39 protein-coding genes and 1 tRNA gene are annotated in these 40,702 nt (G+C 44.0%); 20 read left to right on the forward strand and 20 right to left on the reverse strand.

Going from position 1 to position 40,702, the window contains the following annotated elements; all coding sequences use genetic code 11:
- The 5 genes from B5D40_RS15655 to B5D40_RS08430 all read left to right on the forward strand — a co-directional run.
- A partial coding sequence (locus B5D40_RS15655) for a hypothetical protein (RefSeq protein ID WP_159446924.1) occupies nt 1–520 on the forward strand: 520 nt, incomplete at its 5' end.
- 51 nt (nt 521–571) lie between these two features.
- Nucleotides 572–1,285: an FISUMP domain-containing protein gene (locus B5D40_RS08415; RefSeq protein WP_158222170.1), complete on the forward strand. Its 714-nt coding sequence runs from the start codon at nt 572–574 to the stop codon at nt 1,283–1,285.
- Nucleotides 1,286–1,299: 14 nt separating this feature from the next.
- Nucleotides 1,300–1,935 carry a hypothetical protein gene (locus tag B5D40_RS08420; protein ID WP_078776570.1) on the forward strand — a complete coding sequence of 212 codons (636 nt, stop codon included), beginning with the start codon at nt 1,300–1,302 and terminating at the stop codon, nt 1,933–1,935.
- A 163-nt stretch (nt 1,936–2,098) separates the two neighbouring features.
- Nucleotides 2,099–4,456, forward strand: a complete 2,358-nt coding sequence (locus B5D40_RS08425; protein ID WP_233134311.1) for a ribonuclease R family protein — start codon at nt 2,099–2,101, stop codon at nt 4,454–4,456.
- 3 nt (nt 4,457–4,459) lie between these two features.
- Nucleotides 4,460–5,362: a rhamnan synthesis F family protein gene (locus B5D40_RS08430; RefSeq protein ID WP_078776572.1), complete on the forward strand. Its 903-nt coding sequence runs from the start codon at nt 4,460–4,462 to the stop codon at nt 5,360–5,362.
- On the opposite strand, the gene B5D40_RS08435 is transcribed toward B5D40_RS08430, so the two are convergent.
- The 3 genes from B5D40_RS08435 to B5D40_RS08445 form a co-directional block, all read right to left on the reverse strand.
- Nucleotides 5,359–6,300, reverse strand: coding sequence for a hypothetical protein (locus B5D40_RS08435; RefSeq protein ID WP_143394484.1), 942 nt, complete (start codon nt 6,298–6,300; stop codon nt 5,359–5,361). The two genes, B5D40_RS08430 and B5D40_RS08435, sit on opposite strands and share 4 nt — an antisense overlap.
- 138 nt (nt 6,301–6,438) lie before the next feature.
- Nucleotides 6,439–7,563 (reverse strand): glycoside hydrolase family 9 protein, encoded by a 1,125-nt coding sequence (locus tag B5D40_RS08440; RefSeq protein ID WP_233134310.1) that lies wholly within the window; start codon nt 7,561–7,563, stop codon nt 6,439–6,441.
- Nucleotides 7,544–8,554, reverse strand: a complete 1,011-nt coding sequence (locus B5D40_RS08445; protein WP_078776575.1) for a glycoside hydrolase family 9 protein — start codon at nt 8,552–8,554, stop codon at nt 7,544–7,546. The genes B5D40_RS08440 and B5D40_RS08445 overlap by 20 nt, the downstream gene beginning before the upstream one ends.
- Before the next feature lie 336 nt (nt 8,555–8,890).
- Here B5D40_RS08445 and B5D40_RS08450 point away from each other — a divergent pair, with 336 nt between their 5' ends.
- Entirely contained in the window at nt 8,891–9,958 is a 1,068-nt protein-coding gene (locus B5D40_RS08450) for a glucokinase (RefSeq protein WP_073304714.1), read from the forward strand.
- A gap of 185 nt (nt 9,959–10,143) precedes the next feature.
- On the opposite strand, the gene B5D40_RS08455 is transcribed toward B5D40_RS08450, so the two are convergent.
- Together B5D40_RS08455 and B5D40_RS08460 are read right to left on the reverse strand one after the other, a co-directional pair.
- Nucleotides 10,144–10,896 (reverse strand): hypothetical protein, encoded by a 753-nt coding sequence (locus tag B5D40_RS08455; RefSeq protein ID WP_073304712.1) that lies wholly within the window; start codon nt 10,894–10,896, stop codon nt 10,144–10,146.
- Nucleotides 10,897–11,034: 138 nt separating this feature from the next.
- Nucleotides 11,035–11,985, reverse strand: coding sequence for an aldolase catalytic domain-containing protein (locus B5D40_RS08460; protein WP_078776601.1), 951 nt, complete (start codon nt 11,983–11,985; stop codon nt 11,035–11,037).
- A gap of 396 nt (nt 11,986–12,381) precedes the next feature.
- Between B5D40_RS08460 and B5D40_RS08465 the strand changes: the two genes are divergently transcribed.
- From B5D40_RS08465 to B5D40_RS08475, 3 genes are all read left to right on the forward strand, one after another.
- Nucleotides 12,382–13,971, forward strand: coding sequence for a hypothetical protein (locus B5D40_RS08465; RefSeq protein ID WP_078776576.1), 1,590 nt, complete (start codon nt 12,382–12,384; stop codon nt 13,969–13,971).
- A gap of 18 nt (nt 13,972–13,989) precedes the next feature.
- The gene (locus tag B5D40_RS08470; protein ID WP_078776577.1) at nt 13,990–14,982 is read left to right on the forward strand and encodes a Fic family protein; all 993 of its coding nucleotides are present in this window, start codon (nt 13,990–13,992) and stop codon (nt 14,980–14,982) included.
- A gap of 140 nt (nt 14,983–15,122) precedes the next feature.
- The gene (locus tag B5D40_RS08475) at nt 15,123–16,403 is read left to right on the forward strand and encodes an O-acetylhomoserine aminocarboxypropyltransferase/cysteine synthase family protein (RefSeq protein WP_078776578.1); all 1,281 of its coding nucleotides are present in this window, start codon (nt 15,123–15,125) and stop codon (nt 16,401–16,403) included.
- 96 nt (nt 16,404–16,499) lie between these two features.
- Here the strand turns inward: B5D40_RS08475 and B5D40_RS08480 are convergent, their stop codons facing one another.
- From B5D40_RS08480 to rsmG, 10 genes are all read right to left on the reverse strand, one after another.
- A complete protein-coding gene (locus tag B5D40_RS08480; RefSeq protein ID WP_078776579.1) occupies nt 16,500–17,411 on the reverse strand; it encodes a DUF4859 domain-containing protein in 912 nt (303 codons plus the stop codon).
- Nucleotides 17,412–17,648: 237 nt separating this feature from the next.
- The gene (locus B5D40_RS08485) at nt 17,649–18,077 is read right to left on the reverse strand and encodes a hypothetical protein (protein ID WP_144319684.1); all 429 of its coding nucleotides are present in this window, start codon (nt 18,075–18,077) and stop codon (nt 17,649–17,651) included.
- Between the two features lie 335 nt (nt 18,078–18,412).
- Nucleotides 18,413–18,835, reverse strand: coding sequence for a hypothetical protein (locus tag B5D40_RS08495; protein ID WP_078776582.1), 423 nt, complete (start codon nt 18,833–18,835; stop codon nt 18,413–18,415).
- Between the two features lie 34 nt (nt 18,836–18,869).
- Nucleotides 18,870–18,942 (reverse strand) — tRNA-Met (locus B5D40_RS08500).
- A gap of 57 nt (nt 18,943–18,999) precedes the next feature.
- On the reverse strand, nt 19,000–19,734 hold the full coding sequence (locus tag B5D40_RS08505) for a metallophosphoesterase family protein (RefSeq protein WP_078776583.1): 735 nt from the start codon (nt 19,732–19,734) through the stop codon (nt 19,000–19,002).
- A 430-nt stretch (nt 19,735–20,164) separates the two neighbouring features.
- Complete coding sequence (locus B5D40_RS08510; RefSeq protein WP_078776584.1) at nt 20,165–20,524, reverse strand: bactofilin family protein; 360 nt, start codon at nt 20,522–20,524, stop codon at nt 20,165–20,167.
- 4 nt (nt 20,525–20,528) lie between these two features.
- Complete coding sequence (locus tag B5D40_RS08515) at nt 20,529–21,326, reverse strand: M23 family metallopeptidase (protein WP_073304692.1); 798 nt, start codon at nt 21,324–21,326, stop codon at nt 20,529–20,531.
- Nucleotides 21,323–22,228 (reverse strand): ParB/RepB/Spo0J family partition protein, encoded by a 906-nt coding sequence (locus B5D40_RS08520; RefSeq protein WP_078776585.1) that lies wholly within the window; start codon nt 22,226–22,228, stop codon nt 21,323–21,325. Before B5D40_RS08520 ends, B5D40_RS08515 begins: the two co-directional genes overlap by 4 nt.
- Before the next feature lies 1 nt (nt 22,229).
- Nucleotides 22,230–23,015: a ParA family protein gene (locus B5D40_RS08525; RefSeq protein WP_078776586.1), complete on the reverse strand. Its 786-nt coding sequence runs from the start codon at nt 23,013–23,015 to the stop codon at nt 22,230–22,232.
- Nucleotides 23,008–23,658, reverse strand: coding sequence for a 16S rRNA (guanine(527)-N(7))-methyltransferase RsmG (gene rsmG, locus B5D40_RS08530; RefSeq protein ID WP_158222169.1), 651 nt, complete (start codon nt 23,656–23,658; stop codon nt 23,008–23,010). The genes B5D40_RS08525 and rsmG overlap by 8 nt, the downstream gene beginning before the upstream one ends.
- A 933-nt stretch (nt 23,659–24,591) precedes the next feature.
- On the opposite strand from rsmG, the gene B5D40_RS16325 reads away from it, so the two are divergent.
- Nucleotides 24,592–24,723, forward strand: coding sequence for a hypothetical protein (locus tag B5D40_RS16325; protein ID WP_255404485.1), 132 nt, complete (start codon nt 24,592–24,594; stop codon nt 24,721–24,723).
- A 651-nt stretch (nt 24,724–25,374) separates the two neighbouring features.
- Here the strand turns inward: B5D40_RS16325 and B5D40_RS08540 are convergent.
- On the reverse strand, nt 25,375–25,857 hold the full coding sequence (locus B5D40_RS08540) for a GNAT family N-acetyltransferase (RefSeq protein WP_078776589.1): 483 nt from the start codon (nt 25,855–25,857) through the stop codon (nt 25,375–25,377).
- 454 nt (nt 25,858–26,311) lie between these two features.
- Entirely contained in the window at nt 26,312–27,118 is an 807-nt protein-coding gene (locus B5D40_RS08545) for a lysophospholipid acyltransferase family protein (RefSeq protein ID WP_143394482.1), read from the reverse strand.
- Nucleotides 27,119–27,809: 691 nt separating this feature from the next.
- Here B5D40_RS08545 and B5D40_RS08555 point away from each other — a divergent pair.
- Nucleotides 27,810–28,241 carry a hypothetical protein gene (locus B5D40_RS08555; RefSeq protein ID WP_143394481.1) on the forward strand — a complete coding sequence of 144 codons (432 nt, stop codon included), beginning with the start codon at nt 27,810–27,812 and terminating at the stop codon, nt 28,239–28,241.
- A 101-nt stretch (nt 28,242–28,342) separates the two neighbouring features.
- On the opposite strand, the gene B5D40_RS08560 is transcribed toward B5D40_RS08555, so the two are convergent.
- Together B5D40_RS08560 and B5D40_RS08565 are read right to left on the reverse strand one after the other, a co-directional pair.
- Complete coding sequence (locus B5D40_RS08560; RefSeq protein ID WP_078776593.1) at nt 28,343–29,017, reverse strand: SDR family NAD(P)-dependent oxidoreductase; 675 nt, start codon at nt 29,015–29,017, stop codon at nt 28,343–28,345.
- Nucleotides 29,014–29,778, reverse strand: a complete 765-nt coding sequence (locus tag B5D40_RS08565) for a VUT family protein (RefSeq protein ID WP_078776602.1) — start codon at nt 29,776–29,778, stop codon at nt 29,014–29,016. The genes B5D40_RS08560 and B5D40_RS08565 overlap by 4 nt, the downstream gene beginning before the upstream one ends.
- A gap of 715 nt (nt 29,779–30,493) precedes the next feature.
- Between B5D40_RS08565 and B5D40_RS08575 the strand changes: the two genes are divergently transcribed.
- Nucleotides 30,494–31,300 (forward strand): restriction endonuclease, encoded by an 807-nt coding sequence (locus B5D40_RS08575; RefSeq protein WP_078776595.1) that lies wholly within the window; start codon nt 30,494–30,496, stop codon nt 31,298–31,300.
- Nucleotides 31,297–32,373, forward strand: coding sequence for a site-specific DNA-methyltransferase (locus B5D40_RS08580; protein ID WP_078776596.1), 1,077 nt, complete (start codon nt 31,297–31,299; stop codon nt 32,371–32,373). Before B5D40_RS08575 ends, B5D40_RS08580 begins: the two co-directional genes overlap by 4 nt.
- 93 nt (nt 32,374–32,466) lie before the next feature.
- Here B5D40_RS08580 and rsmA read toward each other — a convergent pair whose 3' ends face one another.
- The gene (rsmA, locus tag B5D40_RS08585; protein WP_078776597.1) at nt 32,467–33,249 is read right to left on the reverse strand and encodes a 16S rRNA (adenine(1518)-N(6)/adenine(1519)-N(6))-dimethyltransferase RsmA; all 783 of its coding nucleotides are present in this window, start codon (nt 33,247–33,249) and stop codon (nt 32,467–32,469) included.
- Nucleotides 33,250–33,428: 179 nt separating this feature from the next.
- Here rsmA and lptC point away from each other — a divergent pair, with 179 nt between their 5' ends.
- The 7 genes from lptC (at nt 33,429) to B5D40_RS15930 (ending at nt 40,673) form a co-directional block, all read left to right on the forward strand.
- A complete protein-coding gene (gene lptC / locus B5D40_RS08590; protein WP_073303468.1) occupies nt 33,429–34,088 on the forward strand; it encodes an LPS export ABC transporter periplasmic protein LptC in 660 nt (219 codons plus the stop codon).
- The gene (locus tag B5D40_RS08595; RefSeq protein ID WP_078776598.1) at nt 34,085–35,362 is read left to right on the forward strand and encodes a hypothetical protein; all 1,278 of its coding nucleotides are present in this window, start codon (nt 34,085–34,087) and stop codon (nt 35,360–35,362) included. Before lptC ends, B5D40_RS08595 begins: the two co-directional genes overlap by 4 nt.
- Complete coding sequence (gene lptB, locus B5D40_RS08600; RefSeq protein WP_073303464.1) at nt 35,359–36,096, forward strand: LPS export ABC transporter ATP-binding protein; 738 nt, start codon at nt 35,359–35,361, stop codon at nt 36,094–36,096. Before B5D40_RS08595 ends, lptB begins: the two co-directional genes overlap by 4 nt.
- A gap of 12 nt (nt 36,097–36,108) precedes the next feature.
- On the forward strand, nt 36,109–37,626 hold the full coding sequence (rpoN, locus tag B5D40_RS08605; protein WP_078776599.1) for an RNA polymerase factor sigma-54: 1,518 nt from the start codon (nt 36,109–36,111) through the stop codon (nt 37,624–37,626).
- A gap of 235 nt (nt 37,627–37,861) precedes the next feature.
- Nucleotides 37,862–39,139: an ATP-binding protein gene (locus tag B5D40_RS08610; protein ID WP_078776600.1), complete on the forward strand. Its 1,278-nt coding sequence runs from the start codon at nt 37,862–37,864 to the stop codon at nt 39,137–39,139.
- A gap of 200 nt (nt 39,140–39,339) precedes the next feature.
- Nucleotides 39,340–39,909: a transposase gene (locus B5D40_RS15925; protein ID WP_198951059.1), complete on the forward strand. Its 570-nt coding sequence runs from the start codon at nt 39,340–39,342 to the stop codon at nt 39,907–39,909.
- Nucleotides 39,906–40,673 (forward strand): IS3 family transposase, encoded by a 768-nt coding sequence (locus tag B5D40_RS15930; RefSeq protein ID WP_233134367.1) that lies wholly within the window; start codon nt 39,906–39,908, stop codon nt 40,671–40,673. Before B5D40_RS15925 ends, B5D40_RS15930 begins: the two co-directional genes overlap by 4 nt.
- Nucleotides 40,674–40,702: the final 29 nt, after the last annotated feature.

Below are 40,702 nucleotides of genomic sequence, written 5' to 3' on the forward strand. Positions count from 1 at the left end.
TCATATTTTAGAAATCCTTGCAATATTTTCACAGGGTAGAAATCAGTTTTTCCCAATAGTTATGCGGGCTGGACGAGATTTTAAGGGAGGACTATACTATGTGTCCGTCCTTTATCCTAATACTATCCTTAATCCAGGAGAAAAAACTGTTTACGGCAACGGGGCAAAGTTTGAAATTTATCATACGGATTATTCTCAAACTTTTGATGTTGCGGATGACCCCTCGTACCATGGAATTACCGGATATGAACAGGTTAAGACCGACTCGGTCGTAATTCTAGATTTGTCAGGCAATTTGCTTTGGGGGCATGCCCCAAGTCCGATATTTGATGTTGATTATCCTATTGCTGAGAATACAGGAGAATATATTTATCGTGATGGAGAAATAATTTATGTGAATGTATCTTCTAGGGACTCCTATGTTTTACAGGTTGTAAATGCAGCAGGATTACCTATGGCGACCTTGTTCAACGGAACTTGGAATGAAGGGGAGCATGCTGTAAATATAATCCAATTTTAGTCTTTCGGCAGGATGCTATCTCATTCTTCGTCAAGGGACTCGTATTTTAACATGGCAACTATTAAAATAGAGGTAATCAAAATGAAGGTAAAACAAACTCTTTTATCAATCTCTCTTGCAGTTTTTCTAGCATCGTGTTCCGACGATAGCAACAGTTGGAGCGCGAAGGATGTTTGTCCCGAAGATGGCGTGAATGCCTACGGCATGGCGAATCGCGGAACGTTCATAGATGAACGTGATGGACAAGAATATAGATACACGACCATAGGTGATCAGGTGTGGATGGCTCAGAACTTGAACTATGTTGCAGAATATAGTGCTTGCTATGACAACAATGAATTAAATTGTGACCTTTGGGGCCGTCTTTATTCGTTGTTGGAAGATGGCCGGACATCCGGTCCGATGAATTATGCAATGGTTGATTCTATTTGCCCGACTGGATGGCATGTTCCGAGTGAACAAGAATGGACTAGAATGATTGCCGCTATAGGGAAATATAATGACAAAGAAACTGCCAAAAGATTAAAAAGTACGGAACTTTGGACTCACGAATATAGTGGCGGTAACGGAATTGATGAATGTGGTTTTCGGACTTTACCTGGGGGTGTACAGCAACCCAGTGGAAGTATACATATGTATCAAAATGCCCTATTTTTGACATCAACAATGCGAACATCAGGATTGGCGTATGCGATATTTATTGGAACGGATGTTGACGAGGTTTCCTCGTCGCATAAAAATTCAATTCGCTGTATAAAAGACTAAAAATCGAGTTGAAAATGTATAAGATCATCATATTTACGCTTGTTCTTGCAATTTCTTCATTCGCGCTTACCCTTGACCAAGTAAGAAACGACCTGAAAAAAAGTTCCTTTGCCAAGGATTCCATTGAAATGGAAATTCGAACAACCGTGAATGTAATGGGAACCTCTCAAAGCGTCTCCATTTACATTGTACAAAAAGGCTCTTCCAAAATTTACACGGAGATTAACGCCTCTTTCATGAACCAGCGAAGTATTGTGAATGGTTCTAAAATAAAAGTGATTGATCTCAAGACCAACAAGTCTCAGGTTCTTCCCTATAACGGCGAGGCCCTTGAAGCGATGAGCTACGCTCAGTTTAATCCGCTTGATGCGGGCGAATGGGGAACTCCGAAATTTGTCAGTGAAAATCTTTACTCAATAAAAGGCGGCAAGGGTTCTCTTTTCTACAACTCTAAAAAGAAACGCATTGAAAAATATGCGTCTGAAGAAGACGGCAAATCCATGCTGACTACATTTGAATATGATGTTGAAAATAACCTTAGCAGGATGATCATTGACGTTGATGCCGATGGCGTCAAAACAAGTGTTGTCACGAAAATAATAAGAATGAGAAGTTCTAAGGATTTTCCTGATGTATTGTTTGAATTTTAACGACGTATAGGATTATTGATTGCCACACCAGTTGGAAATCTGAAATTTCAACTAAAAATGGAATCCATTCTGCAAAAATCTTCCATTCTCCGTTTCTTTCTCCAAGAAAAGCTTTGCCTTTGCCCAAGCATTAACCTATTTTCTGAATGTAAGGAGATTCATTATGGAAAATTTGCCCTCTAAAGAACAGATTATCGCCGTCGTGCGCGATGAACCGATGATAGGCAGCCAACTACGCAGAGCGATGGGCATTACCAAGCACAAAAAATTGGCATTCAAACAGCTCCTCGCCGAAATGGTCAGCGAAGGTTCGCTCGCCCGAACAAGCAGCAAAGAATACACGCCGGGAACAGGAATCCCGAAAGACAAGAACGAAGCGGAAGAATTTGAAAGCCAAAGACCCGCAGCCGCCAGCCGACGAAAAGCCTCCAAAGCCGAAGAAATCCGAGTTCGCCGCGGCGTTTTAAGCCCCGACGGAAAAGACTGGTGGCAAGTCACGGAATTAGAAACCGGAAAAATCTACGAAATGGCGCACCGCAGCAAAGCGCCCGGAAAAGACGGAGAAACGATTGCGTTTACACTCTATCCGCACCCGAAATTAAAACATTCGATGCTCGCCAAAGTCGATCGTTCCGCTTCCGAAAGCGAACTTTCCTGGAAAGATGTCACCGCCCAATTTATGAAGGACGCTTCGCTTCCGTCCAAATTTTCCGATTCCATCATGGACTTCGTGAACAAGCAGAAAGAACCGACCGAAGCGGATTTAAAAAATGGGCGACTCGATTTGCGGAACCTGTACATCCTCTGCATCGACCCGGACGGTGCCATGGACCACGACGATGCCATTTCCGTGGAAAAAAGAGCTGATGGCGGATTCCATCTGGGCGTGCACATTGCGGATGTCAGCCATTATGTTCCCGAAGGCAGCGAGCTCGACGACGAAGCGATTACGCGCAGCTTTACGCAATATTTGCCGTGGACAGCCGTGCCCATGCTTCCCGATCGCCTTTCCAGCGACCTCTGCTCTTTGCATCAGGGCGTGGATCGTCTGGCATTCAGCTGCCTGATAGAACTCGACAAAGACGCCAACGTACAATCTTTTGAATTCAAAAAGAGCCTGGTGAACATTACGGCAGGCATCACTTACGGCGAAGCGGTGAAACGTCTAGAAGCCGGAGACGAACACGTCAAAGCTCTTCAGGAAGTCGCCGATCTTTTGCGAGCAAACCGGCAAGCCTCTGGAATTTTGGAACTGGGCAGCACCGAACTTGGCTGTAAATTCGACGAGAACGGCGAACCCGAAAAAATCGTTCCGAGAGAGGGCAACGAATCCGACCATTGGATTGAAGAATGTATGCTGATTGCAAACCGTTGTTGCGCACAGGAATTGCAACGCCGCCATTTGCAAGGAGTCTATCGGATTCACGAAGCACCCGATACCAAAGACATTATGGAGCTGTATTACCAGCTGCCGGACTTGTTCAAAGACAGCCCGATTTCTTTGCGGGAACTCGGCAAGCCCCGGCGTGGGGACACCAACCTGAATCCGGACGTATTTAAACTATACCAGCATCTGGTCGAACGCGCCAAAGGTGACGAAGAACTGACCGTGCGCATTCTTCGCAGTATGCAAAAAGCCCATTACGACAGCAACTGCTTTGGACACTTCGCTCTTAACTGGCAAGACTATGCGCACTTCACCAGCCCGATTCGCCGTTACGCCGATCTCTGGTGCCACCGTGAATTGTCCCGGAAGTCCCCCGCAGAAACCGACGCGAAGCGCGCTTGGGACGTGGTCGCCGTCTGCTCCGAAATTTCGGCAAACGAAGTCAAAAATCAAAAGACAGAAAGAATGTCCCTCAAAGTCTGCGCGACATGGCTCCTTCGCAAACACTTGGGCGAAGACTTCGACGCGACCGTGACAGGCATTCAGGAATGGGGCGTTTACGTTGGCGTCGATGACCCGCGCGCCGAAGGCCTTGTGCGATTCCGCGACATCGCCGGTTCCGACTATTACGTTTTCAACCCGGACAAAGGAATCGTCTATGGCAAACGCAGCGGCAAAACTTTTGCCCGTGGAGACAAAGTCAAAGTTCGACTGCTTCGGGCCAATCCTGTCCGCGGCGAAGCGGATTTTGCCATCCTTGAAAAAATTTCGGACGGTCGCCTCTCCAAAATTCCCACAAAAGACCGCGCAGAAGCTGCCGAAGAATTGGGACTGGTTTCGCAGCCCGACGAAAACGAACTCGAAAGCATCCGTCCCCGAGAACGCAAAAAAATCCGTGAAGCCTACGGCAAAGATCGGAAAGCGAACAAACGCAAATCCGACCGCGCGCCGAGTTCCCGAAATTCGGAAAAAGGCTCTCGGAAATCCCGAAATAAAAACAGCGGGTTCGACGAACGGGAAAACGCTTTTTCGGAGCGCAAAAATTCGCGGCGGAAAAAATTCACCCGAAAGAAAAATTCTACTTTCGGAAACTCCCGCCGGGATTCCGGAAAAATCCACATGAAGAAACGCTAATCCATGCCCCAGCCCTCCCCTTTGCGCAAAATCCTGTACGCCTCCTACCAAACAGGCGAATCCCTTCCGGGATATATCCGCTACGCGCTAGAAGGACTTTGCCAAACGGGATTTTCCGTGGCGTATCTGACCAATTCCCGCGACTTGGATGCTTCGGCGCACGCCTTCTTCAAATCGCATCAAATCGAATTGTTCTTTACAGAAAACCGCGGCTATGATTTTGGAATGTGGCGGCGCTACATCGCTTACACGGCCAAATTCCGCAGGGAAGAATGGGAACGCCTGGTTCTCATCAACGATTCCATTGTCTATTTTCAAAACCGCTTTGTACAGATATTCCACGCTGCCGAAAAAAATGCCGCCGACATCGTTTCCCTCACAGAAAACGACGAAATGGCTCCCCATTTGCAATCGTTTTTCCTGTATTTAAAAGCTTCGGCAATCGGCGCTTTTTGCGAACGCCTACTGAACGAACCCGACAGCGAAAGCTTTTACGAAGCAGTCGCCCAAAAAGAAGTGGGATTCAGCGTGGCCATGCGAAAGCTGGGATTTTCCTTGGAAGCGTTAATCCACACGGAACGTCCCGTGCTATTTTCTTACCCGGAGCTCATCGCCGACAAGCGCGGCTTTGTCAAACGGAAACTTCTGCAAAAAAGATGGACACGCGGCGAAGCCTATTTCTTTTGGGATGGCAACGCCGAAACCGCCCTCTTGACGGATTATGAAAAGTGGATTCGAGAAAAAGGTTCTCCCGACAGCGATTTTGACCTCCGCTGGCTCAATGAATCCAAACATCCGCTTCGCCAAAAAATAGCGGACAAATTTCGATTCGCCTATTACAAATTCCGTTGGCGGCTCCATTGCCTAAAACGAAAACGGCAGGAGCGTCAAAACGCCAGACTTTAACTGATGCGGATTTTTTCTGCGTCGGCTTTCACCTTGACGCGAACGGTAAGGCAATCGGCAAGATGCATTTCCGTTAAAAAGGCTTTTAAGATTTCATATTCGCCAGCCGCTTCCAAGACCGCAAAATCTCTTTCAAAGATGCGGAACATTTTTTCGGCTTCGGCGACGCGCTCTTCAGAAACAGCAAACAGTTCAACCATATTGATGGCGTACAGCTTTTTAAAAAGGAATGCTGGCAGAACGAAAAGCGTCCGGAACCAATCCGAAACGGTCTGCGATTTTTGGGGCTTGGCATTTTGCTGCGCCACCACATTGATATAAGTCCGAATTTCCTTTCCCATAGCGTGAATTTGCAACGGGCGAAATCTCTTCGACTTGTAAATTTTCGCATCGGCTATCATATCCAACGAACCGCGTACAAAAAAATCAAAAAAATCGGAATAGAGCGAGTAGCCGATGGAATTTAAAACTTCCTGCTGGGATTCGGGAACTATCTGCTTCAGCTCTTCCCGAAATTTGCCCACAGCCCGGGAAAAATTTTCTTCGGTAGAACAAATTTCATATTCTTTCCCGCAAAGAATCGCTTGATGCCGCATTTCAAAACGAACAAGTTCCCGCAATCTTTTATACGCATCCCCATTTTCTTCGGGTTCGGGAAATTTTTCCCCGAATTTCTTTTCTGCGTCATCGATCATTTGATCTATTGAAGAATCATAATCCGTCGATGCACAAATTTTTTGCGAAGAGGCGAATAAAAATTTCAACAGACGATTGTAGCATTCTTCGGAATGCGTATCGGTATGCTTAAAATGCAGCAAACCGTCCAATGCGGAATCAAAGGAATTTTCAAAATCGCCCTTTTCGGCAAAAGTCTCCGCCGCTTGGCAACTCGCCTCTAAATCCCATTCTTTTTCGGCACACTCAAAGTTTTCCATCATCCTCTTCGCCATTTTAAAACGCCGATTCCATACCGGCGAATGTTCCGAAAATATAGGATAATTTTTGAGCGGAATCGGTTTTGAAGCCGATTCCCAAAGCGTTCCGTTTCCAAGCAAAAGCGCGATTTCATCCGCGGATTACGGAATGCGCATCCCTTTCAAATCAAAACGCTTGCCATTCTTTTCCACAAAGACTTTTTCTCCGTTAAAGTAGAGACGAACAGGCTGCTTGTTTACTTTTGAATTCGCCAAAACGGTCTTCAGCGCGGTGCTTCCTTCGGCAAAATCCGGCTTATGCCCGCTATTCAAAGCTTCGATAGCGCCAGCCAAATAAGCAAAGGGCGCATTCCAATTGATGGCCACTTCATTCGAAGCATAGCTGCAGCGGTTATCTACATAAGACGTCGCCGGAAATCCCGTCCGATAATCGGAACATTCCCAACTTTCCGACCCGATATCTTCGCCACCCGGCTGAGGGCCGCCCACCAGCATTCCCGGCACAGGGGCCGCAATTTTATCGGCGGTGCTCGGACGGTGATGCGGATACTTCGGCGATACGGTTCCAAATCCCGTCAAGAACGACAGATTCAAAGGATTCTTGCCCAACAGATAATCCAAAACCTTTCGAGCCGCATCGTAATATTTCTTCTCGCCCGTCAAATAGTAAGCATACAAAAGCCAGACGCCCTGATTTGCCGCCACCGCATTGGAACCCCACACAAAATCCCGCTCGTCCATGACAACGCCAAAACCGGAATTCGCCCTATCCACAAAGGCATCGCTTTTTTCCAAAAGGACTTGCCTTGCCGAAAGCGCCGTATTCCCCATTTCCGCTTCATGAGTCGCCGCGCCATAAATCGCAAGTCCAGACACGTCGCCCCAATTCGGCACGTTGCCTTCATTTACATTTTGCTTGTAAGAAGCGTCACCCGTCGAAATAAAAATCTCCGTTCCGGCAAAAAGTTTTTCATCATCAAAATTGCCGTCACCATATTCCCCCGTCGAAACGTCCGAAGGATTATGGAAAGCGGCATCCGAATTTTGCACTCCCCAAGCATACGCCTTTTTTGCCGCCTCCAGACATTGAACAACAAAAGCCTCATCCAATTTTTTATAAACCCGATAAGCCGCCGCCATCACTCCCGCAAAATCAAAAGATGCCGCAGTTCCCTTTCCAATCACATAAAGGGCCGACTTGTCGCTGCTGGGCATCACATCGCCAGGAAAACTTAAAGAAGTCAATTTATAAAAGTTTTTCATCATCAAAATTGCCGTCACCATATTCCCCCGTCGAAACGTCCGAAGGATTATGGAAAGCGGCATCCGAATTTTGCACTCCCCAAGCATACGCCTTTTTTGCCGCCTCCAGACATTGAACAACAAAAGCCTCATCCAATTTTTTATAAACCCGATAAGCCGCCGCCATCACTCCCGCAAAATCAAAAGATGCCGCAGTTCCCTTTCCAATCACATAAAGGGCCGACTTGTCGCTGCTGGGCATCACATCGCCAGGAAAACTTAAAGAAGTCAATTTATGATAGACTCCGCCGTCCGCCGCCTGCATCGAAAGCATCCAATCCAAATTGTATTTGATTTCGGCGAGCAAATCGGGCAAAGCGCCATCCGCCGGAATGTTCCATTTCAACGTGCCAAAATAAGTCGGAAAATGTTCATACAAAGAAAGCAGCGTGTAGGTCGTAATGCCGGAATTCACAATGTAGCGACCGTAATCGCCCGCATCATACCAGCCTTTCAAAGATTGGATGGTTCCGGACTCCCCTGTAGAACTGTGTAAAGAAATGCTGCCCGTCGTATGCCCCGCAGACCGCTTCCACTGCCCCGCATAAGTTTCTTCCAAAGCCATAGACGCCCGCTGATAATAATACCACTTGAGCGAAGCTTTCAAAACTTCTTCAAAAGTATCATCGACTATTTTCAAATCGCTACGAACAATCTGGCCGCCAATTTGAATGGAATACGTTCCCGGCTGTTTCAATTCCGAAAAATCCACCCGCTGCACATTTTGCCCACTCGGCGCCCAATAAGAAACTTCCGAAGGCACAGCACTCAACACCACCTGTCCTGACGCATCCAGAATTTTCACTGTGCCAGAAGCATCTGCAATAGTGAACTCCTTAGCATCGTTGGAACGGTAACCGATTTGATTAATAAAAGCGGTCGCTCCAAAAGCCGAAGAAACCGCAAGCAGAGAAGCTACCGAAATCGGCGCACAACGTTTAACAGAAAAAATCATAACAGCCTCCTTTTGAGGGGAACGTTTTTAAAATAATCCCACATCCCCGTATGGAATCCAAGCGAAGCCCAAATTTGTTTACGAACGTGTCCAGCATAACAGATTCCCCTTGTGGCAAGAATCAAAAATCGATTCAAAGCCGGAATCGTTCCCAAAAAGGCAGCGGCGAATTTCAGAAAGTTCCTTCCATTCTAAATTTTAGATATATTACTTTCAGGCGATTTTAAAAACAACTTTGAAAAAATCGAAAGAGACCAAGCGATGCTTCGACAAGCTCTGCGACCGATTTTTTGAAAATGAATTTTTAGAAGCGGCCTTTAACATGATGGAGTTTTTATGGACTTAAAATGGTGCAATCCCGAAGCGGAATTTGAACGACTGGTCTTGGCAATCGATGTGGGCGGAACCAACACAAACATTGGACTTGTCGCCTATAAAGAAGGAAAATTCACTCTGGTTTTAAAAGCGGACTACGCTTCTGGGAATCTTTCCGGTCTAGAAGCCCCGATTACGGAAACCCTTCACATTGCCGCCGAAAAACGCGCGGACTTGAAACCCAGCCATTGTTGCATCAGTGCCGCCGGGCCCGTTTCCGAAAATCGCTGCGTCATGACAAATCTCTCCTGGCGCGTGGACGGAAACGAACTCACCACAAAACTCGGCATTCCCGTTCTGGTCGTCAATGATTTTGTCGCCATCAGCTACGGCATTCCGACTTTGAACGTAAACGATTCGGAACAGATTTACAAAATGCCCCATTTAGACGGCACCACTCCCGATTCCAAGCCTTCCACAAAAGCGGTCATCGGACCGGGAACCGGAATGGGCGTATCCTTTTTGGTTTTCGACGGGAAAAAATACATCCCGGCAAGTTCCGAAGGCGGGCATATCTCATTTGCGCCGTTCGACAAAGATTCCCAGGATTTCAGAGACTACATGCAAAAGCGCATCGGCCAAGTTCCCGGCGTAGAACCGCTCTGCGCAGGGCAAGGGCTTGCGCACCTGTATGAATGGTGGCGCGACACCCGCGGCATTCCGGACAACGACGCCTTCCGGAAAATTGAAGCGACCGATTGGAGCGACCGCCCCAAATACATCAGCCGGGCAAGCGATACCGATCCCGTCGCCGCAGAAATGATGACTCTCTGGGTCAAAATGCTCGCCCGTTACGCCAGCGACGTCTGCGCCATGCTCTTGCCTTTCGGCGGATTCTACCTTGCCGGCGGAGCCATGCAAAAAGATTTGCGCTGGCTCATCAAAGAAAACCTGTTCATGAAATATTTTGAACAAAATTACAACCCGAACATCTTGCCGCTTTTGAAGAAAATGCCGATCTATGTCATCAAGGATTACAGCATCAGTTTATACGGCGCAGCAAACGCCAGCGTAAACCTGCAAAATTAACATTCCCAAAAAGAAAAGCTCGACAATTTTTTGCCGGGCTTTCTTGTTTTTAAACCCATAGCGTTGCCCGCCTGCGGCGTGCCGTGCCCTCGCGTTATCGCCGCACATTCTGCGCGCCGTCCGTTCAGCCAGCCTTCGGCGAGTCCGAACCCGTCCGGGCTTCGGTCACTAACGCCATTTCAAAATCAAAATTCTTTCAACACGCCCAATGCGCGCTCAATGGTCTCCCGCCCAATCCCGAAAATCGCATTCAACTTTTCGATTCGCTCCGACGGAGCAATTTGTTCCAAACGCGAACCGTTCTTATCACGAACAAGCAAGTTTCCTTTTTGATAATAATACTGGATGCCGTTTTTTCTATCGAGTTTGTTCAACACCGGATAAGTCATCATTTCCTTATCAAACGATGCGCTCCAGTGTTTTTGAAATTCCTGTTCGCCAACTCCCCGAATATCAAATTCAAAACGCAATTTCAGCGGTCCCTTGGCAGAACCCGTGAAAAGCCCGAGAACGCCGTTAAAAAGTTCCAAGCGCACCGCATTCGGAACCAGCGGGAAAAATGCCTGCGTCTTTTGCATCGGAATTTCGGCAGGGATTTCCAACGGATCAAAAATCAAATAGCCGGGATCCAACAGATAGCGCTTTTCGGAAAGCGGCAAAAGCAATGCGCAGTGCACATTCTTTTCAATACGCTTGTCGCCCATCAAAAGTTTCGGCTTGTATCCCATGCGAAGAAGTTCCTGATATAAATGCCAGGTCAAACTGAAGCACGTTCCGCCGCCCATCCAGGCGTCCAAATCATTTTCATAACTGTCGTCCAATTTGCGTGCCGCATCAGCGCTTTTCGCTTGAGAATAGCGGATGATTTTTGTCAGATTTTCGTAGGTGACATGAGAAACGCGTTCACAGAGATCGAGAATTTCTTTTTGCATAGCCATTTCGATAAAGTCCAATATCCAAGTCAAATTTATTATTTTCAACGAAATCCATTTTAGCTTTATCGAGAGCGGTCAATAGCCAAAATTCCGTGAATTTAAAAAGCCGCTTTGCAGCGGCTTCGTTTTCCTTTTCAACTGTTAGATGTTCAATTCGTTCATCATCATTTCGTAGAACTTTCGATACATATCCTTTTCCGGTCCCTTGCGGAAATCGATCGCCGAAGACGGATGCAAGTTCAAAGAACCCGTAATCATTTGCGGAATGATATAGCCCCATTCGTATTTCTGGCGAAGCGGCACAAACAATTCCGTAATCGCATCCAATACGGGACGCACATCGTATTTGGGATTCTTTAAGAAACTCAAAAGAAGTTCCGTTGTGCAGTTTCCCGCGCCGCGACCCATTCCCGTTACCGTGCAATCCAGATAATCCACATGATTGATAATCGCCTGAATCGTATTGCCGAAAGCGAGCTGCTGGTTGTTATGCCCGTGGAATCCGAACTTTTTCGTTTTTACGTGTTCCCGGTAGCGTTTCACGGACTGGTCAATGTCTTCCTGATAGAAATGTCCAAAGGAGTCCACCAGATAAAGGACGTCCGCCTTGCACTCGTTTTCCACCTGGTCAAGCGCTTCATCGAGTTCCGGACCGCGATCGCGACTGACAGCCATAATATTCAAGGTCGTTTCATAGCCCATATCATGGAAGGTGTTCACCAAGTCGATGCCCTTGTCGATATTCTTCACGTAGCTCGCCACGCGGAACATCTGGTATGGAGATTCGGAAGCGGGTTTGATCGCTTTCAAATTGACACGGCCGACATCCGCCATCACGGCAAATTTCACAGAGCTTTCAATGCCGTCGCGCACTTTCCAAAGCAAATCGTCATCGCAGAACTTCCACGGACCGTAATCTTTCGGGTCAAAAAGATCGGGAGAATTTTTGTAGCCCATTTCCATGTAGTCCACGCCGGCAACGGTCAAAAGCTGATAAAGGCGACGGACAAATTCCAAACTGAAATCGTGCTTGTTTACAAGGCCACCATCACGGATGGTGCAATCGAGAACTTTAATAGAAGGATAGTACATTTGAATTCCTTTTCCCGCCATGCGGGATTTCTATGACAACGGAAAGATAAATCGCTTTTGGGCAAAATCCAATAGGTGATTCAAAGATTTTCCAAAATTCTTTATTTTATACGCAATTTGTGCGTAGAATGACTAAATATTTCAAATTTTATTAAAATTTAGCCAATCTTGTTTTTTTGCAAAAAAACAATTCAGACATTCAGAAGAGCTTCAACAGCTTTTCCTCTCACTATTTTCAAAAGAAATTTTATTTAGTCAATGTTTTATATTTGTTTTCAACGCAAAATTTGCGTTGAAAATACACAAACAACCGATGCTACTCTAGGTAAATAGTTTTAAATTTAAACGGAAAGTTGACAACAACTTTAGCCATCCCAGCTAGAAAGGAAGCCCTCCATGAAAGCGACAAAATTTTGCAAGCAAGCGGCTATTCTCCTCTCCATTTTCGCCCTGAACGCCTGTTTCGACAGCGGCTCCGCAACAGGAAACGTTCCTGCGGATTCCGATACAGCGATGGAATGTACAGCTAAAAAAATAGAGGGAGGCTCCGATTTTGAATTTATCTGCAACGGAACGGTCGTAGGCTCCATCGGGAATCTTGCGGAAAGCTCCTGCAAGTTCGAGGAACTCGGCGACAGTACAGGCTATGAAATCATCTGCGGAAGCGATACGCTCGGCACTTTCTATGGTTCGCTTGCGGACACGATTCCCACAACCGATTCGACGACGGCGAATCCCGCCAAATGCTCGGAAGGGGATCTTTTCCTACAGGCAACCACCGCAAAAAAATACGTCTGTTTCCATGAAACGTGGAAAGCGGCGGACTCGCTGGATGTCCTCACCATTTGGGCATACGACACCTACGGAATTGCTTGCAACGATTCGAACAAGGGGGAAATTATCCAAGGAAAAATCTCCGGGCTGGACAAGGTTTGCAAATCGAGCGGTTGGGCAAGCCCCAATCAAGCGGATTACGCGATGGAAGGTCAAAAATGCACTGCGGAAAACGAGGGAAAAATAGAGGAGAGTAAAATTTCCGAAGAATATTACAAATGCGAGAACGGTTCCTGGATTCAATCTTACAGACTGGACTACGATACGCAAGATAAAACATGCGACGAATCGAACGAGGGCGAAATAATCGAAGTAAATCACTACAAATCTTGCGTTCACTATATCACTTCGACAAATTACTACAAATGCAGCCAAAACAATTGGCAATATTTGTCTTTGCTAGAAAGGGACATCTACGAGGGAATGATCTGCGATTCTTCGAACATCGGGAAAATGGAAATTGGCCCTTACAGCAACATCGCCTATGTATGCCAGAAAAACGGATGGGAAGAACTCGTTTCCGAAATGTCCTGGTACGGCAACGCCAGTGAATTCCGAGTAAAGACGGAATACAACCAGTACAGTGAAAACGCTGGTGGATGGTTCGTGTACTCGGACAGCTCTCTCGGAGGAAATTCAAGAATCAAATGGCCGGTGGAAACCGGGAACGAATACGATGACAAGGCTCTGGATCCGGTTATCGAGCATTGCAATGGTCTTTGCGGCGAATTCGTTCTGGGCGACTCTTTGCATTTTAACGACAGCAGCTATCAAAAACCTTTCATCGGCGTCGGATTCAACGTCACGGACAGCGATACCGTCGGCGGGGATATTACCGGTTGGGGCGGAATCAGCATCGCCTACAGCGGTCCGGCAGCAATCATTGAATTAGTCCCTGAAAATGAAAAAAACTATCTGGAAAGCGACAACTATTTTGCAAATATCCCCCGTCAGGGCAGCATAAACGCCATAAAAATTTCTTGGAACGATTTTAACTCTTGGGCGAGCCTTGATAGTCAAACAGAAGTTCCCCTGAACGAATTTTTGAAAAAAGTCGTCGCCATCAGAATCTACACACAACTCGAACCGGGATCCATCGAATCTTTCAAAATCATGGCCATCGGCTCCTACAACACACCGGTTTATTATTAGGTATATTGTTCAGCGAAAATGCTCTATATTTACCAATATCCCGATTGGACAAAATTCCGTTACAAGCAAAAGGTAACCACTTCGCTTGGGCGCGTCCGGATGGCACAAGGTTATTTGACGGGAATCGCTTCCCTGGCTCTGGACAAGTGCGACGCAGAGGAATGTTCCCGCAGGGATTTGGCGGCATCCTTCGAAGCGGAATCGGCAGAACTTTCAAAAAAAGCTTTCGATACCTTCATGGGGGCTTCCCGGAATTTTCAAAAAGAAATCTCCGAAGAAAACCTGCTCGAATGGCACGCAGCCTGCATAAAAGGCGGCGGGCATTTTAGGACTTCTGAAAGCGCGGAACCCGGAGTGGAACCGGAGCGCATCGCAAAGGAAATTTCCCTTTTTCTGAAATTTTTCAATGCGGCAGAAATGGACTATGTATTAAAAGCGGCCATCGCGCATTTCTGGTTTCTCACCATCTGCCCTTTTGAAAAAGGGAACAAAGCTATTGCCGGACTTCTTTCCGACATCCAACTTTCCCGTAGCGAAAATTCGCACAATCGGTTTTACTCCCTGTTTTCCGAACTATTGAAAAATCCTGCGGATTATGCCGAAAAACTTTTAAAAGTTCAGCAAGGGGACGGGGAAATTACAGAATGGCTTTTGTGGTTCATCGAAAAATTAAATGCCGCTATAGAGTGCGCCACCAATCATTTTTCGCCACAATTTTCAGAGGCGGCAATGTCGCTATCCATTGAAGGAATTGCTCTTTCCGACCGTAAAATGCGCCTCTTGAAAATTTTGCGCCAAGACAACGGTTTCCTGCAAAACTCTTCTGTGGAAATTTCCTCATCGGAATGGGCAAAACTATCCGGCATTTCGCACGATTCCGCCTTACGCGATTTGATGGACCTCGTTGAAAAAGGAATCCTCAAAAAAACAAAGGCAAAAGGCCGCAGCACCAGATATCGGCTGGTCGGTATTTCTAGCCAAGATGAAAAAAAGGAATTTATATACAAATGAATCCTTGGAGGCCTGGAATTTCCGCTTCTCCAAGTTGCTTCAGTCCCAACATCCCCTAAATTGCCTTGTATATTTCAAATCGGCTTCCTATACAATTTTCAATTTTTTATTTTATTTCGGCATTTACAAAAGGATTCAATATGAAACTGAACAAAGAAACCCTATGCGTTCAATCCGGATGGACTCCGAAAAAAGGAGAATCCCGGATTCTTCCGATTTACCAGAGCACGACTTTTAAATACGATACCAGCGCGCAGATGGCGGACCTTTTTGACTTGAAAGCGGACGGCTATTTTTACACTCGCCTTCAAAATCCGACCAATGATGCCGTCGCTGCCAAAATTGCGGCACTCGAAGGCGGTGTTGCCGCGATGCTCACCAGTTCCGGTCAAGCGGCAAATTTCTACGCTATTTTCAACATCTGCGAAGCCGGCGATCATTTTGTGAGTTCCTCTGCAATTTACGGCGGCACTTACAACCTCTTTTCCGTCACGATGAAGAAATTGGGAATTGAAGTCACCTTTATTGATCCCGATGCTTCCGAAGAAGAAATCGACAAAGCTTTCCGACCGAATACAAAAGCCTTGTTCGGAGAAACCATTTCGAATCCGACCTGCCACGTCACCGACATTCGAAAATTTGCCGACATCGCCCACAAGCACGGTGTTCCTTTTATCATCGACAATACATTTGCCACGCCGGTTCTCTGCCGTCCGTTTGAATTCGGAGCGGACATCGTCACGCATTCCACTACCAAATACATGGATGGGCACGCAATGACTGTAGGCGGTTGCATCGTGGATAGCGGTCGTTTCGATTGGTCTGCGCATGCCGACAAATTTCCCGGCATGACTGAACCCGATCCCTCTTATCACGGACTCGCCTACAGCAAAGCTTTTGGAGAAAAGGGTTATATCGTCAAAGCGACCGCCCAGCTGATGCGCGATTTGGGAAGCATTCAGGCTCCCATGAATTCCTTCCTCTTGAATATCGGTTTGGAAACGCTGGCTCTCCGCATGCCAAAACACTGCGAAAACGCCATCAAAATTGCTCAATTTTTAAGCAGCCATCCCAAAGTGGCGTGGGTCAATTATGCAGGCCTTGAAAAAGACCCTTATCACGCTCTTGCCAAGAAACAATTCGACGGCGGCCTCCCCTGTGGCGTCATGGCGTTCGGAATCAAAGGCGGGCGGGAAGAATCCATAAAATTTATGGACTCACTGAAATTGATAGCCATCGTAACCCACGTGGCCGACGCGCGCTCTTGCGTTCTTCATCCGGCAAGCCATACCCATCGCCAGCTTTCCGACGAGCAGCTTTTGGAAGCCGGCATTCGCCCGGATTTAATCCGGCTTTCCGTGGGCATTGAAAATGCGGACGACTTGATTGCCGACTTGACGCAAGCCTTCGAAAAAATCTAAAATGGAAATCAACTGATGAACAAAAACGCAGGCGTAAAAGTCTGCGTTTTTTCAAATTTAAAATTGCCAATTCCCGATAAAAATCCGCTTTAAAATTCAGCGCAGATAATGCAAAGATTCTGTGATGGCTATTTTCCCATCGATTCGCAAAACCGCCCGATAGACTCCATTTTTTAAAGAGCGCATTTCAGAAGAAACACCCGCAGAATACGGATGGCGAATACCGACTTTCAGATTTCCATTCAAATCGTAAATGTTCAACACCGCGTTTCGTTTCTGCAAAAACATAAAAATATTTTCATGTAAGAACATTCTCTTTGCAAAAATGCGTTTCTGTCCAGAAATTTCAAAAGGCTGTGCCAATGTTTCTGTCGGTTCCGGCAAAACGATGGAAACTTGAAAAGAAAGAATCGCTTTCTTTGCGCCATAGGAAAATCCCTGGCGGAAAGAATAGATATCGCCTGTTTGCACTCGGGACGGATAATGTCCAATTTTAGCTTTCGCTGAAACAAGATCTATTTCCGAAAAAATTCTGGCTTTTTCATTTTCCCATGAAGTGCTGTAGCCCAAAGAATCAAACCAGTTTCCAAGTTCTGTCGCCGTCGAAATAAAATCATTGGTATTGTCCGGATTCAAAACAAAATACGAAAGGCCGTTATCCAATAAATTTGCCATTTCCGAAGAAGCAAATCCCAAAAAATCAAAAATTTCATTTTCCAACGCAACTTCAACCGTTCCATAAGAGGAATCCAACGGCAATGAAACCGCATAGATAAATTCTTTTTGTTCCATTTGGATACTGCTACTCGAAGAGACCTCACTGCTTGATGAAAGCATAGAGCTTGAAGAAGTGACGCTGCTGGACGATAGCGTAGAACTCGAAGAATTTTTTGGCGGACATTCCTCTAAAACAGCATTGCCGACGGTAAAACAGATGTAGCCGTTTTTTTCCGTGATATGGGAAATTTTGTTATAAATTTTATTTCCGCTCCAGTTGTAAAGTTCCATCGCTATTTTTTACATAAGAATCCAATGACGTCAGCTCTCCAGCATTATAGGCAGCATTCAATACGGCTTCCATGACATTCACATCATTTCCGCTAGGCGTCCCGTTATAATCATAAGGTCCAATAACCTGAAACGTGGGTTTAAAAATACCGCCAGATTGCCGAATATAATAATCCCGGACACTTCCAAAATGCGAGTTGTCGTCCAGAATTTCAAGCTATGATTTACCAAAACCATTCAAAAAGTTTGCTCCCCTTTTGTCCAACTTTCTGCCGAAGGTTTCCGGAGCACTCCTTTGTCTGTTTTCAGAAAACTTCCATAAGGCCGCCGCGAACGTTTTTCCATTTTTTCTTGCAGATAAATTTTTCGTACTTCCGTTTTATTTATTCCATTTAAAAATTTTTGTATAGCGGCATCCCGTTTATCAGAAGCTTTTATCCCGGAATTTTCTCCTTGCGAATTGGCAAAGCACAAATCTTTATCGCAAAAAACCAGAATATATCCATCTAAAGTTTCTTTATAATGTTCAAATTCATCGCCACGTTGATAAAATGTCAGCGTATCGCCATTAGATTGTATATGCTGCATGGGAAAAGGGGGCATCGGCTTTGCCAAAGAAAAAGAAACACAGCCGAAGAAAACAGCAAACCAAATCCATTTATGCATAAAAATACTCCTCATCGGAAAAATTATATGCGAAAAAAGGAAAATGATTTTTATTTTCAAATTTTCTGTGTTGAATCCGTGCAAAAAAAATTCACTAATCCAAAAAATGGGAATTTATACAGTCCTCCACTAGATATTCACAATTAAATTTTTTCAAACATGAACTTCTTTTCGCAAGGAAAACTCAATTTTCAGTTCCAACTAACCACTGATCACGCTTCGACAAACTCAGCGACCGCCGATTAGTGAGCTTGTCGAACTAATCGAAGGGCACGGTCTACTAGCTTATTTCAGCAAACGATTTTTTGAAAATAATTTTGAAAAATGACTCGTACTCAATTCAGTACGATTCCCGCTTTAGCAAAAATTTCCATATTGCTGGAATCTTTTACGGCGACTTCTGTAATCCAGTTAAATTCTGCAATTCCGGCAAGCCCCATTCGGCTGCAAACCTGATTTCTAGCCTCTCCGTAATTTTGAAGAATTTTCACTTTTTCTTCACCTTGCGCCTGATCAATTTTAGAAGACCATTCTTCACCCAAAATCACTAGTGCAGCACTTGCATTTGCATATTGCTGGGCTTTTTTTTCGTCAATGGCACTCGACGCAGGCGCAGAAAATGTGGGAACAGAAACGGGAGCGGCTACATTCTGAGAACTTTTGGTAGGAAGAGTCGGCGTCAAATTGGCATTTTCATCTTCCCCGCAGCCAATACAAAAAAAGGAAGAAATCAACAAGAACAAGAAAGCAAAACGCATTTTATTCACATTAAATTCCTTCGCTTAAAAATAATAGCGGTTTGTGGGGTCGAACCACAGACACACGGATTATGATTCCGTTGCTCTACCGACTGAGCTAAACCGCCAGATGCCACCTAATTTAGATAACTATTCTAAAAAATCAAGGGTCTTCTATAAAAAAATCAAAGATAACGCACCTCTGTTCGTATTTTTCCCTCTTTATATTCAATATAACGCCAACCGGGAACCGTACTAAGAATATCGAACGAAGAAACTTCCGGATTTAATTGCATTTGTGTTGAAGGGGTCAAATAAAGCATTTTCCCTTTTCCTAAATCCAAGGTCATTTCGGAATGATAATGCCCCGCAAAAACGGCATGGAGATTTGGAATTTCCAAAATTTCCTTTTTGACTTCTTCCCAATTTTTGAGCGGATACAAAGAATCCATAAAAAGATGTCCGCAAAGGCAAGGTGGATGATGCATAAACAAAAAAATTTCACCCATTTTCTGTTTCGCTTCTTCTTTCAGCCACACCAACTGCTGCTTAGACACGCTTCCCAAGGAAGTATCCAAAAAGAAAAAAGGAACACCTTTCACTTCCCGCTGATCAAAATATTCCCCATTTTGAAGTTTTAAAGGAATGGAGGAATAACGCGCCAAATCCTCGGAACGATCGTGGTTTCCTGCCATCACACACCACGGATGAGAATACGTTTTCATCACTTCAAAGAAAATTTCGTATTCTCGGCGATAACTATGTTCCGTTATATCTCCACTTAAAACCAGAAAATCTAAATCGAACTTTTCGGCATCCCGTAAAGTAACCTGAAATTTTTCCACAGAGACGTTCTCTTTTTCTCCAAAATCCAAATGGAGATCTGATATTTGCCCAATTCTAAAATTTCTCTGATCCATAATTCAAATCTAGTTAAATTTTAATCCCAATTCATCACTTTCAGTAAGTCGTTATAAATCAATGTGATACAGATTAATTCAACAAATTTATCCACAAATCAAATCCAAAATTTTTCAAATTTCATTTTCAACATCCCTTTTTTGAATTAAATAGGGAAAGATGTTGAAAAAATCGACAGATACGGTTTTCAACGTTGAATCCTGTGAATAAAATTCACGGTTTTCACCAAAAAAAATCTATCCACAATTGTTTTATCTTTTTAAAAATCAACCACTTACGTTTACAATAATCCGATTTTTCCACATATTCACATTATCTAAATCATTCTCTTTTATATATATACATAGACTATTTAAAGAAGATGTGAAAATCCCTCTAATAAAAAACAGCTCTGCAAAAGAGCTGTTTACCTTTTGAAAGAACAATTCTTTATTTCTTGGGAGATTCCAATTCTTTTTCTGTAGAAACATAACAATTCCCATTCAATTTAGCACCGCATTCGATGACTAAAAGTTTTGTCTTGATATTGCCTACAAAAAAAGATTTGGACTCCAGAACCAATTTTTCACTGCATTCGATGTCTCCATTGACTTTTCCCGCAATCATGGCGTTTTTAGATTTGATGACTCCTTCCACATAACCGGAATTTTCAATGACGACATCGCCTGTTGTTTCGATATTTCCTTTTATTTTTCCGGCAATGCGAATATCGCTGGAACCGGATATATCGCCAGTCAGATTCATGGATGAACTGATTTGTGTAAACTGGCCGTCGTTTTCTTTTGCCATATTTTTATTCCTCGATAAAAAGTTCTGGATCGATGGGTTCGTTGTTTTTCAAAATTTCGTAATGGATATGCGGCCCTGTCGTTTTTCCGCTGGAACCAACAGTTCCGATGGCTTCGCCTTTTTTTACGCTTTTCCCTTTTTGCACATATTGTTTTTGCAAATGGGAATAACTGGTCACATATTTATTTCCATGATCAATGACGATGTGCAAACCGCGGTCTTTACTTTTGGAAACAGAAAGCACTTTTCCATCGGCAGTAGCAAAAACAGGTTCGTCCAATTTCGCAGAAATGTCGATGCCCAGATGATTGTCTTCCTTTGAAAAATTTTTACTGACAATGCCGATGGTGGGAATGATGCTGGGTATGTTTTCCCAGTTCTGCCTTTTTTCCTCTGTAAAGTAACCTTTCAACTCGGCGGTAAATCTATTTTTGGAACTGGGCTGGAAGTCGAAACGATTTTTTTCAATAACAGCCGCCAATTTTAAAGAATCCGTTTCATAAAAGGTGTGAAGTATATTCCGGATTTGCCTTTCCATGGTGGATATGGAATCCAATTCGGAAAAGAACAATTCATATTCTTGCTGTTTTTTGAGAAGAACTTCGTTTTGCTTTTGGACTTGACGCGAGCTGACGATAATGGAATTGATTAAAGTGAATTTATAAAAAATAAATCCGCCTAATGCTAAAATAACAATCCACAGTATCCAGAATAATTTCCAAAGAATGGAATTGACTTTAATGGAAACTGTCCGTCCCGAATCCGATGGGATGATTTGAATGATATGATAGCGATTTTTCAATTCAGCCCTTCCATTTTTTCCTGAATTCGGGTCAAATCTTCAAAAGAATAGTAATCGATAATCAATTTTCCTTTAGAAGAATCGTCTGCGGTTTGCTGCAATTTGACTTTGGTGCCAAAAAATTCTTCCATTTTCTGGATGAAAGCCTGAATGTTGGCATCCAAAGGTTTGATTTCCTTTTTAGTTTTTTCCGGATTCTGTTCTTTAGGTTCGTTATTTTTAGCCAGATTTTCAATATCGCGGACGTTCAACCCTTTTTCGATGATGTCTCGGGCGACGGCTTCCGGATCGGAAATACCAGGGCTGAGGAGGGCACGGGCTGCGCTTTGAGAAATTTTTCCTTCGATAATCCAGGTTTGTACTTGTTCGGGGAGTTTCAAAAGCCGAAGGGAGTTCGTGATGACTGCGCGGGATTTGCCGACGCTTTTGGCTAGATCATCATGGGTATAGCCGTAATTTTCCAAAAGTTGCGTATAGGATTTGGCAACTTCGATGGCGTTTAAATCCACGCGCTGAATATTTTCGATGAGCGACCATTCCGCCATTTTTTTGTCGGAAAGAAGTTCGTGGACGTAGGCGTCGATGGTTTTCCATCCGGCGAGTCTGGCAGCGCGGGTTCGGCGTTCCCCACTGACGATTTGATAGCGCCCATTGAATTTGCGAACGGTAATGGGTTGAATTAAACCCTGTTCTTGAATGGTTTCCGCCAATTCCAGGAGTTCTTTTTCGTTGAATTCTGTTCGGGGCTGGTATGGGTTCGCGTCAATCAAATCCAAATTGATTTTTTCAATTTGAATGCTGTTTCCATTTTCATCTTTGGAAATGGATTCGTCTAAAGGAGTGGAATGATTGCTGATAATGGAGTTGAGACCGATTCCGAGTGCGTTAGATTTTTTTCCCATATTATTTTGCCCCGTTGATGATTTCTTCTGCGAGTTTCATATAGGCTTGCGAGCCTGGACTTTTGACGTTATAAAGAATAACCGGTTTTCCATGAGAAGGTGCTTCGCTCAAAGTCACATTTCTTGGAATCATGATTTTAAAGACCCTTTCCGGAATGACATTTCGGACTTCTTCGGCGACTTGTCTGGACAAGCTGAGTCTGGCATCGTACATGGTCAAAAGGGCACCTTCGATATTCAAGGAACTGTTCAAGTTTTTTTGAATCAGCCGGATGGTGTTGAATAATTCGGCGAGTCCTTGAAGAGCGTAATATTCGCATTGGACGGGAATGAGTACGCTATCGGCTGCCGTGAGGACATTCAATGTCAAAAGGTTCAAGCTAGGAGGAGCGTCTATAATAATATAGTCGAAGTCTTCTTTTAAAACATTGGTGATTCTTCTGAGGCGATGTTCCCGACTCATGGCATTGACCAATTCCAATTCCATAGCGGAAAGATCCGGACCGGCGGTAATCACTTTTAAATAGTCCAGTTCCGTTTTCAAAATGAATTTTTGAAGAGAATCCTTTGTAATGGAATCTGGGCTTTCTGCTAGTTTCAACGCTTCATGAATATCTTCTTCTTGGCTTTCCAGATAACCCAGACCTTGAGAAGCATTTCCCTGAGGATCCATGTCGATAAGAAGAGTTTTCTTTTCTAAAGCGGCAAAGTTTGCAGCAAGATTTATTGCCGTTGTTGTTTTGCCTACTCCACCTTTTTGGTTGCAAATAGCGATAATTTTACCCATAGATTCCCTTAATGACTAATGAGTATTCTTGAGTTTCCAGAGGAAGATGATAATCGATAAAATGAATGTCGGAAAGATTCATTAAATCTTTGGTCATTTCTTTGCTTTTAAAGGTGATAAAAAGACCATTTTTTTTGAGTCCGAGTTGAGCGCGATCGTAATCGGCTTCAAAACGGGAAAGAGCCCGACAAGAAATAATATCACAATTGGTTATTTCCGAAGTTTCAAAACGTTTTCCCACGATGGTCAAATTATCCAATTTTAAAGTTTTTTTGGCCTCTTCTAAAAAAAGAACTCTTTTGTGGCGAGGTTCCGAAGCGAAAAATTGAAGTTCAGGACAAACAATAGATAATGGAAAAACGGGACATCCACCACCGGCACCCATATCTGCCCAAATCATTCCTGATTTTAAATATTGTTTTTGAGAAAGAACAATAAAGGGCACTAAAGAATCTGCAATATGGCGGGATAAAAATTTTGAAATATCGTTTTTAGAAATTAAATTGACTTGCGTATTACCTTGAATAACCAGATTGGCGTATTCATACAATTTTTCCAATTTATCATCGGATAAAGTAATTCCTTTATCCGAAAGAAATTGTAAAAGAAGGTTTTCTTGTACAGAGTCAAAGTAGTGTTTCACGTGAAACAATTTAAAAAACTAAATAGAAAATAAAATACGATAAAAGAAAAATTTTCATTTTGTATAGGATAAATTGTGAATAAAAGTAAAAATGTTTCACGTGAAACATTTTTATTCTAAAAAATGAAAAAAAATAATGTGAATTTCAATAAAACTGTTTTTATTGAAATGTGAATAATTTTGGGTTAAACCTCTTGTGGTAATATAAAATTTGAACATAGTATTCACAATTTTCTTTAAACGGAGAATGAAAGTTTTCTGTTTGAGTGATGAATGTGAATAAATCAGATGGAAAATAATATAGGCAATTCTATTTGATGAATATGAAAAATGAAAATGAAATATCGCCGTTAATTGGATGTGAATAATTCAAAATGTGAATAATTTAGGATGAAAGTGCAATTTCAAAATGAATATAGGAGGTTCTAAAAATTGCTTTGTAAAGTGGTTCAGCAGACGGTTGCTGAGTTTATCGAAGATACCTACAATCTTCCAACAAATACTCGCAATTAAAAATTGGCTCTGTAGGCTAAAAGTGTGTACGCATAGATAAAAAAGGGAATATACATTATTACCATAGTATTTGTAAACGTTCCTAAATACGCAAACAACCTTGGCACACCCTGATATGTGGTTATATTAAGTTTATAGTTGTCTTGCTATAGATATAGCCACATAAACGGAGATTTATTATGACATTAAAAATCAAGTTGCATAACAGAACACAAAATGCTGGCAAACATATTCAAGTTTGCGGAAGAAACGAACGGGTCTGCCCGTAAATATCTATGTAGATGATAGTGGTACTTGGAAAAAATGAGGCATGCTAACAGAATCAAAATACAATGCAATAAAGGCGACCACCCAAATACACACGGGATGATTCCGATGTCCATAGACGACAACCCCCGTATATTGGTAGATAACCCTAAAATGGAATTATCCGCTTCGGACGTAAATGCAGTAAAGAAATTCGTCATCGCCAACAAGGACTTGCTTATAAGGCTAGGCTCCGACGATAACTTTGACATTGTGGATTTTACAGGGGCTATGGTACTTCCGTAGTATTCTGGTATTATCTAATATGTCCATTTTTAACCAAATACACGCTTTTGTCCTATAGAACTTAAAAATTTTTCAAAAGCAGAACTTTTTTTTTGGGGGAATTATATACTATCTTCCACCAAATACTCTCAATTAAATTTTTTTCTTTAAAACGAGAATTTCTTTTTCACAAGGAAAATTTCTTCTTGCAGAGTGCGAGGTGCTCGCTTTAGCAAAGGCTCCCTTCCAGGGACAATTCGTCTAAAAGAGTAAAACTCTTAAGACTCATGGGCAGCCCCTTTTCCCTTCACCCTATCCCCCGCCACGCTTTGCTGTGGGAAATTTTGGATTCTAGGGCGGAATAAGGTGTGTTACGTTGCGAGAGGGTGAACTTCTTTTCAAGCGGGGCTTTTTCTTTCACAAGGGGAACTCAATTATCAGTTCCAACTCCCAACTTTCAACTAACCCCTAATCACTAACTACTTACAAATAAATCGGGTGGAATTTTGTATATAAATCCCAATTTATTTTCGCAGATCTCAAAGTATTTTGCATTCTGGCTAGTCGTTTCTCCTACATTCCCCTCTAACCATGGTTCGGCAAGCTCACCAACCGCTCGCCGCTAGTCGCTAATGCGTGCAAATCGGGTGAAACAATCTGCGAATGTGTATTTTATAATTCATGAAAAAATAAAAGCAAATTTTCGAATGTTCCATCTTTTTGGCGATAGCATTTCGGAATTTCTCCAAGAGTTTTAAACCCGAGTTTTTGATACAAGTGTATAGCGCCGATATTGGATTTAACAACTGCGTTGAATTGCAAAATATGAAAACCTTGAAGAGTTCCCTGCTGTAAGCTGTCTTGGACAAGCTTTTCGCCTATTCCTTTTCCTCTGTGTTTTTGTGAAACGGCATAACTTGCATTAGCGATTGAAGAGCAGCGACCGATATTGTTTGGGTGTAAAATATAAAGACCTAAAATAATTTTTTTTTCTTCGGCAACGGCAGTATAAGTTTGATTTTTGAAAAATTGAAATGCTTCCTCGTCATTTTCAAATTCGGTCTCTTGAGGAAACGCGTTTCCTTCTTTGACAATTTCATTCCAAATGCTTCGCATAGAAGGAATGTCATTGGATGTAAACTTTCTAATTTGCATTTTTTTTCAATCCTTTCGTAAATAATGAATTTCAGTAAATTCATTCGCACATATTGTGCTGTTTTGCTTTTAAAATAGCTAATTCATTTAGGATTATTTGTTTTTGATTTTTGAAATTATATACTTCTATTAAGTAGTCGCAATTTAATTTTTTAAAGTGCAAACATCTTTTTCACACGGTGAATTTTTTTCGCAGACTGTGAGATGTTTTGCATTCTGATTAGCTGTTTCTCCTAACTTTCCAACTACCCACTGATCGCTAATCACTAACTAGTTGCCTTATTAGAATAGATAAAATTGTTTCACGTGAAACATTTCTTGTCGAACTAATCGAAGGGCGGTCCCTGCCCTTCGATAAACTCAGGAACCGCCGGTTAGTGTACTTCGACAAGTTCAGCAGCCGCTTGTCGAACTAGCCGAAGGGCACTAGTCGCTAATCCTTTTTCTGTGCCCACTATTTTTTACTCTCGTCATTTAAAGCGGATAAATATCTCCGGTGCAACCATCCGTACCATCTTTCCGGAGCGATTTGAATTTGAAATTCTAGCCATTGGTGGTACATTTCAAAAAGTTCTTGTCCATTTTGTGGATAAATTTCTTTAGCAAATAAAATATGCTTGTGATTTTGTGGATAAATCCAGCAAATAAATATGGGCAATTTGGGACGATGATTTAAAATAAATTGTGGAATAGGATTGCAGTAAACCGGTTTTTTCAGCAATTTTCCCAAAATAAAGCGATTTTTTCGAAAATCCTGATCGGCAATCAAACAAAATAATTTTTTTTCATTTAGGAATTGAAGAATATCGCGCGGGTTGTTTATAAAATGTGAATAATTAAAATTATCAATAGAACGAAGATGTTTGTAAACCCACCGATTGAGACATTCAGGGTGCAATTTTGCATAGCTGGCTGTAAGGGGAATTCCAAGGCGAACGAGCCAGGGACCGATGGCTTCATAATTGCCAAAATGAGCGGTAAGCATCAATCCCCCATTTTTCATTTTTTCTAGAACAGGTATGCTTTGCGAATCTATTTGAAATCGTTTATCGTTTGAAGAATAAATACAATTCCGAGTTAAAAAATCGGCAACATCGAAACTCAGATTTTGGAGGAGTTTTTTTCGGAAAGTCCGTTTTTGATGCAGAGAAATTTTTGGATAAATATAATCCAGATTGAAAAATAGGACTTTTCTTTTCCACCCGGAAATAAGCAGAATGCGGTATAGAATTTTCTGAAGAATAACTGTATAAATGGGCATTGTATAAAAGGAAAAGAGTGGATTGCTTTGATAAAAGTAAAAATTTTCAAAAGAAGAAAATCCATAAAATTCGCATGATTGTTTTTTATGAAGCGAATGAAAATATTTTAAAAATTTCGAAGACAAAAAAATTATATTTGGATTGTGATAGGAAAAAGCAAAACAGTTGCCTTTTTCATTTTTCCGCTTTGCATTCTAGCGGCGGGAATTTTTGCTGGTTCATTTTTCAGCTCGTTTTTTCAGCAAAAAAAATTCGTTTTAGAACTTTCCTCGGATTCCATTGCGGCGGAACAATTTATTCATGCACAGGATAATGTTCCTGCTCTTCCTATTTTTGCTTGGAAAAGACCTTGTTTACCTGCCTTTTTTAGAAGCGAAAGAGAAGGTTCTGTTTTTGAATTTGGCGGTCGAGATTCCGGTTTTTTACATCGGCCAAAATTTTTAGAATCGAAAATTTTTTCTTTGGGAAAAGGCGTTGACGAATCGCTTTCTCCCCATTTTTTCTGTTATCCTAAAGAATATTACGTTTTTACTTTAAAACGCATTCTCTGTTAATCGTCTCTTCAATTTGTTTTGGACAATTTCTAAAAATGCAAAATCGGAGGCGATCGCGGTTTCCTTCGATTTTCAGCACAGCTATTTTTAGAAATCGTCTTTGATCTTTTTGGCACCGAATTTTTCCAAAACAGAAATGGAAAAAGTGCTTCCCATTTTAAAAACAGAAGAGAAATTTATGGAAAATGTGAAAAGCATGGAGTTGGCAGAAGCTCTCTTTCAAAAAAACTGCATTAAAGTGGAAAAGGCATTCTTTGGATTGAAAACAAAAGTGTCTTATGTCCCGACGAATTCTCCCGTTGTCGGGCTTTATTTGGAATATGATTCCGATGTAGGAAACCAAATAAAGCAGTTGGTTTCTGCGGAATGGAAAAATTTGAAAAATGAAAAAGCTCCTGACGACTGTCCAAATGGGCATTATCGGTTGGCGATTTGTTTTTCCAAAGACAGGCAATTTGTCGCTTTACAGCTTTCGCAATATGTCGATTTTGAATATCATCCGATAAGCGAAATTCGTTTTGCAGAAGGTTCGACAGCGGAAACGGTTCTTCGCGTTTTTATGAAGTAGAAAATTGACGATTCATCAAATTGCTTTAGCGGACAACGGTTATTGGTGAAATGGCCGCTGTTCTGCGAATTTTAAATTTGTCGAGTTCACTGGATGCGGTTTTAGAGAAATTTTGAATCTGGCCAAATAAAATGGCTATTCAAATCCTTTTCGCCGTTATCAATGAGGATGTCTTGCCCTGTACAATTTTTATTGACGACGGTTAAAAACCAGACCCATTCCGCAATGTCTTCCGGACTTGCCCATCGCTTGAGAGGAGTCACTTGCATGATTTGATTCCATAAATCCGGATTTTCCATTACGGGCTTGTTCAAATCGGTGGTTACGCCGCCTGGAGAAATGCTATTGCAAGTCGCTCCAAAACGAGCGAGCCGCAGAGCCGCATTTTTCATATAGGCCAGAAGTCCGCCTTTGGAAGCGGAATATTCAGGAAATTCCGCGCCGGAATGAGCGCTTGCCGAAGATATCAGCAGAACGGATTGAATGCTGGGCTGAAAGGCGTATTTTTCCACGAAATAGATGGAACCTTTCAAATTCACTTCAATGTCCTTGCCGGAATTTTGAACTCCCGCGTTGCTAATGACGATATGGGCGGGAAGCTGCATTTTGGGAAGCGCCGCTCTGTCGGCTATATCGACAACGTGATGTTCATAATCTGGATGTTGGATGCTGGATTTTAAAATGTCGAAACCGACAACTCGATGGCCATCTTTCAAAAAACGTTCTGCGACGGCCTTTCCGATTCCCCGACTGCTCCCACTGATAAAAATATTCATTTTGCCTCTGCTTTAAATTGGATGTATGGATTGCCAATTCCATTTTTTTCCCAGTATCGACATATTTTATAACCGAGGGGACTGAAGACAATTTCGCAAAGCAATTCCATAAGAGCTCCCGTTAGCGAACAAAGAATGACCTGCGTCATGCTCCAACCAAAAAATACATAGCTGACGATTCTTGCAAAAACAAGGTTGTCTATAAATTGAGCGATCATTGTCGAAGCGTAAGATCGAATGGCAAAATTTTTGAATCCTTGAAAAGAGATGAATTTGGAAATCCAATGATTTGTGATAGCATTGACGAGAGAAGAAGAAAACATGGCGATGGCGGATCCGAATAAAACATACCAGCTTCCGCCAAAGGTTGCATTTAGTGCGTCGTTGGCGATGGCTGCGGCATCGGGATTTGTTTCCAAAAGAGTATAAAATTCTCCCCACATTCCCGGCGTTCGGGAAAGCAGGTTGAAAAGGGAAAATGTACATAAATTAACAAACAAAGCCAAAATGGAAATTTTCATCGCCGCTTTCGGGCCGAACCGTTTGCAAATCATATCCATGCAAAGGAAGGAAATCCAGCTAAGGGAGAATCCGCAATCCAGTGCGAGATATTGGAATGAAAACAATTCCTTGTTGGCCAGCAAATTCATGCAGACCACGGAAAGGATAAAAATACTGACGACAAGGGAAGGGACGTTTCGCAGAAGGAGGATGAAGTCGTTCCATTCGCGAAGAATAAAGGCAGAAAGATTCTGTTTCATTTGTTTTTTTAGGAAGGTTAGACAATGACTTCCGGAAAAATTTCGCACCATTGCGAAATTCTAACGGTGAAAATATAGCAAAGAAAGGGTAAACCCCTAGAGTTATTTTTTTAAAGTTTTAAATGTCGTTATAGATAATTAAAAGAGCAACTTTTGACATCATCTAGCGAATATTCTATATTCGCTACATATAAAGAGTTTTGCTCTTGTTCCGAACTGAAAACTTCGACACTTTTCAAAACCCGGTACAAGACGAACGCTCACGCTAGCTGCTGGATTTTTTCAGTGGCATCGTTGCTATATGCATATTTAGTAGATCTGCTTATACGCAAACGACCCTTTACGGGGCGTGGGTTGTTTGTGTTTACTTGGTTTAGGCAGTCGAAGGCCTTCAGTTGGGTAAGCGCATTCAGCCCCACGCCTTTTTCATGTAAATCGAAGTGGAAGAATGACTATAAGAGAAACTCTTGTTGGGTTTGCTCTTGTTCGACAGCTGAAAACTTCGACACTTTTCAAAACCATAGAATAAGACAAACGTTCGTAGGCCTATGACTGCATAGGTCGTTGTACCTAGGATACTGCCATTCAGTTTCCAGGGATTCGTACGTGTATCTGCACGTACGTTTTCGGGCGTTTTCTTTGCTTGTTTTGACTTCGCGGTTTCTTGCTCCCGATTGAGGGTGAACTCGTTCACCTTCATTTCGAGGAACAAAAAATGTCCGTATTGGCAGAACGAGCAAAAAATGAATGGACGCAAAAAAGCATAGAATATGCGGCAAATCGAGCGTACCTAGATGATCTCTATGCGGTTTACCCAGTAATCCACGACAATGTTCGAAATATCGATGAAAAAGTTATGTCCCGTGTTGAACGTTATTTCAACGAACAGGACAATTACAATCTTATCAAAGCTTTGTTAGAACTTGATCTTTTTCCGGTAAAAGACAGTTATGTCCCTTATCTCAGAAAATCCGAATCTGCAATTAAAAATAATCCGAAAATAGTCAAAAGAATTTGCGAAGACCTATATGAAATGGGCTATCGTGAACTTTACAAACGCTGTACGGAGCCAAAAGAAGCTAATCGCCAAATGGGTCCCATGTTTCGAAATTGGATTAAGTCCGGGGCACTTGGCATAAAGCCTGTTTCCGAATCATTATTTATGCGCAGCAATGCCAACGCGATATTGGACGGGTCTGATAGTTCTATGATGGACTTTGCAAGGCGCAAGTTTGGATATAATCGCAATAAAGGCTTGGATTTTATTGCCCGTTACAAAGGCAGATATGTTATTGGCGAAGCCAAATTTATCTCGGATTTTGGAGGTCATCAGAACGATCAGTTCGTGGATGCTATGGCTACAGTTGAATCCGAACTAGCAGATAAAAGCGTTGTAAAAATCGGAATTATTGACGGAGTCCCTTACATCAGGAATAAGGGAAAGCTATTCCAGAATCTGATAAATACAGAACACAATATCATGTCCGCTCTTGTTTTGAAAGATTTTCTGGAGGCTCTATGAAAAATCTTTTGATTCAAGGAAATAACCTCGATGCTTTGATTTTTCTTCGTGATAAACGGGGAATGGCAGGAAAGATTGATCTTGTTTACATTGATCCGCCATTTGCAACGGGTGGCGAATTTAGAACGGATGGCAATGGTAGAGTAGCTACAATCAGCAGTTCGGCTAAAGGAATTGTTGCTTATTCTGACAAATTGAAAGGAGCCGATTTTATAGAGTTTCTTCGAGAACGCATTACCGTGATTTATGATTTACTCTCCGATAGGGGGTCTTTCTATTTGCATATTGATTACAAAATTGGTCATTATGTAAAAGTGATGCTCGATGGCATTTTTGGAATAGAGTATTTTAGGAATGATATCACTCGCATAAAATGCAATCCGAAAAATTTCGCTAGAGTAGGCTATGGCAATATTAAAGATATGATTCTATTTTATACAAAAGGAAAAAATCCCATTTGGCATGAACCAAGAATTTCCATGTCCGAAGAGGAAATGAGTAAACTTTATTCTAAAGTAGATAAAAATGGACGGCGTTACACGACAGTTCCTATCCACGCTCCGGGAGAGACTAAGGACGGTTTATCTTCTCAAAAATTCAAGGAGATGTACCCTCCACCAGGACGCCATTGGCGTTGTAGTGTAGAAGAATTGGAAGAATTAGATCGTCAAGGCTTGATAGAATGGTCTTCGAAAGGAAATCCTCGCAAGATAAATTATGCGGATGAACATTTGACGAAAAAACTTCAGGACGTTTGGACATTTAAAGATCCCATGAATCCGATTTACCCTACGGAGAAAAATCATGAGATGCTGCGGACTATAATCAAAGCATCTTCGGATGAAAATTCTATTGTAATGGACTGCTTTGCTGGATCGGGTGGAACTCTTGTGGAAGCAAACAGGTTGAATCGCAAATGGATTGGAGTCGATCAATCCGAAACCGCTATTACGACAATTAGAAAAAATTTAACGGAAAATATTCCATTTATGTGTGACGATTCGTATGACTTCGTTTGTTTGAAAGAATCCGCGTTAGTGACCGCCGCCCGGATGGGTTCGGACTCGACGTAGGCGAGGCTGAACGGACGCCGTGCAGAATGCGCGGCGATAACGCTAGGGAACGCCACGCCTTTTCAAAGGCGGGGAACGCCCGGAAACCGATTTTTATTTTTCTTCAAGGATTTGGTAAATGGCGAGCAATTCTTCGGGGAATAGTTCTTCTGCCCGCGTGTTCGGGGAAAGGCCGCAGGCGTCGAGAGCGTGGACAACGTCGATTTTGTCGTATTTGGATGCTAGCGAATTGGTGATGACCTTGCGCTTTTGGGAAAAAGCGGCTTGGACAAATTCAAAGAATTTGGGAGGCGCATTGAGCGGTTCGGAAAGCGGAGTGAATAGGACGGTCGCGCTTTCTACGTTTGGGCGCGGTGTAAAATGTTCCGGCCCGATTTTTCGAAGCATTTTGCAGGTGGCGTGGGCGCGAATCCAGACGGTAAGGCTGCCATAATGGCGCGTGTGCGGTTCTGCGCAAAAACGTTCCGCGACTTCTTTTTGTACCATGCACATGAATCCGTGCGTTTTTTTCAAAAGCGGCATGACTTTGGCAACGATGCCTGTCGATACGTTGTAAGGTAGATTCCCCGCTAGCCAGGGTTTGGGATTTTCTTTTAGCCAGTCGTCGATGGAAAAACGCAAGAAGTCCTGGTTTACTATATGAAAATTGGAACGGGAAGCGAATTTTTCTTGAAGGACCTTGACGCATTCTTCATCGATTTCCACGGCGGTGACGGGCACTCCTCGCGAAAGCAGAGGTTCTGTAAGCGCTCCGTGTCCAGGCCCGATTTCCAGAATAGCGCTATCGCCGGAAAGCGGAATGTCGGCAGCGAGAAGATGGGCGGTTTCCTTGTCCAAAAAGTTTTGCCCGAAACGGCGACGGCGGTCTCTATCCATAATGGAAAAGGTAGAATTTATGGGAGAATTTTGCGGGATAGGTTAGAGAATCGTTCTAAATGAAAATGTCATGGCGAGGAACGCTGTGGCGAAGTTCCACTTTTCAAAAGGCCATTATCCACGAATCACTATTTGTTCCCCTACTCCCTTTTCCGTGAATTATTGTATTTTTAGTTCCGATGGCATATTTTTTGCTACACATCGGAAGGCGTTTTTATCGGGCGGTTCTTTTCGCCTGTTTTTGTGGGCTTTTTCTTGTAGCCTGTAGCGAATCGAGCGAAGAGCCACCTTTCGACGGGGAAATCGCCGAGCGCCCGATGATGCTGTTTACCGATACGACCTTGCTGGATTTTTACGAAAAGGAACGCCTGTCGTGGAAAGTCAAGACCGCCTATCTGGAACGTTGGGGAGGCAAGGAAAAAATTTTCGCGAAGCCGATCCTGGTCGATATTTTCGATTCCCTTGGCGAACGGTCCGCTTTTTTGCGCGCGGATTCGGGAACTTTGGACGGACGCATGAATTACGTCTATGCCTACGGCCATGTCTATGCGATAACGCCGAAGGGAGCATCCGTTCGTGCGGATTCTTTGTTGTGGAATAAAAAAGACGATCTGGTAAAGACGGAAAGCTATGTCCGCGTGGTGAGCGAAGACGGCGATGTTCTGCAAGGAAAGGGTTTTGTCAGCGATGCCAAAATGGATAATTGGCACATTCTGTCGGAGGTGACGGGAATTTTTCAGGATGCGGCAAAACGCCTGAAAGAAGAAGACGAAAAACAGAACGCGGAACAGGTGGAATCGGTAACGCCGCACAGACCGCCCACGAGGAATTCCCGATGACGCGGCTCGGCATCTGGCTTTGCCTTTTGGGAATCTTTTTTCAGCAGGCGTATGCGCAAACGTCGCCGCTGGTGATGCGCCATGCCGACAGCCTTGCCGCTATGCGAAAATCGGGATTTCTCCTTTTGCACGGGCGTGTTCGCTTTACGCACGATTCCATCGAGTTTCGGACGGGGCGCGCGACCTGGAACAAAAATCTGGATAAAGTGGATTGCGAAGGGAATTTTCTTTTTCGGCATCCCGACGGCTATATGAAAGCGAAATCGGGGAGCTACCAGCGCAAAACGGAAATCGCTATCGCTGTCGGCTCTGTGGAGGCAAAGGATTCGGCGGGGACCTACGCCTTTTTTGGGAACCATCTCGTTTACAATAAAAAAGAAAAAATTTTGACTTTGACCCAAAATCCCCTGCTGCACCAGTACCAGGTTCAAAAAAACGGGAAAATCGACACGACGGCAGTTCGCGCGGAATACATTTATTTTGACCAGAACGCGGAATTCGCCAAGGCGTTTCAAAATGTCGTCATCACGCAGGGAAATATGGTCGTCACTTGCGATTCGGGATACTTGGACAAAAAAAATAATTGGGTCGCTTTGAAAGGTTCCCCCAAATTTACGATGGATGGCTACGAGCTGACCGGAGATTCCATCTACCTGACGATTGACGCCGACGAGCGGACCCTGAAAAGCGCGCTGGTGATTCGGAACGCCCAAGGCAAGCAATACGAAAAGGGAAAGCGCGGCAAGCCGGATCAGTTTACCGAAGCCCGAGGGGACACCCTTTACGCCGAATTTAACAAGGACAAAATCCAGAGCCTTTATGTGAATTTGAATGCGAACGGTTTTTTTTACGAAGGCGATTTTGTCGATTATAAAAACAAAATGGAAGGCGGGCGTTTGGACTTGACATTTAAAAACGGCAAGCTGAAAGGGGCGCTGATTTCGGGAGATGCGCAAAGCACTTATTTTCACGTGATGGAAAAAAAGCGGCAGATCGAAGGAAAGAACGAAGCGGCGGGCGATACGATTCGCATTGCGTTTGACGACGGCAAAGTGAAGCATTTAAAACTTTCGGGCAAAAAGACTCTTGCCAGCGGGCGTTATATCGACCTGACCAAGGAAAATATCTTGCCGCAAATTTCCAAGGATACGACGATTAAAAATTTTACCAAGCAGTCGTTGGAAAAGATAAAAGAAGAAAGAGAAAAACAGGTAAAACAACAGGCGCAGCCAAAGGGCAAAAGCGCCCGGGACAAAAAGGAAGGCCGCAAATGAAAAGCCTTATCCGCACGATTCGTACAGATAAAATCTGCAAAATCTACAATGGCCGCAAAGTGGTCAATAATGTTTCCATCAGCGTTTCGCAAGGGGAAATCGTCGGGCTTCTGGGACCGAACGGAGCCGGAAAAACGACATCCTTTTATATGATTGTCGGCATGGTGCGTCCTGATTCCGGCCATATTTTTTTGGACGACGTGGAAATGACGGAAAAGCCGATGTTTCGCCGGGCGCGATTGGGTGTCGGCTATTTGCCGCAGGAAGCGTCGATTTTTCGAAAGTTGAGCGTTCAGGACAACATTATGGCGATTCTGGAAACGCAGAACTACAAACGTTCCGAGCGCAAAGAACGGTTGGAGCAGCTTTTGGAAGAGTTCAAAATCACCCATATCCGAAAGACGAAAGCGATGAGCTGTTCCGGCGGCGAGCGCAGGCGTTTGGAAATTGCCCGGGCTCTTGCGGCCAATCCGGATTTTCTGCTTTTGGACGAACCTTTTGCAGGAATCGACCCCATTGCCGTGGGCGACATCCAGGCGATTATTTCCAGCTTGCGGGAAAAGGGAATGGGCATTTTGATTACGGACCACAACGTGCGCGAAACGCTTTCCATTACGGACAGGGCTTACATCATGTATAAAAGCCAGGTCCTTACCGAAGGCTCGTCGGATTTTCTCGCGAACAACGAAGAGGCAAAACGAATTTATTTGGGCGAATCTTTTCGCTTGGATTAGAAAGGGCGTAAAATGGATTTAGGCATTCAATTAAAGCAAGGGATGAAACTGGAGCAGAATTTGTCTCCGCAAATGCTCCAGTCGATAAAACTTCTCCAGATGAACTCCATGGAACTGGAAACGACCATTTCGCAAGAACTGGAAGCGAATCCCCTTTTGGAAATGGACGAGACTCCGGACAGCCGCTTGGAATCCATCGACGCCCCGACTCGGGAAAGTTCGCGTCAGGATGGCTACGACAACAGCCATGATCTCATGGAACCGGGAATGGAAAATACCATGGACTGGGCGCAGTATATGGAAGACGGTTTTCGCAACGCCGAAGCGCCGTTCAAGGATTTGGGCGGCAGGGATCCCGACGAAGAATGGCGACCGGAACCCACGCGCGGGCTTAGTATGCAAGAGGTTTTGCGGAATCAGCTGCGTGAATGGAAACGCCCGGCCCGCATTGTGAAAATTGTGGAATATCTGATAGACTGCGTCGGGGACGACGGATTTCTTTCGCCGGCAGACAAGAATTTATTGGATGCGGAAACGGAACAAATCCAGCAGGATCCCGATATTGCCGAAGTCGAAGAGGTTTTGCAGCAGAAAAAAAGATTGGAAGACGCCTCGTATCCTGTTCAGGAAGCTTTCCATGTTTTGCAATCCTTTACGCCGCCGGGAATTGGCGCGCGAAATTTGCGGGAATGCTTTTTGATTCAGGCGTATCGGATTCCCGATTTTTCGCCGCTCGCGATTCGGATTCTCGAAAAAGAATTTGACGCGTTGAAAGATTTGCGCTATGCGTCCATCGCCAAGGCGTTGGGGGTTTCTTCCGAAGAAGTACAGAAAGCGGTTCGGGAACTGGCCGTTCTTTCGCCGCATCCCGGCTCCCAAATAAACAATACGCCGACGCAGACGATTACCCCCGACATGGAAGTGGTGGAAACGGAGCCGGGAAATTTCAAAGTGGTCATGCGTCGCGAGCATATCCCGCGTTTGCGCATCAATGAAACGTATCGGAAGTTGCTCTTGAGCCCGACCGCATCCAAGCAAGACAAAAATTTTGTCCGGGAAAAATTGAATGCGGCAAATTCCTTTATCAAAAGCGTGGACAATCGGCGCAGCACGATAGAGCTGGTCATGAACGCGATTCTCAAAAAACAGCACGATTTTTTTGCCAAGGGACCCGAAAATTTGAAGCCGATGATTTTGCAGGACATCGCCGACGAAGTGCATCGCGATCCGAGTACGGTGAATCGGGCGACAAACGGAAAATACGTGGACACGCCGTTTGGAGTCTATGAATTAAAGCAGTTCTTTAGTTCGGGCGTCCCTCAAGAAGACGGCAGTGCTGTCGGTTCAGCAAAAATTTTGGATTCCATCAGGAATCTGGTGGCAAACGAAGATGGCACTGCACCGCTTTCGGACCAGGCGATAACCGACGCCCTTATGCGCATGGGCATGAAAGTCGCCCGCCGGACGGTCGCCAAATACCGCGAGGAACTGCGCATTTTACCGGCAAGATTGCGGAAAACGGTAAAATAGTCTTCCCTTAAAAAGTCGGTTTGCGAACGCGATGCAAGGCTTCGAGGCGAATACTGCGGATATGTTTACATAAGCATCGCCATGCTTATAGGAACTCAAAATCGTCTTTTTTTTGAACGAAAATTGCTATTTTCTCAAAATCATACCGATTGAAATATCCAAATCTCACGGATTAAAAACTCGAAATCTTACGGAATGAATTGGCGAAATCTCACCGATTGTATATATTATGGGTATGAAAAAACAGGATTACATGCCAAGAATTGTGGATGATCAGATAAAGTCATCCCTGTCAACTTTTGGAGCATTATGTGTGGAAGGTCCAAAATGGTGCGGAAAGACCTGGACATCCAAATATCACTCCGCCAGCGAAATAGAACTGGGCGACCCTAGTGGAAATTTTCAGAACCGAAGGCTTGCGGAAATGGACCCGAAACTGGTTTTGGAAGGTGATACCCCAAGACTCGTTGATGAATGGCAAGAAGTTCCGCCTATATGGGATGCAGTCCGTTTCGAAGTTGACAAACGTACCGAAAAAGGGCAGTTCATTTTGACAGGTTCATCAACTCCCGCTCGAAAAGGAATCCTGCATAGCGGCGCCGGCCGTATCGCAAGACTTCGCATGCGCCCGATGACCTTGTTTGAAATAGGGATTTCTAGCGGAAAAATTTCTTTGCTGGACATTTGCAGTGGATGCGCTCCACAGGCGATGACGGGCGAAGTTGGTTTGCAAACGATTATTGATTTGATTGTACGGGGAGGCTGGCCCGGAAGCCTCGGACTTTCTACACAGCAGGCGATGACCGTTCCTAAAGCCTATATCGATGCCGTCATTGAAGACGACATTGACCGCCTTGACGGAATCAAGCGCAATAAGAGCAAAATGCGGCTTTTGTTGAAAAGTCTTGCCCGCAATGAATCTACGACTGCAACAAACAAGGTGTTGAAAAACGACATCAAATCAATCGATGACGACGACATTGACCTAGATACGATAGCGAGTTATCTGGACGTATTGAAGCGTTTGTTCCTTGTTGAAAATCAGCCGCCATTCTGCAACAGGATTCGCTCGAGCATGCGGATCAAACAGGCCGAAAAACGCCATTTAGCAGACCCTTCGCTTGCCGCAGCCTTGCTAGGTGCAACACCTGCGAAGTTGATTCAGGATTTGAACACTCTTGGATTCCTTTTCGAGGCCCTATGCGAAAGGGATTTGGATGTTTACGCGCGCAGTTTCGGAGGGAAACTGTACCACTATCAGGATTACGGCAATAACGAAATTGATGCCGTTGTAGAAATGCCTGACGGCAGCTGGAATGCTTTTGAAATAAAGCTCGGCGCCAACCAAATTGACGAAGCCGCCGCAAATTTGTTGAAAGTTCGTGATGCTATTGCGAAAGACCCGCAGGGCAATCCCCCCGCAAACCTCTGCATGATTTGTGGACTGAGTAACGCCGCCTACCGCCGCCCGGACGGAGTTTTCGTTGTACCTATAACGGCACTAAAACCGTAAGAGAAATAGCCTCATCAATAGAGATAAGTGCTTTTTTTTGTGACATAATTCTCTAAATGTACTATATCGTGTTTTGTACTTTTTGTATTTTAGTCCATTTGGGCGAAAGCCGTGTCGAACTTGTAAAGGGAAGACTATAAAAAACGCCCTGCCATAACCGGGCCTGCGGACAAAAAGTTGGACACAATTGAGGTCCGTACATGCCCTATTACTCCTTATCACAGATTGCCAAGGCACTGAAAACATATCACGATTTGAGATCGGTCTCCCGAACGGTCCAGGTGCTAGGCTATCCGACAAGAGCCCGCCTTTATTCCTGGATTCACGAGGAAGGAAAGGTCAGGACAAGAAAGCGGAAATGCAGCTATAAAAACACTTGGGAGCACCCAAGGAATCCTCCGGCAAATATTAAATTGGAGGCGATTCGAAGATGTTTCGAAAATGGCGAGAAAGTTGTAGATGTCGCCGAAGGACTCGGGTATTCGACTGCCTGCATCTATAAATGGAGACGCCTGTATCTGACAAAAGGAACCCTGGCCTTGCAAAGTTGCAACCGTAAAAAACCAAGAGGACCTCTTGAAGAGGGGAAGGACGATTTTTCCTCCGCCGAAGTTTCCGCACTGAACAGGAAAGTCCGCGACCTGGAGATGGAAGTGGCCATCCTGAAGGAGACTTTGAACATATTAAAAAAAGACCCCGGCGTTGACGTTTCCGCCTTGAACTACTTGCCAGGCTTGACCTGCCCCGCAGCGTATTCTATTACAACCTGAAGCACGCAAACGACAGGGCGATTAAGGACAGGGATTCCCTTGAATTTGTACAGATAGCCTTCCAGGCATCCAAGAAGAGGTACGGTTACAGAAGGATCCGAAAGGTATTGAAAGACGAGGGAAGGACCTTGTCTGAAAAAGTCATCCGGAGGGTGATGCGCGAGAACGGACTTGCGGCCTACCGTCCCAGAAAACGGAAGTACAGCTCGTACAGGGGCGAAATTTCGCCCGCGGTGCCCAATCTGATAAACCGCGATTTCCATGCCGACAGGCCCAATGAGAAATGGCTTACGGACATCACGGAGTTCCCCCTTTCCGACGGCAAGTTGTACCTGTCTCCGATGATAGACTGCTTCGACGGAAAACCCGTATGCTGGACTATAGGCGAAAGCCCCGATTCGAGGCTAGTGAACCGAATGCTGGACAAGGCCTTAGGGCAGCTCCACGACGGAGAAAAGCCGATCGTGCATACGGACCGGGGATGCCATTACAGATGGCCGGGATGGATAAAGCGGATGAACGATGCGGAGCTGAAACGGTCAATGTCGAAGAAAGGCTGCTCTCCCGACAACTCCGCCTGCGAGGGCTTCTTCGGCATCGTAAAGAACGAATTGTTCTACAATCGTGACCTGGCTGGCGTCACCAAAAACGAATTCAAAAAGGAACTGAATGAATATTTGGAGTGGTTCTGCAAGGATAGAATAAAGATGAGTCTTGGCGGAATGAGCCCCGATGATTACAGAAAAAGTCTAAATTTAATCTAACTAATCTGTCCAAGAAAAAGTCCGCAGCC

Origin of the sequence: Fibrobacter intestinalis, assembly GCF_900167415.1 — a bacterium.
In the GTDB taxonomy this organism is placed as follows: domain Bacteria; phylum Fibrobacterota; class Fibrobacteria; order Fibrobacterales; family Fibrobacteraceae; genus Hallerella; species Hallerella intestinalis.

What these genes read in the sequence shown, in the direction of transcription:
- B5D40_RS16325 (WP_255404485.1), top strand. Translation starts at nt 24,592, where the DNA reads ATGGAATTATCCGCTTCGGACGTAAATGCAGTAAAGAAATTCGTCATC.
- B5D40_RS08510 (WP_078776584.1), bottom strand. Translation starts at nt 20,524, where the DNA reads ATGGCAAAAGAAAACGACGGCCAGTTTACACAAATCAGTTCATCCATG.
- B5D40_RS08420 (WP_078776570.1), top strand. Translation starts at nt 1,300, where the DNA reads ATGTATAAGATCATCATATTTACGCTTGTTCTTGCAATTTCTTCATTC.
- B5D40_RS08480 (WP_078776579.1), bottom strand. Translation starts at nt 17,411, where the DNA reads ATGGAACTTTACAACTGGAGCGGAAATAAAATTTATAACAAAATTTCC.
- B5D40_RS08565 (WP_078776602.1), bottom strand. Translation starts at nt 29,778, where the DNA reads ATGAAACAGAATCTTTCTGCCTTTATTCTTCGCGAATGGAACGACTTC.
- B5D40_RS08555 (WP_143394481.1), top strand. Translation starts at nt 27,810, where the DNA reads ATGGAAAAAGTGCTTCCCATTTTAAAAACAGAAGAGAAATTTATGGAA.
- B5D40_RS08560 (WP_078776593.1), bottom strand. Translation starts at nt 29,017, where the DNA reads ATGAATATTTTTATCAGTGGGAGCAGTCGGGGAATCGGAAAGGCCGTC.
- B5D40_RS08610 (WP_078776600.1), top strand. Translation starts at nt 37,862, where the DNA reads ATGAAAAAACAGGATTACATGCCAAGAATTGTGGATGATCAGATAAAG.
- B5D40_RS08580 (WP_078776596.1), top strand. Translation starts at nt 31,297, where the DNA reads ATGAAAAATCTTTTGATTCAAGGAAATAACCTCGATGCTTTGATTTTT.
- B5D40_RS08505 (WP_078776583.1), bottom strand. Translation starts at nt 19,734, where the DNA reads ATGGATCAGAGAAATTTTAGAATTGGGCAAATATCAGATCTCCATTTG.
- B5D40_RS08545 (WP_143394482.1), bottom strand. Translation starts at nt 27,118, where the DNA reads ATGCCCATTTATACAGTTATTCTTCAGAAAATTCTATACCGCATTCTG.
- B5D40_RS08475 (WP_078776578.1), top strand. Translation starts at nt 15,123, where the DNA reads ATGAAACTGAACAAAGAAACCCTATGCGTTCAATCCGGATGGACTCCG.
- lptC (WP_073303468.1), top strand. Translation starts at nt 33,429, where the DNA reads ATGGCATATTTTTTGCTACACATCGGAAGGCGTTTTTATCGGGCGGTT.
- B5D40_RS08575 (WP_078776595.1), top strand. Translation starts at nt 30,494, where the DNA reads ATGTCCGTATTGGCAGAACGAGCAAAAAATGAATGGACGCAAAAAAGC.
- rpoN (WP_078776599.1), top strand. Translation starts at nt 36,109, where the DNA reads ATGGATTTAGGCATTCAATTAAAGCAAGGGATGAAACTGGAGCAGAAT.
- B5D40_RS08440 (WP_233134310.1), bottom strand. Translation starts at nt 7,563, where the DNA reads ATGATGAAAAACTTTTATAAATTGACTTCTTTAAGTTTTCCTGGCGAT.
- B5D40_RS08495 (WP_078776582.1), bottom strand. Translation starts at nt 18,835, where the DNA reads ATGCGTTTTGCTTTCTTGTTCTTGTTGATTTCTTCCTTTTTTTGTATT.
- B5D40_RS08540 (WP_078776589.1), bottom strand. Translation starts at nt 25,857, where the DNA reads ATGCAAATTAGAAAGTTTACATCCAATGACATTCCTTCTATGCGAAGC.
- B5D40_RS08445 (WP_078776575.1), bottom strand. Translation starts at nt 8,554, where the DNA reads ATGATTTTTTCTGTTAAACGTTGTGCGCCGATTTCGGTAGCTTCTCTG.
- B5D40_RS08525 (WP_078776586.1), bottom strand. Translation starts at nt 23,015, where the DNA reads ATGGGTAAAATTATCGCTATTTGCAACCAAAAAGGTGGAGTAGGCAAA.
- B5D40_RS08430 (WP_078776572.1), top strand. Translation starts at nt 4,460, where the DNA reads ATGCCCCAGCCCTCCCCTTTGCGCAAAATCCTGTACGCCTCCTACCAA.
- B5D40_RS08415 (WP_158222170.1), top strand. Translation starts at nt 572, where the DNA reads ATGGCAACTATTAAAATAGAGGTAATCAAAATGAAGGTAAAACAAACT.
- rsmA (WP_078776597.1), bottom strand. Translation starts at nt 33,249, where the DNA reads ATGGATAGAGACCGCCGTCGCCGTTTCGGGCAAAACTTTTTGGACAAG.
- B5D40_RS08485 (WP_144319684.1), bottom strand. Translation starts at nt 18,077, where the DNA reads ATGCATAAATGGATTTGGTTTGCTGTTTTCTTCGGCTGTGTTTCTTTT.
- B5D40_RS08425 (WP_233134311.1), top strand. Translation starts at nt 2,099, where the DNA reads ATGGAAAATTTGCCCTCTAAAGAACAGATTATCGCCGTCGTGCGCGAT.
- lptB (WP_073303464.1), top strand. Translation starts at nt 35,359, where the DNA reads ATGAAAAGCCTTATCCGCACGATTCGTACAGATAAAATCTGCAAAATC.
- B5D40_RS08595 (WP_078776598.1), top strand. Translation starts at nt 34,085, where the DNA reads ATGACGCGGCTCGGCATCTGGCTTTGCCTTTTGGGAATCTTTTTTCAG.
- B5D40_RS08435 (WP_143394484.1), bottom strand. Translation starts at nt 6,300, where the DNA reads ATGATGGAAAACTTTGAGTGTGCCGAAAAAGAATGGGATTTAGAGGCG.
- B5D40_RS08450 (WP_073304714.1), top strand. Translation starts at nt 8,891, where the DNA reads ATGGACTTAAAATGGTGCAATCCCGAAGCGGAATTTGAACGACTGGTC.
- B5D40_RS15925 (WP_198951059.1), top strand. Translation starts at nt 39,340, where the DNA reads ATGCCCTATTACTCCTTATCACAGATTGCCAAGGCACTGAAAACATAT.
- B5D40_RS08455 (WP_073304712.1), bottom strand. Translation starts at nt 10,896, where the DNA reads ATGGCTATGCAAAAAGAAATTCTCGATCTCTGTGAACGCGTTTCTCAT.
- B5D40_RS08465 (WP_078776576.1), top strand. Translation starts at nt 12,382, where the DNA reads ATGAAAGCGACAAAATTTTGCAAGCAAGCGGCTATTCTCCTCTCCATT.
- B5D40_RS08520 (WP_078776585.1), bottom strand. Translation starts at nt 22,228, where the DNA reads ATGGGAAAAAAATCTAACGCACTCGGAATCGGTCTCAACTCCATTATC.
- B5D40_RS08460 (WP_078776601.1), bottom strand. Translation starts at nt 11,985, where the DNA reads ATGTACTATCCTTCTATTAAAGTTCTCGATTGCACCATCCGTGATGGT.
- B5D40_RS08470 (WP_078776577.1), top strand. Translation starts at nt 13,990, where the DNA reads ATGCTCTATATTTACCAATATCCCGATTGGACAAAATTCCGTTACAAG.